48 protein-coding genes, 1 tRNA gene and 2 pseudogenes are annotated in these 54,031 nt (G+C 71.0%); 12 read left to right on the forward strand and 39 right to left on the reverse strand.

The features are described from left to right. Nucleotides 1–215: 215 nt before the first annotated feature. The 13 genes from nusB to ACFU97_RS36065 form a co-directional block, all read right to left on the reverse strand. Nucleotides 216–653 carry a transcription antitermination factor NusB gene (gene nusB, locus ACFU97_RS36005; RefSeq protein WP_384264948.1) on the reverse strand — a complete coding sequence of 146 codons (438 nt, stop codon included), beginning with the start codon at nt 651–653 and terminating at the stop codon, nt 216–218. A gap of 2 nt (nt 654–655) precedes the next feature. Then, nucleotides 656–1,222 carry an elongation factor P gene (gene efp, locus ACFU97_RS36010; RefSeq protein ID WP_033532566.1) on the reverse strand — a complete coding sequence of 189 codons (567 nt, stop codon included), beginning with the start codon at nt 1,220–1,222 and terminating at the stop codon, nt 656–658. Nucleotides 1,223–1,274: 52 nt separating this feature from the next. Continuing rightward, a complete protein-coding gene (locus ACFU97_RS36015) occupies nt 1,275–2,381 on the reverse strand; it encodes an aminopeptidase P family protein (protein ID WP_384264949.1) in 1,107 nt (368 codons plus the stop codon). 74 nt (nt 2,382–2,455) lie between these two features. Beyond that, nucleotides 2,456–3,313: a Pro-rich N-terminal domain-containing protein gene (locus tag ACFU97_RS36020; RefSeq protein ID WP_384264951.1), complete on the reverse strand. Its 858-nt coding sequence runs from the start codon at nt 3,311–3,313 to the stop codon at nt 2,456–2,458. 186 nt (nt 3,314–3,499) lie between these two features. Then, nucleotides 3,500–4,591 (reverse strand): 3-dehydroquinate synthase, encoded by a 1,092-nt coding sequence (gene aroB, locus ACFU97_RS36025; protein WP_384264952.1) that lies wholly within the window; start codon nt 4,589–4,591, stop codon nt 3,500–3,502. After that, entirely contained in the window at nt 4,588–5,106 is a 519-nt protein-coding gene (locus tag ACFU97_RS36030; protein ID WP_384264954.1) for a shikimate kinase, read from the reverse strand. The genes aroB and ACFU97_RS36030 overlap by 4 nt, the downstream gene beginning before the upstream one ends. Then, a complete protein-coding gene (gene aroC, locus ACFU97_RS36035; RefSeq protein WP_384264955.1) occupies nt 5,103–6,287 on the reverse strand; it encodes a chorismate synthase in 1,185 nt (394 codons plus the stop codon). Before aroC ends, ACFU97_RS36030 begins: the two co-directional genes overlap by 4 nt. 207 nt (nt 6,288–6,494) lie before the next feature. Continuing rightward, nucleotides 6,495–7,310 (reverse strand): shikimate dehydrogenase, encoded by an 816-nt coding sequence (locus ACFU97_RS36040; RefSeq protein ID WP_384264956.1) that lies wholly within the window; start codon nt 7,308–7,310, stop codon nt 6,495–6,497. After that, nucleotides 7,310–8,983, reverse strand: coding sequence for an endolytic transglycosylase MltG (gene mltG, locus ACFU97_RS36045; RefSeq protein ID WP_384264957.1), 1,674 nt, complete (start codon nt 8,981–8,983; stop codon nt 7,310–7,312). The genes ACFU97_RS36040 and mltG overlap by 1 nt, the downstream gene beginning before the upstream one ends. Before the next feature lie 122 nt (nt 8,984–9,105). Beyond that, a complete protein-coding gene (gene ruvX, locus ACFU97_RS36050) occupies nt 9,106–9,570 on the reverse strand; it encodes a Holliday junction resolvase RuvX (RefSeq protein ID WP_384265062.1) in 465 nt (154 codons plus the stop codon). A gap of 2 nt (nt 9,571–9,572) precedes the next feature. Next, complete coding sequence (gene alaS / locus ACFU97_RS36055; protein ID WP_384264958.1) at nt 9,573–12,245, reverse strand: alanine--tRNA ligase; 2,673 nt, start codon at nt 12,243–12,245, stop codon at nt 9,573–9,575. After that, the gene (locus ACFU97_RS36060; protein WP_384264959.1) at nt 12,245–12,598 is read right to left on the reverse strand and encodes a hypothetical protein; all 354 of its coding nucleotides are present in this window, start codon (nt 12,596–12,598) and stop codon (nt 12,245–12,247) included. The genes alaS and ACFU97_RS36060 overlap by 1 nt, the downstream gene beginning before the upstream one ends. A 7-nt stretch (nt 12,599–12,605) precedes the next feature. Further along, on the reverse strand, nt 12,606–13,058 hold the full coding sequence (locus ACFU97_RS36065; protein ID WP_384264960.1) for a DUF948 domain-containing protein: 453 nt from the start codon (nt 13,056–13,058) through the stop codon (nt 12,606–12,608). Nucleotides 13,059–13,209: 151 nt separating this feature from the next. On the opposite strand from ACFU97_RS36065, the gene ACFU97_RS36070 reads away from it, so the two are divergent. Beyond that, the gene (locus ACFU97_RS36070; protein WP_384264961.1) at nt 13,210–15,363 is read left to right on the forward strand and encodes an ATP-binding protein; all 2,154 of its coding nucleotides are present in this window, start codon (nt 13,210–13,212) and stop codon (nt 15,361–15,363) included. Between the two features lie 24 nt (nt 15,364–15,387). On the opposite strand, the gene rpsD is transcribed toward ACFU97_RS36070, so the two are convergent. The 3 genes from rpsD to ACFU97_RS36085 all read right to left on the reverse strand — a co-directional run bounded on the left by rpsD (nt 15,388) and on the right by ACFU97_RS36085 (nt 18,378). Next, nucleotides 15,388–16,002: a 30S ribosomal protein S4 gene (gene rpsD, locus ACFU97_RS36075; protein WP_015661793.1), complete on the reverse strand. Its 615-nt coding sequence runs from the start codon at nt 16,000–16,002 to the stop codon at nt 15,388–15,390. 301 nt (nt 16,003–16,303) lie between these two features. Next, complete coding sequence (locus ACFU97_RS36080; protein ID WP_384264963.1) at nt 16,304–17,659, reverse strand: replication-associated recombination protein A; 1,356 nt, start codon at nt 17,657–17,659, stop codon at nt 16,304–16,306. A 56-nt stretch (nt 17,660–17,715) separates the two neighbouring features. After that, on the reverse strand, nt 17,716–18,378 hold the full coding sequence (locus tag ACFU97_RS36085; protein WP_384264964.1) for a vitamin K epoxide reductase family protein: 663 nt from the start codon (nt 18,376–18,378) through the stop codon (nt 17,716–17,718). 146 nt (nt 18,379–18,524) lie between these two features. Between ACFU97_RS36085 and ACFU97_RS36090 the strand changes: the two genes are divergently transcribed. From ACFU97_RS36090 to ACFU97_RS36105, 4 genes are read left to right on the forward strand one after another with little or no spacing between them, the layout of a single operon-like run. Beyond that, a complete protein-coding gene (locus tag ACFU97_RS36090) occupies nt 18,525–19,391 on the forward strand; it encodes an ABC transporter ATP-binding protein (RefSeq protein WP_384264965.1) in 867 nt (288 codons plus the stop codon). Then, entirely contained in the window at nt 19,388–20,233 is an 846-nt protein-coding gene (locus tag ACFU97_RS36095) for an ABC transporter permease (RefSeq protein ID WP_384264967.1), read from the forward strand. Before ACFU97_RS36090 ends, ACFU97_RS36095 begins: the two co-directional genes overlap by 4 nt. Further along, nucleotides 20,230–21,429: a sensor histidine kinase gene (locus ACFU97_RS36100; protein ID WP_384265064.1), complete on the forward strand. Its 1,200-nt coding sequence runs from the start codon at nt 20,230–20,232 to the stop codon at nt 21,427–21,429. Before ACFU97_RS36095 ends, ACFU97_RS36100 begins: the two co-directional genes overlap by 4 nt. Beyond that, complete coding sequence (locus ACFU97_RS36105; RefSeq protein WP_384264968.1) at nt 21,426–22,049, forward strand: response regulator; 624 nt, start codon at nt 21,426–21,428, stop codon at nt 22,047–22,049. Before ACFU97_RS36100 ends, ACFU97_RS36105 begins: the two co-directional genes overlap by 4 nt. A 31-nt stretch (nt 22,050–22,080) precedes the next feature. Here the strand turns inward: ACFU97_RS36105 and hisS are convergent, their stop codons facing one another. Next, the gene (gene hisS, locus ACFU97_RS36110) at nt 22,081–23,343 is read right to left on the reverse strand and encodes a histidine--tRNA ligase (RefSeq protein ID WP_384264970.1); all 1,263 of its coding nucleotides are present in this window, start codon (nt 23,341–23,343) and stop codon (nt 22,081–22,083) included. An 11-nt stretch (nt 23,344–23,354) separates the two neighbouring features. Beyond that, entirely contained in the window at nt 23,355–24,068 is a 714-nt protein-coding gene (locus tag ACFU97_RS36115; protein ID WP_384264971.1) for an MBL fold metallo-hydrolase, read from the reverse strand. A 168-nt stretch (nt 24,069–24,236) separates the two neighbouring features. On the opposite strand from ACFU97_RS36115, the gene ACFU97_RS36120 reads away from it, so the two are divergent. Together ACFU97_RS36120 and ACFU97_RS36125 are read left to right on the forward strand one after the other, a co-directional pair. Next, nucleotides 24,237–25,091 carry a peptidylprolyl isomerase gene (locus ACFU97_RS36120; protein ID WP_384264972.1) on the forward strand — a complete coding sequence of 285 codons (855 nt, stop codon included), beginning with the start codon at nt 24,237–24,239 and terminating at the stop codon, nt 25,089–25,091. Nucleotides 25,092–25,226: 135 nt separating this feature from the next. Then, nucleotides 25,227–26,456, forward strand: a complete 1,230-nt coding sequence (locus ACFU97_RS36125) for a DUF349 domain-containing protein (RefSeq protein WP_384264974.1) — start codon at nt 25,227–25,229, stop codon at nt 26,454–26,456. A gap of 86 nt (nt 26,457–26,542) precedes the next feature. Here the strand turns inward: ACFU97_RS36125 and relA are convergent, their stop codons facing one another. The 15 genes and pseudogenes from relA to pgsA all read right to left on the reverse strand — a co-directional run bounded on the left by relA (nt 26,543) and on the right by pgsA (nt 41,862). Beyond that, on the reverse strand, nt 26,543–29,083 hold the full coding sequence (relA, locus tag ACFU97_RS36130) for a GTP pyrophosphokinase (RefSeq protein WP_384264975.1): 2,541 nt from the start codon (nt 29,081–29,083) through the stop codon (nt 26,543–26,545). 213 nt (nt 29,084–29,296) lie between these two features. Continuing rightward, on the reverse strand, nt 29,297–29,836 hold the full coding sequence (locus tag ACFU97_RS36135) for an adenine phosphoribosyltransferase (RefSeq protein WP_384264977.1): 540 nt from the start codon (nt 29,834–29,836) through the stop codon (nt 29,297–29,299). Beyond that, nucleotides 29,833–30,969: a protein translocase subunit SecF gene (gene secF, locus ACFU97_RS36140; RefSeq protein ID WP_384264979.1), complete on the reverse strand. Its 1,137-nt coding sequence runs from the start codon at nt 30,967–30,969 to the stop codon at nt 29,833–29,835. Before secF ends, ACFU97_RS36135 begins: the two co-directional genes overlap by 4 nt. A 1-nt stretch (nt 30,970) precedes the next feature. Continuing rightward, a complete protein-coding gene (secD, locus tag ACFU97_RS36145; RefSeq protein ID WP_384264980.1) occupies nt 30,971–32,740 on the reverse strand; it encodes a protein translocase subunit SecD in 1,770 nt (589 codons plus the stop codon). A 131-nt stretch (nt 32,741–32,871) separates the two neighbouring features. Continuing rightward, the gene (gene yajC / locus ACFU97_RS36150) at nt 32,872–33,381 is read right to left on the reverse strand and encodes a preprotein translocase subunit YajC (RefSeq protein ID WP_384265065.1); all 510 of its coding nucleotides are present in this window, start codon (nt 33,379–33,381) and stop codon (nt 32,872–32,874) included. A gap of 190 nt (nt 33,382–33,571) precedes the next feature. Next, nucleotides 33,572–34,642 (reverse strand): Holliday junction branch migration DNA helicase RuvB, encoded by a 1,071-nt coding sequence (ruvB, locus tag ACFU97_RS36155; RefSeq protein WP_384264982.1) that lies wholly within the window; start codon nt 34,640–34,642, stop codon nt 33,572–33,574. A 52-nt stretch (nt 34,643–34,694) separates the two neighbouring features. After that, entirely contained in the window at nt 34,695–35,300 is a 606-nt protein-coding gene (gene ruvA / locus ACFU97_RS36160; protein ID WP_384264984.1) for a Holliday junction branch migration protein RuvA, read from the reverse strand. Next, nucleotides 35,297–35,836, reverse strand: a complete 540-nt coding sequence (gene ruvC / locus ACFU97_RS36165; RefSeq protein ID WP_384264986.1) for a crossover junction endodeoxyribonuclease RuvC — start codon at nt 35,834–35,836, stop codon at nt 35,297–35,299. The genes ruvA and ruvC overlap by 4 nt, the downstream gene beginning before the upstream one ends. A gap of 123 nt (nt 35,837–35,959) precedes the next feature. Continuing rightward, nucleotides 35,960–36,712 (reverse strand): YebC/PmpR family DNA-binding transcriptional regulator, encoded by a 753-nt coding sequence (locus tag ACFU97_RS36170; RefSeq protein WP_384264987.1) that lies wholly within the window; start codon nt 36,710–36,712, stop codon nt 35,960–35,962. Nucleotides 36,713–36,761: 49 nt separating this feature from the next. Further along, complete coding sequence (pdxT, locus tag ACFU97_RS36175) at nt 36,762–37,367, reverse strand: pyridoxal 5'-phosphate synthase glutaminase subunit PdxT (RefSeq protein ID WP_384264989.1); 606 nt, start codon at nt 37,365–37,367, stop codon at nt 36,762–36,764. Between the two features lie 16 nt (nt 37,368–37,383). Next, nucleotides 37,384–38,295 (reverse strand): pyridoxal 5'-phosphate synthase lyase subunit PdxS, encoded by a 912-nt coding sequence (gene pdxS, locus ACFU97_RS36180; RefSeq protein WP_384264991.1) that lies wholly within the window; start codon nt 38,293–38,295, stop codon nt 37,384–37,386. A 117-nt stretch (nt 38,296–38,412) separates the two neighbouring features. Beyond that, a complete protein-coding gene (locus tag ACFU97_RS36185) occupies nt 38,413–38,964 on the reverse strand; it encodes a hypothetical protein (RefSeq protein ID WP_384264993.1) in 552 nt (183 codons plus the stop codon). Nucleotides 38,965–39,034: 70 nt separating this feature from the next. Further along, on the reverse strand, nt 39,035–40,204 hold the full coding sequence (locus ACFU97_RS36190; protein WP_384264995.1) for a glycosyltransferase family 4 protein: 1,170 nt from the start codon (nt 40,202–40,204) through the stop codon (nt 39,035–39,037). Then, a complete protein-coding gene (locus ACFU97_RS36195) occupies nt 40,201–41,127 on the reverse strand; it encodes a phosphatidylinositol mannoside acyltransferase (protein WP_384264997.1) in 927 nt (308 codons plus the stop codon). The genes ACFU97_RS36190 and ACFU97_RS36195 overlap by 4 nt, the downstream gene beginning before the upstream one ends. Beyond that, nucleotides 41,124–41,862 (reverse strand): annotated as a pseudogene (gene pgsA, locus ACFU97_RS36200) (phosphatidylinositol phosphate synthase). The gene ACFU97_RS36195 and the pseudogene pgsA overlap by 4 nt, the downstream one beginning before the upstream one ends. Before the next feature lie 217 nt (nt 41,863–42,079). Here pgsA and ACFU97_RS36205 point away from each other — a divergent pair. Next, nucleotides 42,080–44,278, forward strand: a complete 2,199-nt coding sequence (locus tag ACFU97_RS36205) for an elongation factor G-like protein EF-G2 (RefSeq protein ID WP_384264999.1) — start codon at nt 42,080–42,082, stop codon at nt 44,276–44,278. Nucleotides 44,279–44,496: 218 nt separating this feature from the next. Beyond that, nucleotides 44,497–46,158 (forward strand): hypothetical protein, encoded by a 1,662-nt coding sequence (locus ACFU97_RS36210; RefSeq protein WP_384265000.1) that lies wholly within the window; start codon nt 44,497–44,499, stop codon nt 46,156–46,158. Nucleotides 46,159–46,351: 193 nt separating this feature from the next. Here the strand turns inward: ACFU97_RS36210 and ACFU97_RS36215 are convergent, their stop codons facing one another. Next, the gene (locus tag ACFU97_RS36215) at nt 46,352–46,912 is read right to left on the reverse strand and encodes an HIT family protein (RefSeq protein WP_384265002.1); all 561 of its coding nucleotides are present in this window, start codon (nt 46,910–46,912) and stop codon (nt 46,352–46,354) included. A gap of 67 nt (nt 46,913–46,979) precedes the next feature. Between ACFU97_RS36215 and ACFU97_RS36220 the strand changes: the two genes are divergently transcribed. Next, complete coding sequence (locus ACFU97_RS36220; protein ID WP_384265004.1) at nt 46,980–47,636, forward strand: potassium channel family protein; 657 nt, start codon at nt 46,980–46,982, stop codon at nt 47,634–47,636. Nucleotides 47,637–47,708: 72 nt separating this feature from the next. Here ACFU97_RS36220 and thrS read toward each other — a convergent pair whose 3' ends face one another. From thrS to ACFU97_RS36235, 3 genes are all read right to left on the reverse strand, one after another. Beyond that, nucleotides 47,709–49,685 carry a threonine--tRNA ligase gene (gene thrS / locus ACFU97_RS36225; RefSeq protein WP_384265005.1) on the reverse strand — a complete coding sequence of 659 codons (1,977 nt, stop codon included), beginning with the start codon at nt 49,683–49,685 and terminating at the stop codon, nt 47,709–47,711. A 122-nt stretch (nt 49,686–49,807) separates the two neighbouring features. Beyond that, nucleotides 49,808–51,040, reverse strand: a complete 1,233-nt coding sequence (locus tag ACFU97_RS36230) for a hypothetical protein (RefSeq protein WP_384265007.1) — start codon at nt 51,038–51,040, stop codon at nt 49,808–49,810. Continuing rightward, nucleotides 51,037–51,603: a DUF4365 domain-containing protein gene (locus tag ACFU97_RS36235; RefSeq protein ID WP_384265008.1), complete on the reverse strand. Its 567-nt coding sequence runs from the start codon at nt 51,601–51,603 to the stop codon at nt 51,037–51,039. Before ACFU97_RS36235 ends, ACFU97_RS36230 begins: the two co-directional genes overlap by 4 nt. Nucleotides 51,604–51,772: 169 nt before the next feature. Here ACFU97_RS36235 and ACFU97_RS36240 point away from each other — a divergent pair, with 169 nt between their 5' ends. Beyond that, complete coding sequence (locus tag ACFU97_RS36240) at nt 51,773–52,498, forward strand: 3'-5' exonuclease (protein WP_384265010.1); 726 nt, start codon at nt 51,773–51,775, stop codon at nt 52,496–52,498. A 38-nt stretch (nt 52,499–52,536) separates the two neighbouring features. Here ACFU97_RS36240 and ACFU97_RS36245 read toward each other — a convergent pair. Next, a tRNA-Val gene (locus ACFU97_RS36245) sits at nt 52,537–52,608 on the reverse strand. Between the two features lie 39 nt (nt 52,609–52,647). Continuing rightward, nucleotides 52,648–53,094: an SRPBCC family protein gene (locus tag ACFU97_RS36250; RefSeq protein ID WP_384265012.1), complete on the reverse strand. Its 447-nt coding sequence runs from the start codon at nt 53,092–53,094 to the stop codon at nt 52,648–52,650. A 67-nt stretch (nt 53,095–53,161) separates the two neighbouring features. Between ACFU97_RS36250 and ACFU97_RS36255 the strand changes: the two are divergent. Then, a pseudogene (locus tag ACFU97_RS36255) lies at nt 53,162–54,031 on the forward strand (hypothetical protein); the annotation flags it as partial.

Below are 54,031 nucleotides of genomic sequence, written 5' to 3' on the forward strand. Positions count from 1 at the left end.
CCACACCATCGTGCCCCACCGGACAGCCCCCAACCCCCCCAAAGAAACACCTCTCCCTGGGGGGCACCCCACCCCTCCTTCCTCCCCCCCCCCCCGGCGGCTTTCTGCGGCCTTCGGAGGTGCCCGGGGCCCCCAGGCGCCTCAGGGCACGGCCCGACACGCCAGGGGGCCCGCAGCGCTCACGCCGCGGGCCCCCTGGCACATGCCTGCCTGTACTACGCCTCGTCCTCCCGGCGCAGCGAGGGCTTCAGCTCCTTGAGCCGGCCCAGCAGACCGTTGACGAACGCGGGCGACTCGTCCGTGGAGAACTCCTTCGCCAGCTGCACCATCTCGTCCAGCACGACGGCGTCCGGCGTCTCGTCGGCCCAGATCAGCTCGTAGGCACCGAGACGCAGCACGTTCCGGTCCACCACCGGCATGCGGTCGAGCGTCCAGCCCACCGAGTACTGGGCGAGCAGCTCGTCGATGCGCTTCGCGTGCTTCGCGTAGCCCTCCACGAGCTGCATCGTGTACTCGCTGACCGGAGGCTGCCGGGTGTCGTCCCGGGACAGCCGGATCCAGTCCGCGAGGACCGTCAGGACGTCGGCGCCGCGCTGGTCGCCCTCGAAGAGGATCTGGAAGGCGCGCTTGCGGGCCGTGTTGCGGGCAGCCACGGTTAGCTGTTCACCCGGCCGAGGTAGTCGCTCGTACGGGTGTCGACCTTGATCTTCTCGCCGGTGGTGATGAAGAGCGGGACCTGGATCTGGTGGCCGGTCTCCAGCGTGGCGGGCTTGGTGCCGCCGGTGGAGCGGTCGCCCTGGACGCCCGGCTCGGTCTCCTGGATGACGAGCTCGACGGCGGCCGGCAGCTCGACGAAGAGCACCTCGCCCTCGTGCTGCGCGACGGTGGCGGTGAAGCCCTCGATCAGGAAGTTGGCGGCGTCGCCGACGGCCTTGCGGTCGACCATCAGCTGGTCGTAGGTCTCCATGTCCATGAAGACGAAGTACTCGCCGTCCATGTACGAGAACTGCATGTCGCGCTTGTCGACAGTGGCCGTCTCGACCTTGACGCCGGCGTTGAACGTCTTGTCGACGACCTTGCCGGAGAGCACGTTCTTGAGCTTGGTGCGCACGAAGGCCGGGCCCTTGCCGGGCTTGACGTGCTGGAACTCGACGACGGACCAGAGCTGGCCGCCTTCGAGCTTGAGCACAAGGCCGTTCTTGAGGTCGTTCGTGGAAGCCACGGTTGCGGAATCTCCTGGACTGACGTGGACGACCCCGGCGCGCGCACCTTGCCTAGAGTGCGAGCAGCTCCTTGGTCGTGATGGTGAGTAGCTCGGGTCCGCCGTCCGCCTCGGGGCGGACGACGAGCGTGTCATCGATCCGGACGCCGCCCCGGCCCGGGAGGTGGACCCCCGGTTCGACGGTGACCGGCACGCAAGCGTCCAGTTTACCCATGGCCGCAGGGGCCAGCTGCGGGTCCTCGTCGATTTCGAGTCCCACGCCGTGCCCCGTCAGGGGCGGCAGCCCTTCGGCGTGCCCCGCGGAGCCCAGCACCTGGCGGGCGGCCCGGTCCACGTCACGGCAGGCCGCCCCGGGCACGAGCGCCTCCCGGCCGGCCCGCTGGGCGGCGAAGACGAGGTCGTAGAGCTCGATCTGCCAGTCCGCGGGAGACGTGCCGATGACGAAGGTGCGGCCGATCTCGCAGCGGTAGCCGCGGTAGTTGGCGCCCAGGCAGACCGAGAGGAAGTCGCCCTCCTCGACGCGGCGGTCGGTGGGCCGGTGGCCGCGGCGGCCGGAGTTCGGGCCGGTGGCCACGGAGGTCGGGAAGGCGGGACCGTCGGCGCCGTGGTCGACGAGGCGCCGCTCCAGTTCCAGCGCGAGATGCCGTTCGGTGCGGCCGACCAGGATGGACTCCAGGAGTTCGCCCAGGGCCTGGTCGGCGATCTCCGCGCCGATGCGCAGACAGGAGATCTCCTCCTCGTCCTTGACGATCCTGAGCTGCTCGACGGAGGCCGCGAGATCGGTGAGGCGCAGCCGCGGGACGACCGAGCGGATGGCGCGGTGCCGCGCCACGGTGAGGTGGTGCTCCTCCACGGCGAGGGTGTCGGCCCGCTGCGCCTCGGCGAGGTCGGCGGCGGCCACGGCGGGATCGCCGGCCGTGCCGGGCAGGGTCTGCGCGCGCAGGGCGTCGTCCGCCCGGCCGTCCGCGGGGCGGTCGTCCGGCGGGCCCGCGCAGAGCAGCACGTCCTCGGTCTTGCCCAGGAGCAGGACGGCGCCGCGCGGGGCCGTGCCCGCGAGGTAACGGACGTTGGCAGGGCGCGAGATCAGCGCGGCCGCGCTGCCGCTCGCCCGGCACTGCTCGCGGAGCCGCCTGCGGCGGCTCTCGTACACCTCTGACATGACTCGAGCGTAGGAGCGGTGGGTGATTTGTGCCGGTTGGGAGGTGCCTCTGGGGGACGGGGGCGCCGGATCGGCTACCAGGCGGGCGGACTCGCGATCGACCGGGCCAGGACGTCGTCGAGGACGCGGGCCGTCGCCGGGACGTCCAGCTGGGAGTTGTCGATGATCGGCAGGCCCGAGCCGTACCACCCCGCCATGCGGCCGTGGATGCGCGCGACCTCCTCGTCGGTGAGGCGGCGGTTGCCGGAACGTTCCGCGTTGCGCTCGAGCACGATCTCCAGGCCGGGCAGCAGCACGACCGGCAGCAGGCCGGGGCCCACATGGCGCTTCCAGCCGCCGAGGCCGACGACGGGGCGGTCGGGGAAGACCGCGTCGTCGAGGATGCAGGAGATGCCGTTGGCCAGGAAGTTGCGGGCCGCGAAGCCGCAGGTGCGGCGGGCGAGGCGGTACTGCGCCTCCGAGTGGTCGTTCCACCCCGACTGCGGGTCGGCGAAGCCCGAGCGGACCCATTCGCGCACGTCGTCGAGGCTGATGTGGGCGGTGGGGACGCGGCGGTGCTCCGCCCAGTACTTCGCGACGCTGGTCTTGCCGGCGCCCGCGGGGCCGATGAGCAGCACCGCGAGGGTCGTGCCCGCCAGGTCCGGCGCGCTCGGGGCCTGCGGCGCGCTGGGCATGGCGACCGGGCCACCGGGCGGCAGCGGGACATGGCCGGTGGTGTCCGGCGGCGGGGCGGGGACGTGCTGCGGCGGGGCCGGCGCCACGGGCGCCTGCGGATGGCCCGGGGCCGGAGGCGGCGGGGGCACTGGGGGCGGGCCCTGGTGCGGGTCCGCCTGATGCGGACCCGGGTGGTGCGCGGCCGGCGACCAGCCGGCGGCCGGTCCGTGCCCCGGCTGATGGGGCGGCGGCAGCGGAGAACCCACTGCGTGCTGCATCCGGTGCCACTCCGTCTCGTTCTCAATGGGCTCGGTGTCGCCGCGGGCGATCGGCGCCGGCAGCGAGGCCGAGTCCCGCTCGCTACCGAACGGTACCTTCCCCGGCCGCCGTTTGGTGAACGGCCGGGGAAGGCTCGAAGTGCCCAGTCACGCAAGGCAAATCGGACGGATGACGCTCGGGCGGACTTACTCCCCCACCTCGCCGTACGCGGCGAGCAGCACGGCGGGGTCGGGACCCTCCAGAACGGTCGGCTTGGCCAGGCCGTCCAGGACGATGAACCGCAGCAGGTCGCCGCGGGACTTCTTGTCGACCTTCATCGTCTCCAGCAGCTTGGGCCACTGGTCGTGGCGGTAGTGCAGCGGCAGTCCGACCGACTCCAGGACCGTGCGGTGCCGGTCGGCCGTGGCGTCGTCCAACCGGCCCGCCAGACGGCCGAGTTCGGCAGCGAAGTGCATGCCGACCGCGACCGCGGCGCCGTGCCGCCACTTGTAGCGCTCGTTCTTCTCGATCGCGTGGCCCAGCGTGTGGCCGTAGTTGAGGATCTCCCGCAGACCGGCCTCCTTCAGGTCGGAGGAGACGACCTCGGCCTTGACCCGGATCGAGCGCTCGATGAGCTCGGCGGTGTGCGGGCCGGCCGGTGTGCGCGCCGCCTGCGGGTCCGCCTCGATCAGCTCCAGGATCACCGGGTCGGCGATGAAGCCGGCCTTGATGATCTCGGCGAGCCCGGAGACGTAGTCGTTGACCGGGAGGGAGTCCAGCGCGGCCAGGTCGCACAGCACGCCGGCGGGCGGGTGGAAGGCGCCCACCAGGTTCTTGCCCTCGGCGGTGTTGATGCCGGTCTTGCCGCCGACCGCGGCGTCCACCATCGCGAGGACCGTGGTCGGGATGGCGATCCAGCGCACCCCGCGCAGCCAGGTCGCCGCGACGAACCCGGCGAGGTCGGTGGTGGCGCCGCCGCCCACGCCCACGATCACGTCGGAGCGGGTGAAGCCGGACTGGCCGAGCGCCTTCCAGCAGTAGGCGGCGACCTCGGCGGTCTTGGCCTCCTCCGCGTTGGGCACCTGGATGGCCACGGCCTCGAAGCCCTGCCCGGCGAGATCGGCGCGCAGGGCGTCGCCGGTCTCGGCCAGCGCCTCGGGGTGGATCACCGCGACGCGCTTGGCCCGCTCCCCCACCAACGTGGCCAGCTCGCCCAGGAGCTGACGGCCCACCAGGACCTCGTACGGGTCGCTGCCCGCGCTCCCGCCGACCTGGATCCGGGTGACTGCCTCGCTCATGCTTCCTTCAACTCCAGTGCGTCCAGGGCGACTTGGGCGACCTCTTCAGGGGTGCGGCCGTCGGTGGCCACGACCGCCGTGGCGACCTGCTCGTACAGCGAGCGCCGGGCCTCCATCAGCTCGCGCCACTGCTTGCGCGGGTTGACCGCGAGCAGCGGGCGGGCGGTGTTCAGGCCGGTGCGCTTGACCGCCTCCTCGACGTCCATCGAGAGGTAGACGACGCGCTGCCCGGCCAGCAGGGCCCGGGTGTCCGCGTCCAGGATCGCGCCGCCGCCGAGCGCCAGCACGCCGTCGTGCCCGGCCAGCGCCCGGTGCACCGCCTGCTTCTCGATCGCGCGGAAGGTCTCCTCGCCCTCGTCGACGAAGATCTCCGCGATCGAGCGGCCCTGCTCGGCCACGATGTCGTCGTCGGTGTCGCGGTAGCCGACCGAGAGCCGCCCGGCCAGCAGCTGCCCCACCGTCGACTTGCCCACGCCCATCGGGCCCACCAGCACCACCACCGGCGCCGCGCTCACCGGATGGCCAGGTTCTCGAGGTAGGAACGCACGTTGCGGCGGGTCTCGGTGACGTTGTCACCGCCGAACTTCTCCGCCACCGCGTCCGCCAGCACCAGCGCCACCATGGCCTCGGCGACGATGCCGGCGGCCGGCACCGCGGACACGTCCGAGCGCTGGTGGTGCGCCTGCGTCGCCTCGCCGGTGGCCACGTCCACCGTCTGCAGCGCCCGCGGCACGGTCGCGATCGGCTTCATCGCCGCCCGCACCCGCAACAGCTCACCCGTGCTCAGACCGCCCTCGGTACCCCCGGAGCGGCCCGACACCCGCCGGATGCCCTCCGGCGTGTTCACGATCTCGTCGTGCGCCTTCGAGCCCGGCACCCGCGCCAGCTCGAACCCGTCGCCGATCTCCACACCCTTGATCGCCTGGATGCCCATCAGCGCGCCCGCCAGCCGGGCGTCCAGCTTGCGGTCCCAGTGCACGTGCGAGCCCAGGCCCACCGGCACGTCGTAGGCGAGCACCTCGACCACACCGCCGAGGGTGTCGCCGTCCTTGTGGGCCTGGTCGACCTCCGCCACCATCGCCTTCGACGCGTCCGCGTCCAGGCAGCGCAGCGGATCCGCGTCCAGCCGCTCCACGTCCGCCGGCGTCGGGTACACGCCCTGCGGCGCCTTCACCGAGCACAGCTCCACGACATGGCTGACGATCTCGATGCCGGCCGTCTCCTTCAGGTACGACCGCGCCACCGCGCCCAGCGCGACCCGGGCCGCCGTCTCCCGCGCGGAGGCCCGCTCCAGGATCGGCCGCGCCTCGTCGAAGCCGTACTTCTGCATGCCCGCCAGGTCCGCGTGACCGGGACGCGGACGGGTCAGCGGCGCGTTGCGGGCCAGCCCGGCGAGGATCTCCGCGTCGACCGGGTCGGCCGCCATGACCTGTTCCCACTTCGGCCACTCGGTGTTGCCCACCATGATCGCCACCGGGGAACCCAGCGTCAGACCGTGCCGCACACCACCCAGGAAGGTGACCTCGTCCCGCTCGAACTTCATCCGCGCACCGCGTCCATAACCGAGCCGGCGCCGGGCCAGGTGGTCCGCCACCATCTCCGTCGTGATCGGCACGCCGGCCGGAAGGCCCTCCAGCGTCGCCACGAGTGCGGGACCGTGGGACTCCCCCGCGGTCAGCCAGCGCAACCTGCTCAACGGTGCTCCTCAGTGCTCGCGCCCCGGTACTGCCCTGCGTACGCGCTTCCTCGCGTACGGCGACGGCGTGACCAGGTGCGCGGCTCCGGCCCGCCACCTCCGATCCTCCCACGTCCGCGGGGCACGGTTGCCCGCGGTCCGGCAGACGGACAGGGGCGGCACGAGGGGGATCCGCGCCGGACGCCGGCGAGGGTGGGGGCGGACCGGTCAGCGGGACTGCGCGGCCTCGCGCATCGCGGCCAGCGGCGAGCGCGGATCGCCGGTGAACCGGCGGAACTGGAAGACGGCCTGGTGCACCAGCAGGTCGAGGCCGCTGAGCACCTGTCCGCCGCGCGCCTCCCAGGCCGCGGCGAGCGGCGTGGGCCACGGTTCGTAGAGGACGTCGAAGAGGGTGCCGACCTGTGCGGGCAGCCGCTCGGCCAGCGCGTCGGTGCCGCCGGCGGGCGTCGTGGAGATCACCAGGGGTGCCTCGAAGGCGTGTTCCGCGTCGGCCCAGTCGGCCGGGCGGACCTGGACGCCGAGCCGCTCGCCCCACTGCCGCATCTCGTCCGCGCGCCGCTCGCTGCGGACGTACACGGCGACCTCACCGGTGCAGATGCGGGCGAGCGCCGCGAGCGCGGAGGAGGCGGTGGCCCCGGCCCCGAGGATCGCCGCCGACTCGGTCTTCTCCACGCCGCGCTCGTGCAGCGCGGCCACCAGTCCGGGGATGTCGGTGTTGTCGCCGACCCGGCGCCCGTCGGGCCCGAACACCACGGTGTTGACGGCCTCGACCGACGCCGCCGTGTCGCTGATCTCGTCGAGCAGCGGTATCACGGCCCGCTTGAGCGGCATCGTCAGGGACAGCCCCGCCCACTCGGGACCGAGCGTCTCGAAGAACCCGGGCAGCGCCGCCTCGTCGATCTCGAACCTGTCGTACGACCAGCCCTCCAGGCCGAGCGCTCGGTATCCCGCGGTGTGCAGCCGCGGGGACAGGGAGTGGGCGATGGGCGAGCCGAGCACGGCCGCCCGCCGGGTCGTCGTCATCAGTTCTTGTTCCTCGACGCATTGAATTCGTCGACCAGCTTGTTGTGCTCCGCGAGCGTCTTGGTGAACTTGCTGGTCTTGCCGTCCAACGAGATGAAGTAGTACCAGCCGTCGTGCGTGGGGTCGAGCGAACCCTTGATCGCCTCGGCGCCGGGGTTGTCGATGGGGCCGGGCGGCAGGCCCTTGATGTAGTACGTGTTGTACGGGTTGTTGTACTTGCGCAGCTCGGCGATGCTCAGGTCGATCTTGCTCTGGTTCTTCACGTAGTTGTACGTGGAGTCGAACTCGAGCGAGCCGTAGGTCTCGGGGTTGCCGGGCTTGAGGCGGTTGTAGACGACCTCGGCCATCTTGCGGAAGTCGTCGTGGCTCGTGCCCTCGGCCTGCACCAGGCTGGCCACGGTGAGCAGCTGCCAGGGGCCGGAGAGTCCGAGGCTCTTCGCCTTCTTCTCCAGGCCGAGCTCCTCGTAGGTGTCGTTCGCCCGGGAGACCATGTCCTTCAGGACGGCCTCCGGCTTCTGCCCCTTGGAGACCGCGTAGCTGGAGGGGTAGAGGAATCCTTCCAGCGGGTCCTTGAGGTTCGGGTGGTTCAGCGCCCAGGCGGGCAGGCCGAGCTTCTTGTAGTCCTGTTTGGCGATCTTCGCCGTGGTGCCCTCGGTGACTCCGAGGCGCTTGTCGATCAGCGTGTAGACCGCGGTGTTGCGCATGCCCTCGGCGATGATCAGGTTGCTGCGGCTCTTCGGACTGAGCATCAGTTCGACCGCACTCGCGGCCGACATCTGCTTCTGCAGCGTGTAGACGCCGTCCTGGATCGTCTTGCCCTTGGGGTTCGACTGCTGCGCGGAGACGAAGGCGTCGACGGACTCGACGACGCCCGCCTCCTTGAGCTTCTGGCCGATCACATAGCCGCCGGCGCCCTTGGGGATGACGACGGTGACCTGCTGGCCGTTGCCCTCTCCCGCGTAGTCCGGGGACGGGCCGAAACGATCCTGGTAGAAGTGGTAGCCGAAGTAGCCGACGCCGGCGACGCCGCCCGCGAAGATCGCCACCAGGACGAGGCAGGCGCATCCGCTGCGGCGCTTCTTCGGTTTCCTGCCGCCGCGGCCCTTGCGGCCGCCCGGTGTGTCGTCGTCCTCGTCGTCATCGTCGCCGCCGGCGAAGAAGGCGTGTTCGCCCTGGTCGGGGCCGGGGTCCCAATCGGTCTGCGGCTGGGGCTCGGCCTGCCTGCGGGCCGGTGGCTCGGGCGGCGGATAGGCGTCGGGCGTGCCGTACTGGTCGGGCTGCTCGCCGCCGTAGGAGGCGGCCTGCGGGCCGTACGGGTCCGAGGGATCGGTGTACTGGACGTGCGTGCCGGTGCCCCAGCTGCCCTGGTCGTAGGTCTGCTGACCTTGGTACTGCTGCTGGCCCTGGTGGTACTGCTGCTGGCCGTGACCTGCGTAGTACTGCTGGTCGTAGCCCTGGTACTGCTGCTGGTCCTGGCCGTAGGCGGACTGGCCGCCCTGGCTCCAGTCGCCGTAGTGCTGCTGCTGCGGCTGCTCAGGGTAGTGCTGCGGCTGGCCGCCGTAGGAGGACTGCTCGCCCGTCTGGGCCTGCTGTCCTCCCCATCCGTCGTTCCCGTAGAGCGGGTCCTCCGGATTCCACGGTTCGGAGCCTTGGCCCCGGCCATACTCAGTCATCGATCCCCTAGAGCCGCGAGGCGGCGGTTACGCGGCTTTTGGCCGGGTATCCGTCCCGCCTCTTGCTGTGCACCCGCTGTTCGAACAGCGGCGCAATCGCGCGGAACGTTACCGTATCGCGATCAGATGACCACTTCGACGCCCTCGCCGGGTGCTTTACCTGACACCCGTTCGGATTCGAGCGCCTGCTGGAGGATGATCACAGCGGCTGCCTGGTCGATGACCGAGCGGCCCTTCCTGGATTTCACGCCCGAGGCCCGCAGCCCCTGGCTCGCCGTCACCGTCGTCATCCGCTCGTCGACGAGGCGCACCGGGATCGGGGCGATGCCCTTGGCGAGCTCCTGGGCGAAGCCGCGGACCTTCACCGCGGCCGGGCCCTCGCCCCCCTTGAGGGAGCGGGGCAGTCCGACGACGACCTCGATCGGCTCGTACTCCTCGACCAGCTGCCTCAGCCGCCGGTGGGCCGCGGGGATGTCCCGTCCGGGGACCGTCTCCACCGGGGTGGCGAGGATCCCGTCGGGGTCGCACGAGGCGACCCCGATCCTGGCGTCCCCGACGTCGACCGCGAGCCGGCGGCCTCTGCGCATCGTCACTTCGCGGTGTCCGCCACGAGACGCTCGACGGCGTCGACGGCCTCGCCGATCGCGGCCGGGTTCTGGCCGCCGCCCTGGGCGACGTCCGGCTTGCCGCCACCGCCGCCGCCGAGGGTCTTGGCCGCCGTACGGACCAGGTCGCCGGCCTTCAGGCCGCGCTCACGGGCGGCGTCGTTGGTGGCGATGACCGTCAGCGGCTTGCCGTTGTTGACCGTGAACAGGGCGACCACGGCGGCCCGTCCGCCCTGGATGCGGCCGCGCACGTCGAGGACCAGCTTGCGCAGGTCGTCGGGGGTGGTGCCGTCCGGGACCTGGCCGGTGACGACGGCGATGCCGCGGACGTCCTTGGCCGACTCGGCGAGACCGGCGGCGGCCTGCAGCACCTTCTCGGCGCGGAACTTCTCGATCTCCTTCTCGGCGTCCTTGAGCTTGGCGAGCATCGAGGCGACCTTCTCGGGCAGCTCCTCCGAGCGGCCCTTGAGCAGCTCGGTCAGCTGGTTGACGACCGTGTGCTCGCGGGCGAGGAAGTTGTAGGCGTCCACGCCGACGAGGGCCTCGATACGGCGGACACCCGAGCCGATGGAGGACTCGCCGAGCAGCTTGACCAGGCCGAGCTGGGAGGTGTTGTGCACGTGCGTGCCGCCGCACAGCTCCTTGGAGAAGTCGCCGATGGTCACGACGCGCACGCGCTCGCCGTACTTCTCGCCGAACTCGGCGATGGCGCCCTGCTTCTTCGCCTCGTCGATGCCCATGACGTCCGCGCGGACGTCGAGGTCGCGGGCGAGCACCTCGTTGATCTTCTGCTCGACGTCGCTCATCACGGCCGTGGGAACGGCGGACGGCGAGCCGAAGTCGAAGCGGAAACGGCCGGGCTGGTTCTCGGAACCGGCCTGGGCGGCCGTCGGGCCGAGGGCGTCGCGCAGCGCCTGGTGGGTGAGGTGCGTGGCCGAGTGCGCACGGGCGATGGCCGTACGGCGGCGGCCGTCGATGGAGGCGTGCACCTTGGCGCCGACGGTGATCTCGCCGACCTGGACGACGCCCTTGTGGACGTAGACGCCCGGGACCGGCTTCTGGCAGTCGCGGATCTCGATGACGGCACCGGAGTCGGCCTTGATCCGGCCGGTGTCGCCGATCTGGCCGCCGCCCTCGGCGTAGAAGGGGGTGCGGTCGAGGACGATCTCGACCTCGTCGCCCTCGGTGGCGGCCGGGGAGGAGGCGCCGTCGACCAGGATGCCGACGACGGTGGACTCGCCCTCGGTCTCGCTGTAGCCGATGAAGTCGGTCTCGCCGACCTTGTCGGCGATCTCCCGGTAGGCGCCGGCGCCGGCGTGGCCGGTCTTCTTGGCCTGGGCGTCGGCCTTGGCGCGCTCCCGCTGCTCCTTCATCAGGCGGCGGAAGCCGTCCTCGTCCACCGACAGGCCCTGCTCGGCGGCCATCTCGAGGGTGAGGTCGATCGGAAAGCCCCAGGTGTCGTGGAGCAGGAACGCCTTGTCGCCGGCCAGGACCGAGGAGCCCGCGGCCTTGGTCTCGGTGACGGCGGTGTCGAGGATGTTGGTGCCGGCCTTCAGCGTCTTGAGGAAGGCGTTCTCCTCGGCGACGGCGACCTTCTCGATGCGCTCGCGGTCGGTGACCAGCTCGGGGTACTGCTGGCCCATCATGCCGATCACGGTGTCGATGAGGTCCAGGACGACCGGGCCGGTGGCGCCGAGCAGGCGCATGTTGCGGATGGCGCGGCGCATGATGCGGCGCAGCACGTAGCCGCGGCCCTCGTTGCCGGGGGTGACGCCGTCACCGATGAGCATCACGGACGTGCGCATGTGGTCGGTGACCACGCGCAGGGAGACGTCCGAGGCGTGGGCGGCGCCGTAGTGGACGCCGGTCAGCTCGGTGGCCTTCTTGATGACGGCCATGGAGGTGTCGATCTCGTACATGTTCTGCACGCCCTGCAGAATCATGGCGAGGCGCTCCAGGCCGAGGCCCGTGTCGATGTTCTTGCTGGGCAGTTCGCCGAGGATCTCGAAGTTGTCCTTGCCGATGCCCTCGCCCCGCTCGTACTGCATGAAGACGAGGTTCCAGATCTCCACGTACCGCTCGTCGTTGACGGCGGGGCCGCCCTCGGCGCCGAACTCGGGGCCGCGGTCGTAGTTGATCTCGGAGCAGGGGCCGCAGGGGCCGGGCACGCCCATGGACCAGTAGTTGTCCTTCATGCCGAGGCGCTGGATGCGCTCCTTGGGCACACCGACGACCTCGTGCCAGATGCGCTCGGCCTCGTCGTCGTCCTTGTAGACGGTGATCCAGAGCTTCTCCGGCTCCAGGCCGTAACCACCCTTGTCCTGGGGGCTGGTGAGCAGCTCCCAGGCGTAGGTGATGGCACCTTCCTTGAAGTAGTCGCCGAAGGAGAAGTTGCCGCACATCTGGAAGAACGTGCCGTGGCGGGTGGTCTTGCCGACCTCTTCGATGTCCGGCGTGCGCACGCACTTCTGCACGCTGGTGGCGCGGTCGAAGGGCGGCTTGACCTCACCCAGGAAGTAGGGCTTGAAGGGCACCATGCCGGCCGGGACGAGGAGCAGAGTCGGGTCGTCCGCGATGAGCGACGCCGAAGGGACGACGGTGTGCCCGCGCTCCTCGAAGAAGCTCAGCCAGCGGCGGCGAATCTCGGCCGACTCCATCAGTGGTCCTCATTCCGGTTGTACGAGTACGTCTGGTACGTCGAACCCTCGACGTACTTCGGTGTGCTGCGGTTCTCGATGGCGGTGTACCGCCGGGGCGCGGGGAGTTCGGGGGCCGCGTTGATGCCGAGGGCCTCGCCCAGCTCCTCCTCGCGCTGCGCCATGTTGTCGCGCACGTCCAGCGCGAAGCCGACCGCCCGGTCCTTGATCCGGTGGCCGGCGTCGATCGCCTTGTTGGCGGCGGCCACGGCGAGGTTCTCGGGCGTCAGCTGCTTGAGCTTGCGGTTGACCTTGGTGGTGGCCCACACACCAGCGGCGACGCCGGTGCTGAACCAGAAGGTGCGGCGGAACATCGGTCGCTCAGTCCCTCTTTCCCCTGTTCCGCCTCTCCCGCCGTGCGGCCGGGACGGTGCGGCCAATGATCACGGTCTCCCTCGACGTCCGGGCGGGCGCGTCGTCCTTGCGGGCGCCGAGGGCGCGGCGGACGCCGTAGCCGAAGGCCGCGACCTTGACCAGCGGGCCGCCGAAGGTGGAGGCGACGGTGGTGGACAGCGCCGACGCGTTCGACGTGACCTCCTGGACGTCGGTGGCGATGGCGTCGACCCGGTCGATCTGGGTCTGCGCCGAGCGCACCGCCGCGGACGCGTCGGACAGCAGCGGCACGGCCTGGTCGGTCACCTCCGCCACCAGCTTGGTGGTCGCCCTGAGCGTCTGGGCCAGCCTCGCCAGCGCTACGGCGAGGAAGGAGACCAGGATCGCCCAGAAGACGGCCACCAGGATCCCGGCCACCTCTCCACCGGACACCTCTCGCACCCGCTCCCTGAAACGTGCCTGAACATCGAAAAGCAATGGACCGAGCCTATCGCGCCGGGCGCGGAGCTCCGCACCGGATTACCGTCGCGCGCTGCGGGGTTGCGCGAAGCGATTGTACGGAGTGAATACGGTTCAGTACGCTCCGTATTCCATGCGGGACCATCAACGGGGCGACGGACTCATGGACGGCAATGTACCGCTGGAGCTCAACGCGTTCGTCGGACGCTCGGCCGAACTCGCCGCACTGGCGCGGTCGCTCGGCTCCGCACGCCTGGTCACGGTGACCGGGGCGGGCGGTGTCGGCAAGTCACGGCTCGCGGCGCGGGTGGCCGCGCGATGCGCGCCCCGCGACGGCGTGTGGCGGGTGGAGCTGGCGCCGGTGCGCGACCCGGCGTTCGTCGACTACGCCCTGGTGGAGGCGCTGGGGCTGACGGACCACACCACCCGGCCGCCGCGCGAGACGCTGCTGGCGCACCTCGCCGAGCGTCAACTGCTGCTCGTTCTGGACGGTTTCGAGCATCTGGTCTCGGCCTGCGCCGAGCTGGTGGGCGAGTTGCTGCGCAAGGTGCGCGGGCTCAGGGTGCTCGCGGTGGGGCGCAGACCGCTGGCCGTGGCCGGTGAGCGGGTGTTCCCGCTGACACCGCTGGACGAGGACGAGGCGGTGGAGCTGCTGCTGAACCGCGCGGCGGAGCAGGGCTCCGCCGCGGCGGACGGCCCCGAACTCCGCGAGGTGTGCCGGCGCCTGGACGGGATCCCGCTCGCGGTGGAACTGGCCGCGGGACGGCTGCGGGCCCTCTCCCCCCGGCAGCTGCTGGACCGGCTGGACGACCGCTTCCGCCTGCTGACCTGCGGTGGGCGGGACGCGCTGCCCCGCCACCAGACGCTGCGCCTGGCCATCGGCTGGAGCCATGAACTGTGCGCGCCCCGCGAGCGGTTGCTGTGGTCGCGGCTGTCGGTGTTCGCCGGGCAGTTCGACCTGGAGGCCGTCGAGTACGTGTGCAGCGGGCAGGGCCTGAAGGCCGACGACGTCCTGGACGTGCTCACCGAACTGCTCGCGCAGTCGGTGGTCGCCCGCGAGGAGACGCCGGCGGGCACGCGCTACCGGATGCTGGACACGGTGCGCGCGTACGGCGCCGAGTGGCTGGAGGCGACGGGCGACGCGGCCCGGCTGCGGCGGCGGCACCGCGACTGGTACCTCGGGCTCGCGACCTGGTGCGAGCTGGACTGGTTCTCACCGCGCCAGACCGAGGTGGCCGCACGCGTGGAGGCGGAGCTGCCGAATCTGCGCAGCGCTCTGGAGCACTGCCTGGACGAGCCGGACGACGCGCATCTCGGGCAGTACCTGGCGGGCTCGCTGTGGTTCTACTGGGCGGGCTGCGGGCGTCTTTCGGAGGGCCGGCACTGGCTGGAGCAGGCGGTGCGGCTGGACACCGGGCACGAGCAGTCCCGGCTGAAGGCGCTGTGGGTGCTCGGCTACGTGGCGATCCTCCAGGGCGACACCGTGCCCGCGCTGGCCGCGCTGCAGGAGTGCCGCGAGGAGGCGGAGCGCGTCGACGACCGGACCGCGGCGGCGTACGCGGAGCACCGCGCCGGATGCCTGGCCCTGGTCAGCGACGACATGGAGCGCGCCGAGAGGCTGCTGCACTCGGCACTCGAGCGCTACCAGGAGATCGGCGAGCTCAACAGCAACGTGCTGATGGCCCAGGTCGAACTGGCGATGACACGCGCGTTCCAGGGCGACCTGCCGGACGCGGTGCGCCTGTGCGAGGACGTGCGGCGGGTCTGCGAGGACCACGGCGAGCGGTGGACCCGCGGCTATGCGCTGTACGTCCTGGCGTACGCGGCCTGGGCCGACGGCGACCTCCCTCGGGCGCGCGCCCTGCTGACCGAGTGCCTCACCGGCGCCCACGCCTTCCACGACCTGCTCGGCTCGGTGCTGGCGGTGGAGCTGCTGGCCCTGGTGACCGTGGCGCAGGGGGACGCGGCAGAGGCCGCGGTGCTGCAGGGAGCGGCGTCGCGGATGTGGCGGTCGGTGGGCCTGCCGCTGTTCGGCTCGGCCTACTACGACGCTCCGCACGAGCTGTGCGAGGCGACGGCCCGGGAGCGGCTGGGCGACGAGCGGTACACCGAGTGCGTGGCCGAGGGGGCGCGGCTGGTGCGGGAGGCGGCGGTGTCCCGGGCGCTGGAGCCGACGCTGGACGCCGTACCGTCGCCGCGCGGCCAGGTCCGGCATGCGACGGCGGGCCGCACCATGCACGAACCCGCCGCCTCCCGCGCCCGGAAGGGCGGGGAGACGGCGGGCTGAGGTGGTGCTACCGCCTGCCGGTGATCAGCGGGCGTAGTACTCGACGACGAGCTGCTCGTCGCAGATCACCGGGATCTCCTTGCGGTTCGGCTCGCGGTCCAGGCGGAACGCCAGGGCCTTGAGGTTCACCTGGAGGTAGCGCGGGGTCTCGCCCTCGGGGGCGAAGCCGCCCTCACGGGCGATGGAGAAGAGGGTCTTCTCACGGCTGCGCTCGCGGACCATCACGACGTCGTCGGGACGGACGCGGAAGGAGGGCTTGTCGACCTTCTGGCCGTTGACCTCGATGTGGCCGTGCACGACCATCTGACGGGCCTGGTAGATGGTGCGGGCGATGCCCGAACGCAGGACCAGGGCGTCGAGACGGCGCTCGAGCTCGATGATCAGGGCCTCACCGGTCTTGCCCTGGACCTTGGAGGCACGCTCGTAGGCGCGGACGAGCTGGCGCTCGGACACGTCGTACTGCGCGCGCAGACGCTGCTTCTCGAGCAGACGGACCTTGTAGTCCGAGTTCTGCTTGCGGCCGCGGCCGTGCTCACCCGGCGGGTAGGGACGGGCCTCGAAGTACTTGACGGCCTTCGGGGTCAGCGCGATGCCGAGGGCACGCGACTTCTTGACCTTGGGGCGGGACTGGTTCGCCACTGTCTTTAGTCTCTTCTCTCAGATTCTTCGGCTCGTCAGGGTTGAGGGAGGTCGCAATCCGCAGCCGGGGAATCCCGCCTCGCCCTGGTGGACGGGGTGGGCAGCCGCTCCCCTGGTCTGGGCACATACGTGCAGCACGCGAACGGCCCACCGGCCTCTCCCGTCGTGCGACGGGTGGTGGTGGGCTGCCCGCGACACCGTTCGACGGTGCGCGACGCTCCTGGAACCCGCTGGGGGTTCCGGCCGGATGTCCCGCTCTGACAGCGCGGGACTCGGCACTTCGGCGAAGTCTACAGGGTCCTCAGGACCGCCTGCGACCGAGGTGCTTCCTGGTCCACTCGACCGCGTCCGCGTACCGCGCCTCGGCGCCGTGCCGGGTCGGGGTGTAGTACTCGCGGTCCTTGATGGTGTCCGGGGCGTACTGCTGCTCGGCGATGCCCTCGGCCAGGTCGTGCGGGTACACGTACCCCTGCGCGTGACCGAGCTTGGCGGCGCCCTTGTAGTGGCCGTCGCGCAGATGCGGCGGCACGGCGCCGGCCAGTCCCTTGCGTACGTCGTCCAGGGCGGCGCCGATCGCCGTCGTCGCGGAGTTGGACTTGGGGGCCAGGGCGAGGGCGATGGTGGCGTGGCTGAGGGTGAGGGCCGCCTCGGGGAAGCCGATCATGGCGACGGCCTGGGCGGCGGCGACGGCGATCGGCAGGGCGTTCGGATCGGCGAGGCCGATGTCCTCGCTCGCCGAGATCATCAGGCGGCGGGCGATGAAGCGGGGGTCCTCGCCGGCCTCGATCATCCGGGCCAGGTAGTGCAGCGCGGCGTCGACGTCCGAGCCGCGGATGGACTTGATGAGGGCGCTGGCGACGTCGTAGTGCTGGTCGCCGTCACGGTCGTACTTCACCGCCGCCCGGTCGACCGTCTCCTCCAGCGTCGTCAGGGAGATCTCCGGCTCGCCCTTGTCGAGGGCGGCTCCGGCCGCGGCCTCCAGGGCGGTCAGCGCGCGGCGGGCGTCGCCGCCGGCGATGCGCAGGAGGTGGTCCTCCGTGTCGTCCGGGAGGGCGACCGCGTCCTTCAGGCCCCGCTCGTCGGCGAGTGCCCGCTTGAGCAGTCCGCGGACGTCGTCGTCCGTGAGGGGTTCGAGGGTGAGCAGCAGGGAGCGGGAGAGCAGCGGGGAGATCACCGAGAAGTACGGGTTCTCCGTCGTCGCCGCGATGAGCGTCACCCAGCGGTTCTCGACCGCGGGCAGCAGGGAGTCCTGCTGGGCCTTGCTGAAGCGGTGGATCTCGTCGAGGAAGAGGACGGTCTCCTGGCCGTACCCACCGGTGGCACGGCGGGCGCCGTCGATGACCGCGCGGACCTCCTTCACGCCCGCGGTGATCGCCGACAGCTCGACGAAGCGCTTGTTGGTGGCCTTCGAGACCACGTACGCCAGGGTCGTCTTGCCGGTGCCGGGCGGGCCCCAGAGGATCACCGAGGACGGTCCGGCGGGGCCGCCCGCGCCCTCGCCGACCAGTCGGCGCAGGGGCGAGCCGGGCTTCAGCAGGTGCTGCTGGCCCACCACCTCGTCGAGGGTGCGCGGGCGCATCCGCACGGCCAGGGGGCTCCCTGCCGGGTCCTTCTCCTGGCGTTCTTCTGCGGCTGCGGTGAACAGGTCGGGCTCCACGTCCCAAACCCTAAATCACCGCACCGACAATCCCTCCGGGCCCTGGGGACCGGACGTCAGCTGGTCCAGAAGTCCCACCAGCGGGTCAGCACCAGCATGCCGATGATGCCGATGTGCAGGACGGGCAGGACCCAGGTGAACTCGCCGAAGAAGCCCTTCAGCCAGCGCGGGGCGGGCAGGAAGTCGTTGCGGATGTTGAACGACGTCACGTACCAGAACATGATGATCGTCGCGACCCAGGCCAGCGAGCACCACAGGCACAGCGCGTTGATCCGGTACAGGGACTGGAACTGCAGCCAGCTGCAGAAGCCCACGCCGAAGAGCGTGCCGAAGTTGAAGGTCAGCCAGTACCAGCGCGGGAAGCGGGCGCGGGCCAGCAGGCTCATGCCGACGCAGATGACGATGCCGTAGGCGACGAGGCCGAGCATCGGGTTGGGGAAGCCGAAGGCCGCGGCCTGCTTGGACTCCATGACGCTGCCGCAGGAGACGACCGGGTTGAGGCTGCACCCGGGGGTGAAGGTCTTGCCCTCGACCTTGGCCTCGAGCAGCTTGAACTTGTCGATCGTGATGACCCACGCGGCGAGCAGACCGGCCGCGCCCGTGATCACCAGCAGCAGTGCGAAGGCACGGCTGCCGCCCACCGTCCGTGGCGCGGCGGAGCCGTTGCCGGAAGCGGGTTCGGGCTCGGTGGAGACGTCTTTGACTGTGGTCTTGCTCATCACGCCGATTCCGTCTGCTTGAGAGTTGGACCTTCTTCGGGCAGGGGCCATTGTGCCGCACTCGGCCCCGTGTCCACCGTTCGGTGGACATAAGGAAGTACGCACGGTCGTCCCTGAACGTTCGGTTCCGGCCGAGTCTTGGGGGCATGACAACACACGCGAACGAACTCGCGGTGGACGTACGGGGGCTGCGCAAGCAGTACGGGGACGTGACCGCGGTGGACGGCATCGATCTCGGGATCCGCCCGGGCGAGGTGTTCGGCCTGCTCGGACCCAACGGCGCGGGCAAATCGACGACCGTGGAGATCCTCCAGGGCAACCGCAGCCGGGACGCGGGCGAGGTGTCGGTGCTCGGCTCCGACCCGGCGGCCGGTACGCGCGCGTGGAGGTCCCGTGTGGGAATCGTCTGGCAGGACGAATCGGCGCCCGCCGAGTTGACGGTCCGCGAGACCGTACGGCATTTCGCGCGCTACTACCCGAGGCCGCGCGACCCGGAGGAGGTCATCGGCCTGGTGGGTCTCGAGGCCAAGGCGAACAGCCGCATCAAGGCGCTGTCGGGCGGTCAGCGCAGGCGTCTCGACGTGGCACTCGGTGTGATCGGCGGCCCCGACCTGCTGCTCCTGGACGAGCCGACGACAGGGTTCGACCCGGCGGCGCGGCGGCAGTTCTGGGACCTGATCCGGCTGCTCGCGGACGAGGGCACGACCATCCTGCTGACCACGCACTACCTGGAGGAGGCGGAGGCGCTCGCCGACCGGCTCGCGGTGGTGGCCAAGGGCAAGGTCGTCGCCATGGGCGAACCGGCCGACCTGCGCAAGCAGTTCGGCACCGGGGCCACCGTCGGATGGACCGAGGCCGACGGCGCCACCCGTACCGAGCGCACGGACACCCCGACCCGGACGGTCGCCGAGCTGATGCACCGCTTCGACGGCGAGATCCCGGACCTCAGGGTGAGCCGCCCCACGCTGGAGGACGTCTACCTCCGGCTCACCGGACAGGAGGACGCCCGATGACCACGACCGCCGCACCGACGAGGGCCGGGACGACGACCGGGCGGCTGCCGGGGGCCTGGGGACTGGGGCTGCAGCGGGGCGCCCTGGAGATCAAGCAGTTCTTCCGGCAGCGCGAGCAGGTGGTGTTCACGTTCGCGTTCCCGGTGGTGTTCCTGTTCCTGTTCGCGTCGATCTTCAGCGACGACGTGAAGGGCGCCGGGATCACCGCCTCGCAGCTGTACGTCCCGGCGATGATGGCCGCCGGCATCATGTCGACGAGCTTCCAGTCGCTCGGCATCTCGATCGCCATCGAGCGGGACGAGAAGGTGCTGCGCCGGCTGCGCGGGACGCCGATGCCGCCGGCCGCGTACTTCCTCGGCAAGATCTGGCTGGTTCTGTGCACCGGCGTGCTGGAGACGGCGATCCTGCTGCTCGTCGGCACCACCTTCTACGGTGTCGACCTGCCCTCGGACGCGGCCCGCTGGCTCGACCTCGCCTGGATCTTCGTCCTCGGCCTGACGGCGTGCGCGCTGCTCGGCATCGCGGTCAGCTCGGTGCCGAAGTCGGGCCGGAGCGCGACCTCCGTGGTCGTCCTGCCCTTCCTGGTGCTGCAGTTCATCTCGGGCGTCTACATCGCGATCGACACCATCCCCGACTGGATGCTGAACATCGGGGCGCTGTTCCCGCTGAAGTGGATGTGCCAGGGCCTGCGCGGGGTGTTCCTGCCGGACTCGGCACAGGTCCTGGAGCAGGCCGGCGCCTGGGAGTTCGGCAAGGTCGCCCTGGTGCTCGGGGCGTGGTGCGTCGGAGGATTGGTGCTGTGTCTGCTGACCTTCCGGTGGAAGAACCGGCGCGACGGATGACGGGTCCGGCGCAGGGCGTCGGCGCGTACACCTGGGACCGCTCCTTCCGGCTCTGGGACTCCTACTTCGCGCTGATCTGGCTGGCCACCCTGGCGTTCGTGCTCGGCGCGGACCGTCCGGGGTGGCCGGTCCGCCTCACCGCGGCGGCGCTGCTGGTGCCGCTGATCCCGCTGTTCGTGCGGATCGGGCGCCCCCTGCTGCGCGGCGATCCGCCGCCCGAGCGCCGGGCGCTGCTCTACCTCGTCGCGATGACGGCCCTGTTCCTGCCCTCGGCGATCCTGGTCGGCGAGACCCGGGTGATGACCTTCGCGCTGGTCCCCCAGTGCTTCATGACCCTGCGGATGCGGTGGGCGATCACGGTGGTGGCCGTGATCAACGTCGTGCCGGTGGTGGGCTGGGCGCTGCTGTGGTGGCCGAGCGACCAGGACGTCTTCTTCAACGGGCTGTTCGCGGGGGTCAGTCTGGTCTTCTCGGTGGCCGTCGGCACCTGGGTGATCCGGATCATCGAGCAGAGCCAGGAGCGGGCCGCGCTCATCGCCGAGCTGGACGCGAGCCGGCACGAGGTCTCGCGCCTGTCCGCCGCGCACGGGGCGCTGACCGAGCGCGAGCGCATGGCGCGCGAGATCCACGACACCCTCGCGCAGGGCTTCACGAGCCTGCTCATGCTGATCCAGGCGGTGGAGGCGGAGCTCGGCCACGACGTCCCGCAGGCCCGCCGCCATCTGGCCCTGATGGACGAGACGGCCCGGCAGAACCTCGCCGAGGCCCGTGCCCTGGTCGCCGGGGCGGCGCCCGCCGACCTGGACGGCGCCTCGCTGCCGGACGCGCTGCGCCGGCTCGCCGCCCGGCACGGGGCGACGCTGGACGTGACCGGCCCGGTGCGGCCGCTGCCGGCCGGACCGGAGGTGGTGGCCCTGCGCACCTGCCAGGAGGCACTCGCCAACGCCCGCAAGCACGCGGGGAGTTCGGCGGCCGTGGACATCGCGCTGGCGTACGCCGACGACACGCTCACGGTGTCGGTACGGGACGACGGACACGGCTTCGACCCGGGTGCGCCGTGCGAGGGCTACGGTCTCGCGGGGCTGCGCGCCCGGGCCACCGAGGTCGGCGGCACGGCGCGCATCCGCAGCGCACCGGGCGACGGCACGACGGTGACGGTCAGACTGCCGGTCTCGCTTCTGAGGAGCTCCTCGTGATCCGGATCATCCTCGCCGACGACCATCCCGTCGTACGGGAGGGCCTGCGGGCGATGCTCAGTGCCGAGCCGGACCTCGACGTCGTCGCCGACGCGGCGAGCGGGCCGCAGGCGGAGGCGCTGGCGGCTCAACTGCGGCCCGACATCGTGCTGATGGACCTGCGGATGCCGGGCGGCGGGGGCGTGGACTCGATCCTGCGGATGGGCGAGACCGGGCTGCCGTGCCGGGTGATCGTCCTGACGACGTACGAGACGGACCGGGACATCCTGCGGGCGGTGGAGGCCGGGGCGGCGGGCTATCTGCTCAAGGACATGCCGCGGGGCGAACTGGCGGAGGCGATCCGCTCGGCCGCACGCGGCGAGACGGTCCTCGCGCCCTCCGTGGCCGCCCGGCTGGTCGACCGGCTGCGTACGAAGCCGGAGCGGCCACGGCTCTCCGAGCGGGAGACGGCGGTGCTGCGGCTGGTGGCGGAGGGCTGCACCAACGCGGAGATCGGGCGCCGGCTGTTCATCGGGGAGTCGACCGTGAAGACCCATCTGCTGCGGGCCTTCGGCAAGTTGGGCGTCGACGACCGGACAGCGGCCGTCACGAGTGCGATGCGGTTCGGGCTGCTGGAGTGAGGGGACGCGCGGCCCCCTCACTCCACCGGGCTCAGCCCAGCCGCGACTCCAGCTCCGCCACGATCTCGTTCACGCCGACCGCCGTCTGCTCGCCGGAGTCCATGTCCTTGAGCTGGACGACGCCCTCGGCGAGGTCGCGTTCGCCCGCGACGACCGTGTAACGGGCGCCGCTGCGGTTGGCGTTCTTCATGGCGCCCTTGAGCCCCTTGGCACCGTAGGAGAAGTCGGCCGCGATGCCGAGCTTGCGCAGCTCGGTCACCTTGCCGAACAGCACGCGCCGCGCCTCCTCGCCGAGCGGCACCGCGAACACGCTGGTGGTGGAGGGGAGTTCGAGCTCGACGCCCTCCGCCTCCAGCGCCAGGACGGTACGGTCCACGCCGAGGGCCCAGCCGACGGACGGGAGCGCGGGGCCGCCGATCATCTCCGACAGGCCGTCGTAGCGCCCCCCGCCGCCCACCGCGGACTGCGAGCCCAGACCGTCGTGGACGAACTCGAAGGTCGTACGGGTGTAGTAGTCGAGGCCGCGCACCAGCTTCGGGTCGTCCTCGAAGGCCACGCCCGCCGCCGTGATCAGCTCGCGGACCTCCTCGTGGTACGCCTTGCACGCGTCGCAGAGGTAGTCGCGCAGCAGCGGGGCGCCGCCCAGCTGCTTCTGGACCGACTCCCGCTTGTCGTCCAGGACGCGCAGCGGGTTGATCTCCGCACGACGCAGCGTGTCCTCGTCCAGGTCCAGGCCGCGCAGGAAGTCCTGCAGCGCGGCCCGGTAGACGGGACGGCACTCCTTGTCGCCCAGACTGTTGAGCAGGATGCGGAAGTTGCTCAGCCCCAGCGAGCGGTACGCCTGGTCGGCCAGGATGATCAGCTCGGCGTCCAGCGCCGGGTCCTCGGCCCCGATCGCCTCGGCGCCGACCTGCGAGAAGTGCCTGTAGCGGCCCTTCTGCGGACGCTCGTAGCGGTAGTAGGAGCCCGAGTACCAGAGCTTGACCGGCAGGTTGCCCGCCTTGTGCAGGTTGGCCTCCAGCGCCGCGCGCAGCACGGACGCCGTGCCCTCGGGGCGCAGCGCGAGGCGGTCGCCGCCCTTGGTCTCGAAGGCGTACATCTCCTTGGTCACGATGTCGGTGGACTCACCGACACCGCGCGCGAACAGCTCGACGTTCTCGAAGCCGGGCGTCTCGATGTAGCCGTAGCCGGAGTTGCGCAGCGGTGCGGCGATCGCCTCGCGGACCGCCAGGTACTTGGCGCTGTCCGGCGGGATCAGGTCGTACGTGCCCTTGGGGGCCTTGAAGGTGCTCACGGAAGGTCTCGTCACATTCCTCGTCGGGGAGCGGCATCGGGGTGCGCTCCCGGGCCGGCGGCCACCTGCCGCAGATACGGGTTGGTGGCGCGCTCCTGGCCGATGGTCGTCTGGGGGCCGTGGCCGGACAGCACCACGGTCGAGTCCTCGAGGGGCAGGCACACGCGGGCCAGCGAGTCGAGCATCTCGGCCATGTCACCGCCGGGCAGGTCGGTGCGTCCGATGGAGCCGGCGAAGAGCAGATCCCCGGAGAAGAAGACCGACGGGATGTCGCTCGTCTCGGGCATCTGGAAGGTCACCGACCCCTTGGTATGGCCGGGCGCGTGCGCGACGGAGAACTCCAGGCCGGCGAGCGCGAGTCGCGCGCCGTCGGTGAGCTCCTTGACGTCGTCGGGCTCCCCCACGGTCAGCTCGCCCATCAGCGGCATGCCGATGGAGCGGCCGAGCGCCTTCTCGGGGTCCGCCATCATGTAGCGGTCCTCGGGGTGGATCCACGCCGGTACGTCGTGTGCGCCGCACACCGGGACGACCGAGGCCACATGATCGATGTGGCCGTGGGTGAGGACGACGGCGACGGGCTTGAGCCGATGCTTCTTCAGCGCTTCCTCGACGCCTTGGGTGGCCTGGTGGCCCGGGTCGATGATCACGCACTCCTCACCGGCGGCGGGGGCGACGAGATAACAGTTCGTCCCCCAGGCCCCGGCGGGGAACCCGGCAATGAGCACGATCGTCCTTCGTTGTGTCGATTACAGACGGCTACAGCTGCTGTCAGAGCCTACCGGCGCTGCCGAATCCTCAGCGAACCCATATACGGTACGGGGCACACGCAGGCGGTCGGCTCACAAGACGCACGCGTCCCAGTCGACGTACGAGACGCATGAGGAGAGAACCCGGTGGTCACCCAGGAACAGCGGAAGCGCCAGCTCGCCCGGGAGAAGTTCCTGCGCCAGCAGCAGCGGCGCACGGCCGCGCGGCGCAAGGCCAGGATGCGCAATTCGGTGATCGCGTCCGTGCTCGGCGTGATCGTGATCGGCAGCGTGGTCCTCTACACGACCGACGCCTTCAAGGACCACAAGAGCGACGACAAGGCCAACGCCAGCTCGCAGACGACCCCGAGCGCGGCCGCGACCAGCAAGGCTCCGGACCCGTGCGCCAAGCCGGCCAAGGGCTCCGTGAAGAAGCTCAGCTGGAAGAAGGAGCCGGCGCTCACCATCGACAAGTCGGCGAAGTACACCATGAACCTCGCCACGACCTGCGGTGACATAGGTGTCGCGCTGAAGGCGTCGGCGGCGCCGCACACCGTCAACTCCTTCAACTTCCTTGTGAGCAAGGGGTACTTGGACCACACCAAGTGCCACCGGCTGGTTCCCCAGGGCATCTACGTGCTGCAGTGCGGTGACCCGACGGCCACCGGCACGGGCGGACCGGGCTACACCATCCCGGACGAGAACCTGAAGGACAAGAGCCTCAAGGGCCAGGTGTACCCGGCCGGCACGGTCGCCATGGCCAACCAGTACAACCCGCAGACCAAGAAGGGCCGCAACACCGGCGGCAGCCAGTTCTTCCTCGTCTACCAGGACAGCCCGCTGCCGCCCGACTACACACCGTTCGGCACGATCTCCAAGGACGGCATGAAGGTCCTCAAGAAGATCGCCGCCGCCGGAGCCGCCGCGGCCGACCCCACGACCGGCAACACGGCGCCCAACGCGACCGTGGTGATCAACAAGGCGACGATCACCAAGTCCTGAGCGTCAAGTGCGAAATTTCGGTCGCGCGGGATGCGGACAGGTCACCCGCACGTCGCCTATGTTGGCCGTGACGAAACTGTGGACGATGCCCGGGGGTGCTGAGGCCCCCCGCAGGCATCATGTGGAGGAGGCGCTGTGAGCAGCGACCCGTGGGGACGCGTCGACGAGACGGGGACCGTGTACGTGCGTACGGCCGACGGCGAGCAGGTCGTCGGATCCTGGCAGGCCGGCTCCCCCGAGGAGGCGCTGGCCTACTTCGAGCGCAAGTACGAGGGCCTGGTTGTCGAGATCGGCCTCCTCGAGAAGCGAGTCAAGACCACCGACCTGTCCGCGAAGGACGCGCAGACCGCCATCGATCACATCCGTGAGCAGGTCGACGCCCACCACGCGGTCGGCGACCTGGACGCCCTGAAGATCCGCCTGGACAAGCTGGTCCAGAGCGTCGAGGCGCGCCGCGAGGAGCGCAAGCAGCAGCGCGCGAAGCAGTCCGACGAGGCGCGGCACGCCAAGGAGGACCTGGTCGTCGAGGCGGAGCAGCTGGCGCAGTCCGACCAGTGGCGGGCGGCCGGCGAGCGGCTGCGGGCGCTGGTGGACACCTGGAAGAGCCTGCCGCGCCTGGACCGCAAGTCGGACGACGAGCTGTGGCACCGCTTCTCGCACGCCCGCTCGGCGTTCTCCAAGCGGCGCAAGGCCCACTTCGCGGCGCTGGACGCGCAGCGCGAGGAGGCCCGCAAGATCAAGGAGCGGCTGGTCTCGGAGGCCGAGGCAATGTCCGGCTCCACGGAGTGGGGTCCGACCGCGGCGCGCTACCGCGAGCTGATGGCGGAGTGGAAGGCCGCGGGCCGCGCCCAGCGCGAGCACGAGGACGACCTGTGGAACCGCTTCCGCGGCGCCCAGGACATCTTCTTCGCCGCCCGCAGCTCGGTCTTCGCCGAGCGGGACGCCGAGCAGTCCGAGAACCTCAAGCTCAAGGAGGAGCTGGCCGAGGAGGCCGAGAAGATCCTCCCGGTGACGGACCTGAAGGCGGCCCGCGCCGCCTTCCGCTCGGTCAACGAGCGCTGGGAGGCCATCGGCCATGTGCCGCGGGACGCCCGCCCGAAGGTCGAGGGCCGGATGCACGCCGTGGAGCGGGCCATCCAGGAGGCCGAGGAGTCGGAGTGGCGCCGGACGAACCCGGAGGCACGCGCGCGTGCCGAGGGTCTGACCGGGCAGCTGCAGGCGGCCGTGGACAAGCTCAGGGGCCAGATCGAGCAGGCGCGCGCCCAGGGCAACAACGCCAGGGCCGACAAGCTCGAGCGGGAGCTGGAGGGCCGCCAGGCCCTGCTGGACCAGGCGCTGAAGGGCCTGCAGGAGTTCGGCGGCTGACCCACGCGCCGTCCGGGATCCGGACGTGACAGTACGAGAAGGGCCCGTACCTCGCGGTACGGGCCCTTCTCGTCGTACGGCTCCGGCTACGACCTGCTGCGCGCCGACGTCACGCGGTAGACGTCGTAGACGCCCTCCACGCCGCGGACCGCCTTCAGGACGTGTCCGAGGTGCTTCGGGTCGCCCATCTCGAAGGTGAAGCGGGAGGTGGCCACCCGGTCGCGGGAGGTCTGCACGGCCGCGGAGAGGATGTTGACGTGCTGGTCGGACAGGACGCGCGTGACGTCCGACAGCAGACGCGAGCGGTCCAGCGCCTCGACCTGGATGGCGACCAGGAAGACCGAGGACTGGGTGGGCGCCCACTCGACCTCGAGGATGCGCTCGGGCTCACGGGACAGCGAGTCCACGTTCACGCAGTCGCTGCGGTGCACCGAGACGCCGCTGCCGCGCGTGACGAACCCGATGATGGGGTCGCCCGGGACCGGCGTACAGCACCGGGCCAGCTTGACCCACACGTCCTCGACGCCCTTGACGATGACGCCCGGGTCGGCGCTGGAGCGGCGCTTGCGGCTGCGGCTGCGGGTCGGCGGGACCGACTCGTCGATCTCCTCGGTGGCCGCCTCCTCGCCGCCGAGCGCCTGGACCAGCTTCTGCACGATGTTCTGCGCGGAGACATGGCCCTCGCCGATCGCCGCGTACAGCGCCGAGATGTCGGCGTAGCGCATCTCGTGGGCGAGCGTGACGAGCGAGTCGCCGGTCAGGATGCGCTGGATCGGCAGGTTCTGCTTGCGCATGGCGCGGACGATGGCGTCCTTGCCCTGCTCGATCGCCTCGTCGCGGCGCTCCTTGGAGAACCAGGCCCGGATCTTGTTGCGGGCACGCGGTGACTTGACGAAGCCGAGCCAGTCCCGGGAGGGACCCGCGCCGGCCGCCTTGGAGGTGAAGACCTCGACCAGGTCGCCGTTGTCCAGGGTGGACTCCAGCGGTACGAGGCGGCCGTTGACCCGTGCTCCTATGGTCCGGTGGCCGACCTCGGTGTGGACCGCGTAGGCGAAGTCGACCGGGGTGGCCCCGGCCGGGAGCGCGATCACGTCGCCCTTGGGCGTGAAGACGAAGACCTCGTTGCGCGACAGGTCGAAGCGCAGGGACTCCAGGAACTCGCCCGGGTCCTCGGTCTCCTTCTGCCAGTCGAGCAGCTGGCGCAGCCACGCCATGTCGTTGAGGTGGTCGTCCTTGCCCTTGCCGGCCTTGGGCACGTCGGTACGCACCTTGGAGGCACCGGCGACGGCCTCCTGCTTGTACTTCCAGTGCGCGGCGATGCCGTACTCGGCGCGGCGGTGCATGTCGAAGGTGCGGATCTGCAGCTCGACGGGCTTGCCGTTGGGGCCGATGACCGTCGTGTGCAGCGACTGGTACATGTTGAACTTGGGCATCGCGATGTAGTCCTTGAACCGGCCGGGGACCGGGTTCCATCGCGCGTGCACCGTGCCGAGGGCGGCGTAGCAGTCGCGGACCGTGTCGACGAGGACGCGGATGCCCACCAGGTCGTAGATCTCCGCGAAGTCGCGGCCGCGGACGATCATCTTCTGGTAGACGCTGTAGTAGTGCTTCGGGCGGCCGGTGACGGTCGCCTTGATGCGGGCGGCGCGCAGGTCCTGCTGGACCTCGTCGGTCACTATGGCCAGGTACTCGTCACGCTTCGGTGCCCGCTCGGCCACCAGCCGGACGATCTCGTCGTACATCTTGGGGTAGAGGATCGCGAAGGCGAGGTCCTCCAGCTCCCACTTGATGGTGTTCATGCCCAGGCGGTGGGCGAGCGGCGCGTAGATCTCGAGGGTCTCGCGCGCCTTCTTCTCCTGCTTCTCGCGCTTGAGGTACCGCATGGTGCGCATGTTGTGCAGGCGGTCGGCGAGCTTGATGACCAGGACGCGCGGGTCCTTGGCCATGGCGACGACCATCTTGCGCACGGTCTCGGCCTGCGCGGCCTCGCCGAACTTGACCTTGTCCAGCTTGGTGACGCCGTCGACGAGCAGGGCGACCGCGTCGCCGAAGTCGCGGCGCAGCTGCTCCAGGCCGTACTCGGTGTCCTCGACGGTGTCGTGCAGCAGGCCCGCCATCAGCGTGGCCGGATCCATGCCCAGCTCGGCGAGGATGGTGGTGACGGCGAGCGGGTGCGTGATGTACGGGTCGCCGCTCTTGCGCTTCTGGCCGCGGTGCCAGCGCTCGGCGACCTGGTAGGCCTTCTCTATCTGCCGCAGCGTGGCCGTCTCGATCTTCGGGTCGTTGCTGCGCACTATCCGCAGCAGCGGCTCCAGCACCGGGTTGTACGGGTTGGAGCGCTGGACACCGAGACGGGCGAGGCGGGCGCGGACGCGGTTGGAGGAGCCCGAGCGGGCCGGCTGGCCGCTGTTCGGGCGGACCGCCGACTGCGCGGGCGTGGAGCCCTCGGGCGGAGCGGGCTTCGGGCGCGACTGCTCGGCCGACTTGTCGACGGGCGCGGACTGGGCATGCTCCACCGGCCCATCCGCGTCGTTCTTCGCGTGCGGCGTGCTCGGCGCGGGCTTGGCCGCGGCTGCCGAGGCTGACTCGGGCTTGGCGGCAGTCAGGTGCTGGGCCTCGTCTGGCAAGAGGACTCCTCGTGCGCGATCCGGGTCCCCCGGTCAGGTTCCGGAGACCCCATGGTAGCGATCCTGCGCCGCAGGATCGCCTTCAGGCCGATGTGAGGCCCGTCCACCCCTGAAACACGCGGGGCGCTCGGCGGCATTCCCGACGGGAACGGCCGCCCCGGACGGGCCGGGGCGGCCGTACTTTCGCTGCTCGGACGGTACGGGCCGGCGGGGTCAGACCACCAGCAGGGCGTCCAGCGGGGCCCCGCCGAGGGCCGGCTCCAGGCGGGCGCGGCCGCTGAGGAAGCCGAGCTCCATCAGGACCGCGAGGCCCGCGACCTCGGCACCCGCCCGGCGGATCAGCTGGATCGAGGCCTCGGCGGTGCCGCCGGTGGCGAGGACGTCGTCGACGATCAGGATGCGGTCGTCGGCGGACAGGTCCTCGGCGTGCACCTCGATCTCCGCCGTGCCGTACTCCAGCTCGTACGCCTGGCCCAGCGTCGCTCCGGGGAGCTTGCCCGCCTTGCGTACGGGGATGAAGCCGAGCCCGGCGCGGATCGCGACCGGGGCACCGAGGATGAAGCCCCGGGCCTCCAGGCCGACGACCTTGGTGGCGCCGGTGCGGTCGGCGATCTCGGCGAGCGCGTCGGTGAGCGCCGAGAACGCGGCCGGGTCCGCCAGGAGCGGGGTGATGTCCTTGAACATCACGCCCGGCTCCGGGTAGTCGGCCACATCGCGGATGCGGCTGAGCAGCAGCTCCTCGATGTCGGTCATCGGCGCTTCCCCGAGGGGCGGCCACGGCCGCGGTTGCGGTTCGAGGGCTGGTTGCGGCCTCCACCCTGGTTGCGCGGGCCGACGACCGCGGGAGCGGCGTCCTCGGGCTCGTCGTCGTCCGTCCCGTCGACGTACTCGGGCTCGACCGGCTCGCCCTGGGCCGCGGCCTGCGCCCGCTTGGCCAGGACGCGCTTCCTGAGCGCCTTCATCTGCGGCTCGCGCTCCTTGAGGTCGGCGACGAGCGGCGTGGCGATGAAGATCGAGGAGTACGCACCGGCCGCGAGGCCGACGAACAGCGACAGCGAGATGTCGTTGAGCATGCCGGCGCCGAGGAAGCCGCCGCCGATGAACAGCAGGCCCGCGACCGGCAGCAGCGCCACCACGGTGGTGTTGATGGACCGCATCAGGGTGCTGTTGATCGAGCGGTTGGCGACGTCGCTGTAGGTCCAGCGGGTCTGCTTGGTGATGTCCTTCGTCTGCTCCTTGAGGCTGTCGAAGACGACGACCGTGTCGTAGAGCGAGTAACCGAGGATCGTCAGCAGACCGATCACCGTGCCCGGCGTGACCTCGAAGCCGACGAGGGCGTAGATGCCGGTGGTGATGGTGATGTCGTGGATCAGGGCGACGAGCGCCGCGAGGGCCATCCGCCACTCGAAGGCGATCGCCAGGTAGATCACCACGAGGACCATGAAGATCGCCAGGCCCTCCCAGGCCTTGTTGGCGATCTGGTCACCCCAGCTGGGGCCGACCAGGTCCGCGTTGATGGTCTCCGAGTCGACCTTCAGGTCGGTGGCGAGCTTGTCCTTGATCGCGTCGGACTTGTCGGTGTCGATGCCGGCGATCTGGATGCGCAGGCTGCCGTCGCCGAGCTTCTGGACGACCGCGTCGTGGCCGGAGGCCTCCGTCGCGAACGACTCGGCCTGGGTGACCGAGACGGACATGTGCTTCGGCGTCGTGAAGACGGCGCCGCCCTGGAACTCGATGCCCATGTTCAGGCCGCGCACCGCCAGGCCCAGGATGGCCGTGATGGTGATCAGGATCGAGACGCCGTACCAGATCTTGCGCTTGCCGACGAAGTCGTAACCGACCTCGCCGCGGTGGAGTCGGGCGCCGAGGCTGCCGAGTTTCGACATCTCAGGCCTCCTTCGGGTCGACGGGGCCTGCGGCGGGACGGGACGGACGGCGCGTGCGGCGCAGCGGCGGTTTGGCGCCGAGTGCCTTCGGATCCAGGCCGGACCACTTGTGGCCGTTCGCGAAGAACTTGCGGCGGGCCAGCAGCGTCATCAGCGGCTTGGTGAACAGGAAGACGACGACCACGTCGAGCACGGTGGTCAGACCCAGGGTGAACGCGAAGCCCTGGACCTTGCCGACCGTGACGATGAACAGCACCGCCGCGGCGAGGAACGACACGAAGTCGGAGACCAGGATCGTGCGCCGGGCGCGCGGCCAGGCGCGCTCGACGGCGGGGCGCAGCGAGCGGCCCTCGCGGATCTCGTCCCGGATGCGTTCGAAGAACACGATGAACGAGTCCGCCGTGATACCGATCGCGACGATCGCACCGCAGACGGCCGGCAGGTTCAGCGCGAAGCCGATGGTCGGGCCGAGCAGCGACATGATCACGTAGGTGAGGATCGCGGAGACCAGCAGCGACGGGATCGCGATGACCGACAGGCCCTTGTAGAAGATCAGCAGGTAGATGACGACCAGGGCGAGGCCGATCGCGCCGGCGATCAGCCCGGCGTGCAGCTGCTCACCGCCGAGCGCGGCGGTCACGGTGGTGACGCTGTCCTCCTTGAAGGACAGCGGCAGGGCGCCGTACGACAGCATGTTGGCGAGGCTCTGCGCCTCCTCCTGGGTGAAGCTGCCGGAGATCTCCGCGTTGCCGCCGGTCAGCGCCTGACGCACGTACGGGTCGGAGACGACGTCGCCGTCGAGGACGATCGCGAACTGGTTCTGCGGGGACTGGTTCTGGGCCAGCTTGCCGGTGACGTCGGCGAACTTCTTGGCGCCCTTGGACGTGAAGTCCATGGTGACGGTCCAGCCGGCGGCGGTCTGCGTGTTGAAGACGGCCTGCGCCTTCTTGACGTCGGTGCCGTCGACCTGGGCGGGGCCGAGGATGTACTTCTGCCACTGCTTCTGCGAGTTCTGGCCGCAGGCGACGGTGGTGTCGGTGGGCTTGGCGCCCTTGCCGGCCGTGGCGCGGACCGACTTCTTGGTGCAGTCCAGTGCGGCGTACTGCGCCTCGAGCTTGCTGGTCGAGCTGGAGGCGCTGCTGCTCGCGGACGGCGAGGCGCTGGAGGAGGCCTTGGCGCTCGCGGAGGCGCTCGGCGTCGAGTCGGCCTTGAGGCCGTCGGTGACGGGGCGGCCCTGCGACGTGGCGGTGGCCGTCGGCGTCGCGGAGGAGGACGAGGTCGCCTTGTCCGTGGCCTTGCCGGTCGCCTTGTCCGAGGCGCTGGTGGAGGCGCTCGGCGACGGAGTGGCCGTCGCGGCGCCGCCGGAGACCTCGGTGGCGAGCACCGGGCGGAAGTACAGCTTGGCGGTGGTGCCCACCTGCTGCCGCGCTTCCTTGGAGTTCGTGCCCTTGGGGATGTTGACGATGATGTTCTTGTCGCCCTGGGTCTGAACCTCGGCCTCCGAGACACCAAGACCATTGACACGGCGGTTCATGATGTCGACCGCGGTGTTCATGTTGGTCTTGTTGATCGCGGACTCCTGGCCCGGCTCGGCGACCGCCCGGAGCGTGATGCTCGTGCCGCCGGCCAGGTCGATGCCGAGACGTGGAGTGCTGTGGCCGGAGGCGAACATTCCCCCGGTGAGCGCCACGATGGCGATCAGGATGAGGGCCAGCGGTCGCCACGGCTTGCTCTGGGCGCTCCCGCTCCGGCCCCTCTTAGGTGCTGCCACCTTCTCGTACTCCCTCTCGGGCCGCCCGGCGCCGGGTCAGGGGCGGGCGGCCATGACATGGTGTCGGGATCCGCTGCGAGCTGGACGTGTTCCGGGGCGCGCGGTGCTGGCCCGCGCGCCCTGGAGCACTCCTACTTCGCCTCGGAGTCGCCCTCGGTCTTCTTCGGCTCTGCGTCCGACTTGGCCTCGGCGGCCGACTTGGCCTCGGCGGCCGCGGTGTCGTCGGCCGGCTCCTCGGACGCGTCCTTCTTTCCGAGGTCGACGGACTTGTCGTCGGAGGCGGCGGCAGCTTCGTCGGCGGAGTCGTCGTGCTCGGTGAGGGAGGAGGCGTCGTCCGGGACCACGTCGGTGTCGGACTTCAGGTCGTGCTCGATGCCGTGCACGATGCGGTTGTACTCGTCGTCGGTCAGCACGGAACCGATGGCGTTCTTCGCGAAGAGGAGCTCGACGCCCGGGCCGGCGTCGAGGAGGACCGTGTCCTCGTTGACCTCCTTGACCGTCGCGTACATGCCCCCGATCGTGCGGACGCCGCTGCCGGGCTGCATCTCGTTGCGCATCTGTGCGGCCTGCGTCTGCTTGCGCTTGGCCGAGCGGGTCATGAGGAACATGGCCCCGATGAGCACGATGAAGGGGAGGAGCATGCCGATGTTATTCACGGGACGGATTTTCCTTCGCACGACCGCGATGGGGAGCGGCCTGATGGATGGGGGTATGTATACCGCCGACAACGGCGGCATCGGCGGAGTCTAAGCGAGTCCGCGCGCAGGGAACAACGTTCAGCATGGCACCTGGGTTCCTGGCCCGGCCAATGCCCGCGCCGTCACGATGCCATCACGTCCCGAACAGGTCCTGTTGTCCGTTTCCCGCAGTGGCCGAGCGGGGCGGGGTGAGCCCGAGGTGCGCCCAGGCCGCCGGAGTGGCGACCCGTCCGCGCGGGGTGCGGGCGAGCAGACCCTCCCGGACGAGGAACGGCTCGGCCACCTCCTCGACGGTCTCGCGCTCCTCCCCCACCGCGACCGCGAGCGTCGACAGGCCGACCGGTCCGCCCCCGAACAGCTTGAGCAGCGCCTCCAGGACGCCGCGGTCGAGGCGGTCGAGGCCGCGGGCGTCGACCTCGTACACCGCGAGGGCGGCCGCCGCGATGTCCCGCGTGATGATGCCGTCGGCCTTGACCTGGGCGTAGTCGCGCACCCGGCGCAGCAGGCGGTTGGCGATACGGGGCGTGCCGCGGGAGCGGCCGGCGATCTCCGCGGCGCCGTCGCCCTGGACCTCGACGTCGAGGAGGTTCGCGGAGCGGTGGATGACACGCTCCAGCTCGGCCGGCTCGTAGAACTCCATGTGGGCGGTGAAGCCGAAGCGGTCGCGCAGCGGGGGCGGCAGCAGGCCCGCGCGCGTGGTGGCGCCGACCAGCGTGAACGGGGGCAGCTCCAGCGGGATGGCGGTGGCGCCGGGCCCCTTGCCGACGATCACGTCGACCCGGAAGTCCTCCATCGCCATGTACAGCATCTCCTCGGCGGGCCGGGACATGCGGTGGATCTCGTCGAGGAAGAGGACCTCGCCCTCCTGCAGGGAGGAGAGGATCGCGGCCAGGTCGCCCGCGTGCTGGATGGCCGGGCCGCTGGTGATACGGATCGGGGCGCCCATCTCGGCCGCGATGATCATGGAGAGGGTGGTCTTGCCGAGGCCAGGGGCACCGGAGAGCAGCACATGGTCGGCGGTGGCGCCCCGCGCGCGTGCGGCGCGCAGGACGAGGTCGAGCTGCTCGCGGACCTTCTCCTGGCCGATGAACTCGCCCAGGTCCTTGGGGCGCAGGGCGGCCTCGACGGCCTGGTCCTCGTGGTCGGCGGACGCACCGACGAGCCGCTCGGGGGCGGGGGCGTCGGTCGGGTCGTCCCAGTTCACGGAGATCTCCTAGCTGGCGGGCGCGGTCGGGGCGGCCGGCGGGGCCGTCGTGTCAGCGGGCGCGGTTGAGGGTCTGCAGGGCCGCCTTGAGCAGCTGGCCGACCTGGGGCGTGCCCCCGGCGGCCTCGGCCTGCGGTGCCACGGCGGAGACGGCCTCGTCGGCCTCGCGGGTGGCGTATCCGAGGCCGATCAGCGCGGCGTGCAGCTGGTCGCGCCAGCCCTGGGTGACGGGTGCGCCGACCACGGGGGCGCCGATCGGCTCGCCCAGCCGGTCCTTCAGCTCCAGCAGCAGCTTCTGCGCGCCCTTCTTTCCGATGCCGGGGACGGCGGTGAGGGCCTTCTCGTCGCTCGTGGCGATGGCGCGGCGCAGGGCGTCGGGGCTGTGCACGGCCAGCATCGCCTGCGCGAGCCGGGGACCGACCCCGCTCGCCGTCTGCAGCAGCTCGAAGACCTGGCGCTCGTCGTCGTCCACGAAGCCGTAGAGGGTGAGCGAGTCCTCCCTGACGACGAGGGAGGTGGCGAGCTTGGCCGGCTGGCCGAGGCGGAGCGTGGAGAGCGTGTTCGGCGTGCACTGCAGGGCCATGCCGACCCCGCCCACCTCGATGACGGCGGCATCGGGGGCGAGCGCGGCGACCGTGCCGCTCACGAAGGCGATCATGCCGTACGGCCTTTCGTTGCGTTGGCGGCGTGCAGGGCGACGGCCTGCTGGAGCCGGTTCTGGGCGGGGGCGCGCCAGATGTGGCAGATGGCGAGCGCCAGCGCGTCGGCGGCGTCGGCGGGCTTCGGGGGTGCGTCGAGCCGGAGCAGGCGGGTGACCATGGCGCCGACCTGGGCCTTGTCCGCGCGGCCGCTGCCGGTGACCGCGGCCTTGACCTCGCTGGGGGTGTGCAGGGCGACGGGGAGGCCGCGGCGGGCGGCGCACAGCATGGCGACGGCGCTGGCCTGGGCCGTGCCCATCACCGTACGGACGTTGTGCTGGCTGAACACCCGCTCCACGGCGACGACTTCGGGCCGGTGCTCGTCCAGCCAGTGCTCGATGCCCTGCTCGATGGCGACCAGGCGCCGCCCCAACTCGGCGTCCACGGGCGTGCGTACGACCCCGACGTCCACCATGGTGAGCGGCCGGCCCGCGACCCCCTCGACGACGCCCACGCCGCACCGGGTCAGTCCGGGGTCCACTCCGAGTACCCGCACGCGCCCCTCCCCTCGGTGATCTTCGACTTCACGCCAGGCTATCCGCTGCCACCGACAACGGCGGCGGGCCGGTGGGACGTGTTGTCCCACCGGCCCGCCGAAACCGCTTCGTTCGCGGCAGCGTTACGCGTCGACCTTCTCCATGACCTCGTCGCTGACGTCGAAGTTGGCGAAGACGTTCTGCACGTCGTCGCTGTCCTCGAGCGCGTCGATCAGCTTGAAGATCTTCTTCGCGCCCTCCTCGTCCAGCTCGACCTGCATGGTCGGGACGAAGTTGGCCTCGGCGGAGTCGTAGTCGATCCCGGCGTCCTGGAGGGCGGTGCGGACGGCGACCAGGTCGGTGGCCTCGCTCAGCACCTCGAAGGACTCGCCGAGGTCGTTGACCTCCTCGGCGCCGGCGTCCAGGACGGCACCGAGGACGTCGTCCTCGGAGAGCTCACCCTTGGGGACGATGACGACGCCCTTGCGGTTGAAGAGGTACGACACCGAGCCCGGGTCGGCCATGTTGCCGCCGTTGCGGGTCATGGCGACGCGGACGTCGGAGGCGGCGCGGTTGCGGTTGTCGGTGAGGCACTCGATGAGCACCGCGACGCCGTTCGGCCCGTAGCCCTCGTACATGATCGTCTCGTAGTCGGCGCCACCGGCCTCGAGACCACCGCCGCGCTTGATCGCGGAGTCGATGTTCTTGTTCGGGACCGACTGCTTCTTCGCCTTCTGGACGGCGTCGTAGAGGGTCGGATTGCCCTCGAGGTCCACGCCGCCCATCCGCGCCGCGACCTCGATGTTCTTGATCAGCTTCGCGAAGAGCTTGCCGCGCTTGGCGTCGATCACGGCCTTCTTGTGCTTCGTCGTGGCCCATTTAGAGTGGCCGGACATCTGCCTGTCTCCTTCGCGTAACCCATCTCTGCAACGAACTCCAGAGATCCTACAAGGACTCCGGTGTCCGGGAGGCGCGCACCATGTCGACGAAGAGCGAGTGCACGCGGTGGTCGCCGGTCAGTTCCGGGTGGAACGACGTGGCGAGCGCGTTGCCCTGGCGGACCGCCACGATGTGGCCGGCGTGCTCCGCGAGCACCTCGGCCTCGGCGCCCACGGACTCCACCCAGGGGGCGCGGATGAAGACGCCCTCTACAGGATCGCCCTCGACGCCCCGGACGTCGACCGCCGCTTCGAAGGACTCGTTCTGCCGGCCGAAGGCGTTGCGGCGGACGATCATGTCGATGCCGCCGATCGTCTCCTGGCCCGAGCGCGGGTCGAGGATCTTGTCGGCGAGCATGATCATGCCCGCGCAGGTGCCGTAGACCGGCATGCCCGCGCGCACACGCGCGCGCAGCGGCTCCATCACGCCGAACAGGACGGCCAGCTTCGAGATGGTGGTGGACTCGCCGCCGGGGATGACCAGGCCGTCCACCTCGGCGAGTTCCTCGGGGCGCCGCACCGGCCTGGCCACGGCGTCGGCCGTGGCCAGTGCGGTGAGGTGCTCCCGTACGTCGCCCTGCAGGGCCAGGACGCCAATGACAGGAGTGTTCATGGGGTAGCTGTGGTCCTTACCAGCCGCGGTTGGCGTAGCGCTCGGCCTCGGGGAGGGTGTCGCAGTTGATGCCGACCATGGCCTCGCCCAGGTTGCGGGACGCGTCCGCGATGATCTTGGGGTCGTCGTAGAAGGTGGTCGCCTTCACGATGGCGGCGGCGCGCTTGGCCGGGTCGCCGGACTTGAAGATGCCGGAGCCGACGAAGACGCCCTCGGCGCCGAGCTGGCGCATGAGCGCGGCGTCGGCGGGGGTGGCCACACCACCGGCGGAGAACAGCACCACCGGGAGCTTGCCGAGCTCGGCGACCTCCTTGACCAGCTCGAAGGGGGCGCGCAGCTCCTTGGCGGCGGCGTAGATCTCGTTGTTGTCGCAGCCGCGCAGCTTGGCGATCTCGCCCTTGATCTGGCGCAGGTGGCGGACGGCCTCGACGACGTTGCCGGTGCCGGCCTCGCCCTTGGAGCGGATCATGGCCGCGCCCTCGGCGATCCGGCGCAGGGCCTCGCCCAGGTTGGTGGCACCGCAGACGAAGGGGGTGGTGAAGGCCCACTTGTCGGAGTGGTTGACCTCGTCGGCCGGGGTGAGGACCTCGGACTCGTCGATGTAGTCGACGCCGAGGGACTGCAGCACCTGGGCCTCGACGAAGTGGCCGATGCGGGACTTGGCCATGACCGGGATCGAGACGGCCCCGATGATGCCCTCGATCATGTCCGGGTCGGACATGCGGGCCACGCCGCCGTCCTTGCGGATGTCCGCCGGGACCCGCTCGAGCGCCATGACGGCGACGGCGCCCGCGTCCTCGGCGATCTTCGCCTGCTCCGGCGTGACGACGTCCATGATCACGCCACCCTTGAGCTGCTCGGCCATGCCGCGCTTCACGCGCGCGGTGCCGGTCTCGGGGGCCTGGTTTTCGGAGAGCGTGCTGGACACGGATGACCTCACTGAAGTGAAAGAGGGTTTCTGCAAGCTCCGAGGAAACGCGATTGGGCCAGTCCACAGCAAGGGCCAATGGGAAGCCGGTGGATCCTTTTGCCGGCCGTCGCGGCCCTACGACTGCTGGGGCGCGCGGTCGGCCAGGGCCGTCGGCGGCTCGTCGTCCATCTCGAAGGCCATCGGGAAGGGGGCGTGGCCGGCCAGCCGGAACCAGCGGACCTTGCGGTGCTCGCGCAGCCGGCGGGCCGCGCCGACGGCGTCGTTGTGGAAGCGGCGGGCCATCGGGACGCGGCGCACTGCCTCGGTCAGCTCGCGTGCGGCCGCGTCGCCGCCGGGTGCCTCACGGACCGCCTCCACCTGCTGCGCCTCCGCGAACACGGCGCGCAGGGCCTGGCTGAGCTCGCTCTCAGCGACCTCCCGCTGCTCCTCCTCGGCCTGCCTCGCGGCGTGCGCGGCCTCGTACAGGACGATCGAGGCGGCCGGGTCCAGGACGCCGGAGGTGGCCAGTTCCTGGGCCACGGAGGCCCTGCGCAGCAGCTGCGCGTCGAGGGCGGCGCGGGCGGCGTCGATCCTGGCGTGCAGCCGGTCGAGCCGGCCCGCCGTCCAGCTCAGGTACAGGCCGACGGCGACGAGGACGACGAGGATCCAGATGAGGGTGACGGTCACGGGGGCACACGTTACCCGGGCGTTCACGGGCGGTTGCCGTCAGCGGCGGCACCCCCCGCGCGGGCACCGGTCAGTCGCGCGCCAGCCCGAACCGCGCCCGCAGACCCGGCCCCCGCTCGTCGTCGGCGGCCGCGACCGCCGCCGCGCCCGCCGTCACCGTCTCGTACACGGAGAGGATGTCGGCCCCGACCGTCGACCAGTCGAAGCGGCGTACGTGCTCGCTCCCCCGCGCCCGCAGCTCGGCCCTGCGCGCGGGGTCGCCGAGCAGCCGCACCGCCGCCCGGGCCAGCGCGTCGGGGTCCTCGTTGGCGAACAGCTCGCCGGCCGCTCCCTGGTCCAGCACCTGCGCGAAGGCGTCCAGGTCCGAGGCGAGCACCGGCGCGCCCGCCGACATCGCCTCGACCAGGATGATCCCGAAGCTCTCGCCGCCGGTGTTGGGGGCGACGTACAGATCGACGCTGCGCAGGAAACCGGCCTTCTCCTCGTCGCTGACCATGCCCAGGAACTCCACGCGCGGGCGCAGTTCGGCGGGCAGCGACTCGACCGCCTCCTTCTCGTCACCGCGGCCCGCGACGAGCAGCCGGGCCTTCGGACGCTCGGCGAGGATCTTCGGCAGGGCCCTCATCAGGACGGGCAGGCCCTTGCGGGGCTCGTCGATGCGGCCGATGAAACCGATGGTCTCGCCCTGCCACTCGGGGTTGGGCTTGGCCCGCGCGAAGAAGTCGACATCGACGCCGTTCGGGATGACGACGGCGTCGCCGCCCAGGTGCTCCACCAGCGTGCGGCGCGCGTACTCGCTCACGGCGATCCGGGCGCTGATCTTCTCCAGGGCCGCCTGCAGGATCGCGTACGCGGCGATCATCGCACGGGAGCGGGGGTTGGAGGTGTGGAAGGTGGCGACGATCGGGCCCTGCGCGGCCCAGCAGGTCAGCAGGCCCAGGGACGGCGAGGTCGGCTCGTGGATGTGGATCACGTCGAACCGGCCGTCGTGCAGCCAGCGGCGCACCCGCGCCGCCGACAGGAAGCCGAAGTTCAGCCGCGCCACCGAGCCGTTGTACGGCACCGGGACCGCGCGGCCGGCGGAGACGACGTACGGCGGCAGCGGGGTGTCGTCGTCGGCGGGGGCCAGCACGGAGACCTCGTGGCCCAGCCCGATGAAGTACTGCGCGAGGTCGCGGATGTGGAACTGGACGCCGCCGGGCACGTCCCACGAGTACGGGCAGACGATGCCGATCTTCACGGCCGCTCCCCGGCCGCACCGTCAGCCGGGCGGGGCTGAAGGTCCTTGAGCCACAAGCGCTGGAGCATGTGCCAGTCCTCCGGATGGTCCGCGATCCCCGTGGCGAAGGCATCGGCCAGCGCCTGTGTCATGACAGACGTCTTTTCGGGCCGGTCACCTGTCTCGGGCACCTCGATCGGAGGATGCACCCGCCCCCGCATGACCGGCGAGTCGTCGTACCAGAGTGTCACCGGCAGGAGCAGCGCGCCCGTCTGCTGGGCGAGCAGGGCGGGTCCGGCGGGCATGCGGGTGGCCTCGCCGAAGAACCGGACCTCGACGCCCGAGGTCGACAGGTCGCGCTCGGCGACCAGGCAGACCAGGCCGCCGTCGCGCAGCCGCCGGGCCAGCGTGCCGAAGGCGCTGCCGCCGCTGTGCGGCAGGACCTCCATGCCCAGGCCCTCGCGGTAGGCGACGAAGCGGTCGTAGAGGGTCTCGGGCTTGAGGCGCTCGGCGACCGTGGTGAACGGCGTCTCGAGCTCGGTGGTGACCCAGGCGCCGGCGAGGTCCCAGTTGGCCATGTGCGGCAGCGCCAGGATGACGCCCCGGTCGGAGGCGATCCCGTCGGTCAGGTAGTGCACGTCCTTGGGGTCGAAGCCGCCCTTTATGCGCTCGGCGCTCCACGCCGGGAGGCGGAATGACTCCATCCAGTAGCGCAGGTACGACCGCATGCCCGCGCGCGAGAGCTCGGCGAGGCGCTCGGGGCTCGCGCCGGGCACCACGCGCGCGTAGTTGCTCTCCAGGCGCTGCACGCCCTTGCCGCGCCGCTTCCAGGCGAGGTCGGCGATGCTGCGGCCGAGGCGTACCGCGACCGGCTCGGGGAGGTTCTTGACGGTGCTCCAGCCGAGGCCGTAGAGCCCGTCCGTCAACCGGTCCCGGGCGCTCACTTGGCCGCCTCGCTCCCGTGCGAGGCGTTCTCCGGCGTGCCCGCCTCGGCCTCGGCCTCGGCCGACTCCCGGCGGACGGTGACGACCCGCTGGATCAGCGTGACCAGGCTGCCCACGGCGACGATCCACAGCGCGACGGGCAGCAGGTACTGGATGCCCGGCACCCCGAAGTTGTGCATCCCGGCGAGGCCGGCCGCCACCAGCGAGATGACCAGGCGCTCGGCGCGCTCGACGAGGCCGTTGACCGCCACCGGCAGCCCGATCGACTCGCCCTTGGCCTTGGTGTACGACACCACCTGGCCGCTGGCCAGGCAGAAGATGGAGACCGCGCACAGCACGTTGTCGTCGCCGCTGCCCGCGTACCAGAGGGCGAAGCCGCCGAAGATCGCCCCGTCGGCGACCCGGTCCAGGGTCGAGTCGAGGAAGGCGCCCCACCGGCTGGAGCGGCCCAGCTGGCGGGCCATGTTGCCGTCGACGAGGTCGGAGAAGACGAAGAGCGTGATCACGATCGTGCCCCAGAAGAACTCGCCCCTGGGGAAGAAGACCAGCGCGCCGGCCATCACGCCGGCCGTTCCGATGAGCGTCACCGTGTCGGGACTGACCCCCCGGCGGATCAGAAACGCGGCGAACGGCGTGAGGACACGCGTGAAGAATGCACGCGCGTACTTGTTCAGCATGGCCTTCCCGACGGTCGGTGTGGCCGGCTCGGCCCCTGCTGGCCACCGGCTGGCCCATCGTAGCCACGCGCGCGCGTGTGCGACGGTCGGGCACCCGCACGCCGCCGTCACGGCCTGAAGGCAGACGGGTAACGGCGCGATCGCGTCGTTCGTATGGACGCACCGTGACGGGAGTGGAAAGCTCGAAGGACCGCGGGCGTCGTCGGAGCCGCCACCGCACGCGGCCCGGCATGCCCGCGCCCACAGAGACCTCACCGTGCACGGGAGGCAAGGCCATGGGCGACAAGGCAAGCACACATCCCGGAGCCGCCGGCAGGGCTACAGCGGCCGACCACCCCGCGTCCGTACGGAATGTGGTGCTGGTCGGCCACTCCGGATCGGGCAAGACGACACTGGTGGAAGCTCTCGCGCTCACCGCGGGAGCAGTGAACCGGGCAGGCCGCGTGGAGGACGGCGGCACCGTCTCGGACTACGACGAGATCGAGCACCGGCAGAATCGTTCGGTACAGCTCTCCCTGGTGCCCGTCGAATGGGACGGCATCAAGATCAATGTCCTCGACACCCCCGGATACGCCGACTTCGTCGGAGAACTGAGGGCCGGTCTGCGAGCGGCGGACGCGGCCCTTTTCGTCGTCTCGGCCTCGGACGGCGTGGACGGCTCGACGCGCATGGTGTGGGAGGAGTGCGCGGCCGTCGGCATGCCGCGGGCGATCGTGATCACGCATCTGGAGTCCGCCCGCGCGGACTTCGAGGAGATGACGCGGATCTGCGCCGAGGCCTTCGGCGGGGACGACCCCGACGCCGTGCTGCCGCTGTACCTGCCGCTGCACGGTCCGCAGGGACCCGACGGGCACGCGCCCGTGACGGGCCTGGTGGGGCTGCTGTCGCAGAAGCTGTTCGACTACTCCTCCGGCGAGCGCAAGGAGTCCGAGCCCGGCGAGGACCAGCTGCCCGGGATCGACGAGGCCCGCAACCGGCTGATCGAGGGGATCATCTCGGAGAGCGAGGACGAGACCCTCATGGACCGCTATCTGGGCGGCGAGCAGATCGACTTCAAGACGCTCGTCGAGGACCTGGAGCGGGCCGTCGCGCGCGGGGTCTTCTTTCCCGTCCTGGCCGCCGCCCCCGCGGCCGAGGGCGCCCGGCAGGGCATCGGCACGGTCGAACTGCTGGAGCTGGTCACGGGCGGCTTCCCGACGCCGTTCGAGCACCCCACGCCGGGTGTCACCACCATCGACGGCAAGACCCGCGAGATCAAGGCGTGCGACACCGAGGGACCGCTGGTCGCCGAGGTCGTGAAGACGTCCTCCGACCCCTATGTCGGCCGCGTCTCCCTGGTCCGGGTCTTCTCCGGCACCCTGCGCCCCGACGAGACGGTGCACGTCTCCGGGCACGGCCTGTCCGACCGCGGGCACGAGGACCACGACGTCGACGAGCGCGTCGGTGCGCTGTCCACGCCCTTCGGCAAGACCCAGCGGCCGGTGACGCACGCCATCGCGGGCGACCTGGTGTGCGTGGCCAAGCTCGGCCGCGCGGAGACCGGCGACACCCTCTCGGCCAAGGACGATCCGCTGCTCATGGAGCCGTGGGAGATGCCCGACCCGCTGCTGCCGCTCGCCATCCAGGCGCACAGCAAGGCGGACGAGGACAAGCTCTCCCAGGGCCTGTCCCGGCTGGTCGCCGAGGACCCGACGATGCGGCTCGAACAGAACCAGGACACCCACCAGGTGGTGCTGTGGTGCCTGGGCGAGGCGCACGCGGACGTCGCGCTGGAGCGGCTGCGCAGCCGCTACGGCGTCCAGGTCGACGTCGTACCGCACATGGTCTCCCTGCGGGAGACGTTCGCGGGCAAATCGGCGGGGCGCGGACGCCATGTGAAGCAGTCCGGCGGGCACGGGCAGTACGCGATCTGCGAGATCGAGGTGGAGCCGCTGCCCGGCGGCTCGGGCATCGAGTTCGTGGACAAGGTCGTCGGCGGCGCGGTGCCGCGGCAGTTCATCCCCTCGGTCGAGAAGGGCGTGCGCGCCCAGGCGGCCAAGGGGGTCGCGGCCGGGCATCCTCTCATCGACGTCCGCGTGACGCTCCTCGACGGCAAGGCGCACTCCGTGGACTCCTCGGACGCCGCCTTCCAGACGGCCGGTGCGCTCGCACTGCGCGAGGCCGCGTCCGACGCCAAGATCCATCTGCTGGAACCGGTGGCGGAGGTCTCGGTCCTGGTCGGCGACGACTACGTGGGCGCCGTGATGAGCGACCTGTCGGGGCGGCGCGGCCGGGTGCTGGGCACCGAGCAGACCACCGGCAACCGCACACTGATCCGCGCCGAGGTGCCCGAGATCGAGATCGGGCGGTACGCCGTGGACCTGCGCTCCCTCTCGCACGGCACCGCGCGCTTCAACCGCTCCTACGCGCGGCACGAGCCGATGCCCCCGCAGATCGCAGAAAGGATTCGTGAAGAGGCGCGCGCCGCCTCGTAGTTGGCGCCGGGCGCGTCCGGGTCGCTCGTACGGACCGCTCCCCTCCCTGCCGGCGGACGGCTTCGGCCGTCCGCCGACGGATGTCGGTGCCTGCCGATACGCTGATGACGTGATCAAGTCGGCGCGGAATCGGCGCACCGGCCTGATCAACAGGTGTGCGGAGCAAGGAAGTCGGGAAGAGCCGCAGAGGCGAGGTCGAGCGGCGATCGGGGGCGGGCATGACCGTTGAGAGCGGCTACGGGGACATCTTCGGGCCCCAGGTGCCGCGCACGGGCGACGAGGGCCAGACCGCGACGTACGCGCTGGCCTCGGCGACCTACCGGGACAACCCGGTCGCGGACATCAAGAAGGCCGACAACGAGTGGCACCAGACGACCCTCAAGCCGGGCCGCAGCTGGACCACCCTGTTCCGGCCCAACCTGGGCGAGGCCTACTCGCGGGCCGTGGTCGACCGCATGGTGGGCCCCGGCCGCAAGCCGCTCATCCAGTCCTTCGGGGCCGAGCCGCAGGTCGTCGTCGAGCACGCCCTCGCGGCGAACAACATCCGCAAGGACCGGGACAACAGGCTTGCCATCGTCATGGTGCTGTGCGGCCTGTTGTTCCTGCCGGGGCTGCTCGTCTGGCTGATGATCTTCACGATCCGCCAGACCGTGGCCAAGCGCGACGACAAGCGGGCCGGCGCCCTGGCGACGACCCTGCTGGTGGCGGTGGGCGCGCTGGCCGTGATCTTCCTGATCCGGATGCCCTTCGAGGGCTTCTGGGCCTGGTATGCGCGCGCCTGCGTGATCATGCCGGTCATCGGCTGGTTCTGGGCCAAGCAGATATGCGAGCGCACCGCGAAGGACCTGCGCGGCCGCTGGGACAGCCTGCTCGCCGGCAGCAGCGTCGGCGCCAAGGTGCCGGAGGCCGTGCCGACCGGCCCCGGCGAGACGAAGGCGGACGCGCTGCGCCAGTCCCTCGCCAAGCTCGCCGCCGAGCAGCAGTCCAACTCCGTCTTCTACGCCGGGCCCAAGGGCATCCTCGGCATGGGCACCCGCTGGGGCAGCTGGCAGCTGGCGGAGGACCTGGTGCCGGCCGACCCGACCCGGGAGATCCACCCGTTCCGCAGCTGGGACGTCATCCGCGCGATCCAGGACCAGTTGAGCATGCTGGAGCGCAACACCCTGAACACCGGCGGCTTCCCCAAGCCCTCCATACGCCACTGGATCGTCACGCCGATCGGCGAGGGCGCGAAGGCGGTGTCCCGTCCCGAGGGCACCGACGTGGAGGCGTACCAGGTCAGGACCCACGCGATACAGGACATCTGCAACAAGCAGCAGTTCGGCGCGGGTGACCGGCACTACCTGGGCGTCCAATGGACGCTGTGGGACGGGCAGTTGATCATCACCATGATGATCACGGTGACCGTGCTGCACGAGACGCTGCGCATCGAGGTCACCGGCCATGCGCTGGGCCCCGTGAACTCACTGTTCACCAGCAAGCCCGAGGCACCCTCCAAGCAGGTCCAGAAGTCCTTCAAGCCGTGGGAGACCCGGACGGTCACCCTGCCGCTGGTCGACACCGACGAGGTGGTGCGGCTGTCCGTCCGCGCCCCGATCTCCTGGTACCCGCCCCTGCTGAACTGGCTCGGCGGCACGATCGTCCTGCCGGAGCCCTTCGGGATGCGGCACGCGTGGGCAGACCAGCCGTGGCGGCACCGCTTCATGGCGGACGACGCCCTGCGGGCGGCCACCCCGGTGCTGCGCGTGGTGCACGCGGCGGCGATCCGGGTGCTGAACGAGAACGGCGTGAACACGGAGAAGTTCGGCACGCGCTCGGCGTTCCTGTCGACGGCTGTTCAGGATGTGACGCCGAAGAAGGCGGACGTCTACGACGCGTAGGCCGCCGGCGGTTCGGCGGGTGTGTCGGTGCGGGTACGGGTACGCGTGCGGGCGTGGACCTGGGGGCTGCGCCCCCAGACCCCCTGCCGGCCTTCGGCCTTGTCCTCAAGCGCCGGACCGGCTGGGTGGTACGCCGGACGGGCTGGGTGATGCGGCGGACCGGCGGGTGACGCGGAGGGTAAGCCGGTGTCCGTCACGCCGTCGGCCAGGACTCCGCCAGCATTTTCCTCGTGTCCGCCAGCAGCTGCGGCAGCACCCGTGTGTGGCCGACGACCGGCATGAAGTTCGTGTCGCCGCCCCAGCGCGGGACGATGTGCTGGTGGAGGTGGGCGGCGATGCCCGCGCCCGCGACGGTGCCCTGGTTCATGCCGATGTTGAAGCCGTGCGCCCCGGAGGCGGTGCGCAGCGCCGTCATCGCCTGCTTGGTCAGCGCGGCGAGCTCGGCGGTCTCGGGGTCCGTCAGGTCCGTGTAGTCGGCGACGTGACGGTAGGGCACGACCATGAGGTGGCCGCCGTTGTACGGGTAGAGGTTGAGCACGGCGTAGACCTGCTCGCCGCGCCGGACGATGAGCCCGTCCTCGTCGGACTTGGCCGGGATGGAGCAGAAGGGACAGCCGTCCTCGGCACCCGGGCCGGTCGGCTTGTTCTCGCCCTGGATGTAGGCCATCCGGTGGGGCGTCCACAGACGCTGGAAGGCGTCCTGCGTCCCCACTCCCCACTGCTGCTCCGGCTCACTCGTCATGAAGTGCAGCATATGGCGTCGCCCGTTCGCGGCGTGTCGGCGGGGTTACGGGAAAAGCCCGCCGGGCCAAGCTGGGCTCGTGGACGATGACACTCGCAGAGCCTCCTGGGAGCAGCGCACCGAGCTTCCGCTCGCCGTCGCGTCGCTGGCCTTCCTCGCCTCGTACGCGGTCCGCGTTCTGGCGCCCGGTCTGACGGACCCCGTGCAGGACCTCGCCCTCGCGGTGCTGCTGGCCTCGTGGGCGTCGTTCCTCATCAACTACGCGGTGCTCTGGCGCCTGAGCGGGCAAGGGCTGAGCTATGTGCGGAAGCATCCGCTGGACGCGGCGGTGGTGATCCTGCCGCTGCTGCGCCCCCTTCGGGTCGTGAAGGTCTACGAAGCCGTGCAGCGGCGGCACGGCAAACCGCGGCTGCCCCTGCACGCGCGCGTGATCGCGTACTCGGGGCTCGCGACGGTGCTCCTCGGCTTCGCCGGTGCCCTCGCCGTCTACCAGCAGGAGCGCGGAGCTCCGGGCGCCTCGATGAAGAACTTCGGGGACGCCGTCTGGTGGGCCTGCGCGACCCTCACGACCGTCGGTTACGGCGACGTCGTCCCGGTGACCCCGCTGGGGCGGCTCATCGCGGTCGGCATGATGGCCATCGGCCTGGCGCTGCTCGGCGCGGTGACCGGCACCTTCGCCTCCTGGCTGCTGCAGGTGTTCTCCCGGGAGGACGACGAGAGGCCCCCGGGAAGCTGACCTCCCGAGGGCCTCCGTACGACTGCTCCGTACGGCGTCCTGCCTACGACGCGCTCCGTACGGGGCGCAGGATCAGACCTGCGTCCGCTCCTCCACGACCTTCACGATCTTGGCGATGGCGTCGTCGACCGGGATGCCGTTCTCCTGCGAGCCGTCGCGGTAGCGGAAGGAGACCGAGCCGTTCGACATGTCCTCGTCGCCCGCGATGACCATGAAGGGCACCTTCTGCTTCTGGGCGTTGCGGATCTTCTTCTGCATGCGGTCCGAGGAGGAGTCCACCTCGATCCGCAGGCCCTTCTTCTTGGCCTCGGCGGCGAACTTCTCCAGGTACTCGACGTGCGCGTCGCCGATCGGGATACCGACCGCCTGGACCGGGGCCAGCCACGCCGGGAAGGCGCCCGCGTAGTGCTCCAGCAGGACGGCGAAGAACCGCTCGATGGAGCCGAAGAGCGCACGGTGGATCATGACCGGGCGCTGCTTGGTGCCGTCCGCGGAGGTGTACTCCAGGTCGAAGCGCTCCGGCAGGTTGAAGTCGAGCTGGATCGTCGACATCTGCCAGGTCCGGCCGATGGCGTCCTTGGTCTGGACGGAGATCTTCGGGCCGTAGAAGGCGGCGCCGCCCGGGTCGGGGACCAGCGGCAGGCCCTGCTTCTCGGCGACCTGGCGCAGCGTCTCGGTCGCCTCCTCCCAGACCTCGTCGGAGCCGACGAACTTCTCCGGGTCCTTGGTGGACAGCTCCAGGTAGAAGTCGGTCAGGCCGTAGTCACGCAGCAGGCCGAGGACGAAGGTGAGCGTCTTGTCGAGCTCGTCCGCCATCTGCTCACGGGTGCAGTAGATGTGCGCGTCGTCCTGGGTGAAGCCGCGGGCCCGGGTCAGGCCGTGCACGACGCCCGACTTCTCGTAGCGGTACACGGTCCCGAACTCGAAGAGGCGCAGCGGCAGTTCGCGGTAGGAGCGGCCGCGGGCGTCGAAGATCAGGTTGTGCATCGGGCAGTTCATGGGCTTGAGGTAGTAGTCCACGCCCTCGTCGAGCTGCATGGGCGGGTACATGCCGTCGGCGTACCAGTCCAGGTGCCCGGACGTCTCGAAGAGCTTCCCCTTCGTCGCGTGCGGGGTGTAGACGAACTCGTAGCCCTCCTCCTCGTGCCGGCGGCGCGAGTAGTCCTCCATGACCCGGCGGATGATGCCGCCCTTGGGGTGGAAGACGGCGAGGCCGGAGCCGATCTGCTCCGGGATGGAGAACAGGTCGAGCTCGCTGCCGAGCTTGCGGTGGTCGCGCTTCTCGGCCTCGGCGAGGAAGTCGAGGTGCGCCTTCAGCTCGTCCTTGGTCGGCCAGGCGGTGCCGTAGATGCGCTGGAGCATCGGGTTCTTCTCGCTGCCGCGCCAGTAGGCGGCCGCGTTGCGCATCAGCTTGAACGCCGGGATGTACCGGGTGGTCGGCAGGTGGGGACCGCGGCAGAGGTCCTTCCAGCACAGCTCGCCGGTCTTGGCGTCCAGGTTGTCGTAGATCGTCAGCTCGCCCGCGCCGACCTCGACGTCCGCGCCGTCGTCGTGCGAGGCGGAGCCCTTGAGGCCGATCAGCTCCAGCTTGTACGGCTCGTCGGCGAGCTCTGCGCGGGCCTCCTCGTCGGTGACCACGCGGCGGGAGAAGCGCTGGCCGCGCTTCTGGATCTCCTGCATCTTCTTCTCGATGGCCTTGAGGTCATCGGGGTGGAAGGGCTTCTCGACGTCGAAGTCGTAGTAGAAGCCGTCCTTGACCGGCGGGCCGATGCCCAGCTTGGCCTCGGGGAACAGCTCCTGCACGGCCTGTGCCATGACGTGCGCGGTGGAGTGGCGCAGGATGGCCAGACCGTCCTCGGAGGAGATCTCGACCGGCTCCACGACCTCGCCCTCGGCCGGCGCGTACGCCAGGTCCTTGAGCTCGCCGCCCACGCGCGCGGCGACGATCGAGCGCTCGCCGGCGAAGAGCTCGGCGGCCGTAGTGCCCGTCGTCACCACGCGCTCTTCCCGCTCGGAATCGCGTTGGATGATCACACGGACGTCTGACACCGGTCTCTCCTGACTGAAGGTGGAGTGCGGCGCCATACCAGGAGCGCGCGCAATAGGGGATCGTACCGACCCCGACCCTCCGACCGCGAAACGGTTGCCTTTCGGAAAAGATCAGTCCGGATTCAGTCGCAGTCCTCGCCGCTGCACGCCTCCTCGAAGAAGTCGAGATTCTCCTGCAGCGACTTCAGCAGCCGGTCCCGCTCCGCCTCCTCCACCTGCACCGGTACGACGCCGGTGGCGCCGGTCAGCCGGCGGAAGCCGCCCCGGGACTCCAGCCGCCCGTGCAACCGCACCGGCAGCCCCACGAGATGGGCGTGCCCGGCGATGCGGTAGTCCTCCTCGTCGAGGGTGATCCGGACGTGCGGGACCTCGGCCCCCGCGATCACCCGCAGCCGCACGCTGCCCTCGCCGCGCGGTCCCGGCCTGCGCATCCGCACCACGGTGCCGGTGATCCGGACGGGCACGGACGGCTCCTCGCGCAGATAGCGGGCGCCGGCCTCGCGCAGCACGGGCAGGTCGCCCGGCGAGAACTCCACGGGCTCGACGCCCGCCACGCAGTCCTCGGGCACCCCGGCCGCGGGCGCCCACTCGACCCCGATCCTGGCGCCCTCGGTGCCGCTGACCAGGGCGATCAGCGCCTCGGTCAGCTCCCGGCTCACGCCCGCCTCGACGGCGCCGTCGAAGGCGTCCATGCCGCCGGTCGCGCGCTGGTAGTCGACGGCCTCGCGGGCGGCGTACAGCGCCTGGTGCAGCCGTACGGCCAGGGGCCGTCCCGTGCCCACGGGCACGAACGCGGTGAGACGGCCGTCGCCGGCGGCTGGCCCCACCAGGACGCTCTCCAGCAGGGCGGCGGCGGAGCGCCGGTGCCGGGCGCCGTAGTAGCCCGCACGCGCGCGCGTGGCGAGCGCGGCGGCGAGCAGCATCTGGCGTGCGGCGGTGCGCAGTTGCTCCTCCACGCTCCAGGGCGCGGAGTCGGCGGGGCCGGACGGCGCGTCCCGCCACCAGCGGATCTCGTCGCTCGGCACGGCGAGGGAGACGAGCACCTCGCGGGCGGACGGTGTACCGCTGCGGCTCAGTGCGAGCAGCGCCTCGCCGAGCAGGTCGTCGCTGTCGGGGAAGGCGCGGCTCTCCGGCACGAGCAGGCTGGTGCCGCCGCCGGGGCCGGGCGGGGTCCAGCGGCCGTAGCGTCCGGGGGCGCCGCCGCGGCGCTGCCAGCCGTGCCGCTGCAGCAGGGCGCCGAGCACGGCGGGGTCGACCTGGCCGGGCTCGGGCGGCCGGTGCCAGGCGGCGCCGGCGATGTCGTCGGGGTGCGACCTCACGGGCCGGAGCGGCTCCTCCAGGGGGCGGTGCGTCATGGTCTGCCTCCCGTCCCGACCCGCGTCATGATCTCGCACAGCGCACGGTCGTCGAAGATGCGCGCGGTCGGTATCCGCACGGTGGTCCGGGTCCGGCCGGTGATCGGGTGCCCGGCGAGGTTGACCCAGTAGCAGCAGTGCCTGAGGTCCAGCCGGTCGTGGCTCGCCCTGAGCCAGTCGTCCTGGGCGCGCGGGACGAGCATCACCACCAGGATCTTGTGCACCGACACGGGTGTGCGGGCGAGTTTGCGCAGATGGTCGTTGTCGAGCGTGAAGGAGAAGAAGCGGCCCGGCGGGTTCGGTGGCACCTGGTACGTGCACTTGAGCTGCACCTTGATGGTGACCTCGTCGTCGACGGTGTGTCCGGGCGAGCCGTGACTGACGTGCCAGTCGATACCGTTGTCCGGGAACGGCTGCGACAGCGAGCAGCCGGCCGCCGCGGCGACCGCGTGCAGATAGCCCACCTGCAGTGTCTCCATGCACGCGGTGGTGGCGAGTGTGCCGCGAAGGGGGCCCGTGCGTTCGGGCAGCAGCCCGCCCCGCTCGGGCTGCGCTATCGCCATGACCAAACAGCCTTCCAAGCCAAGTGTTTCCCCGCTGCGGGCCGCTGAACTGCAAAGACCCGCACTCCTGTTGTGTCCTTCCGGCGTACGTCGCAAACAGCCCGGGTATCACCAAACGGGCAGAAGACGGGACGTCAGCTGCCGTGGGTGAACGAGGAGTTGTGCGGACATGACGTGCTGGTACGAGGGGCCTCTGGCCGCCTTCGACACGGAGACCACGGGCGTCGACGTCGAGACCGACCGGATCGTGTCGGCCGCCGTCGTCGTCCAGGACGCCCCGGGGTCCCGGCCCCGGGTGACGCGATGGCTGGTCAACCCGGGTGTGCCGGTGCCGGAGGCGGCGACGGCGGTGCACGGGCTGACGGACGAGCACCTGGCGCGCAACGGCCGCTGGCCGGCGCCGGTGATGTACGAGATAGCGGAGGAGCTGGCCGAGCAGGCTGCGATGGCCCGCCCGCTGGTCGTGATGAACGCGCCCTTCGATCTCACGCTGCTGGACCGCGAGTTGCGCCGACATCGCGCCTCGTCACTGGACCGCTGGTTCGAGGCGTCGGCGCTGCGGGTCCTCGACCCGCGGGTCCTCGACAAGCACCTCGACCGCTACCGCAAGGGCCGCCGCACCCTGACCGACCTGTGCGCGCACTACGGCGTGGACCTGGAGGGCGCGCACGACGCGGCCGCGGACGCCCTGGCCGCCCTGGACGTCGTACGGGCGCTGGGGCGCAGGTTCACCGCGCGCCTGGAACGCCTCTCCCCCGCCGAATTGCACACGCTGCAGACGACGTGGCACGCGGCCCAGGCACGCGGTCTCCAGGCGTGGTTCGCGAGGAGCGGCACGGACGAGATCGTCCACACGGAGTGGCCGCTGCGGCCGGACCTGCCCGCGGCGGCATGACAAAGGCCGGTCCGCTGCTGCGGACCGGCCTTTCCCGGTGGGCGATACTGGGTTCGAACCAGTGACCTCTTCGGTGTGAACGAAGCGCTCTCCCACTGAGCTAATCGCCCGGGAACGGACTGAACAATACAGGTCCGGGCGGGCTCGCATCAAACCGCTTCCAGGTGGGCGGCCAGACCCCGCCGTCCGGCCCGCATCATCAGCCCGTGGTTGGCGCGGAAGAGCGGCCGTCCCGGGACGGCGAACCTCCTGAGCAGCGGCTTGTGCACGTCGACGGCCTGCTCGTAACGGGCCAGGGTGCCGGCGTCGGCCGCGGTGACCGTCCAGCGTGCCCAGCCCTCGACGTCGCCGGTCATGGCGATCTCCAGGACGCCGGCGTGGGGGTCGCGGCGCGTCTCGCGGGCGGTGAAGCGCAGGTCGTAGGGGAGGAGGGAGCGGATCCGGATGATGCCGGTGGTGTCGTCGAGGCGGGTCACCTCGCGTACCTGGGGCCACCAGCGGGGGTACTCCTCGGCCTGCTCCAGCGCCTCGTAGACGGTGGCGGGCGCGACGGGCAGCGACCAGAGACTGCGGAAGCGGTAGTGCGTCCAGTCCATGCGAGGAGTGTGCCCGTACGCAGGGCGTTCCGCCGGGGATCTGAGTACGTTCTGAGTACGGGGACTCATGTCGTGTGACGTGACGCGGACCACACTCACTGCCATGACGCATGTTCCGCCCCCGGCCGAGGAGTTGCGGTTCCTCGACGCCGAGCTGCGGCAACTGGACGCCCGCCGGGCCCAGTTGCTGCACCGCCGCGCCTGGCTGGTCGCCGCGCTCCAGGCCGCCCCGGCCGCCCCCGCCGCCCCAGCCGTCCCCGCGAGCCCGGCACGGCAGGCCCCCCTCGGCCCGCCCCGCCCGGAGGCCACGGCATCCGGCGTGCAGAACCTCCTCCTGGTGCTCGGCGGCACTCTGCTCACCCTCGCGGCGATGGTGTTCACGCTGGTCAGCTGGGGGCACATGGGGATCGCGGGGCGGGCGCTGGTGCTCGGCGCGGTGACGGCGGCCGCGCTCGCGGCGCCGCTGCCGCTGCTCGGGCGCGGGCTGCGCTCGACCGCCGAGTCGCTGGCCGGCCTGGCGCTGGCGCTGACGGTGCTGGACGCGTACGCGGTGCGGCACATCGCCTTCACCGGCGTGGACACCGCGGCGTACACGGCGATCGCCTCGGCGCTGCTGGCCGCGCTGTGGACGGCGTACGGCCTGCTCCCGCACCTGTCCGGGCTGCGTCTGCCGCTTCCGGCAGCGCTGGCCGCGGCCCAACTCCCGCTGCTGTGCTGGGCGATCTCGGTCTCGGCGGGTGCCTTCACGATCACGGCCGCGCTGTTGCTGACGGCCGGGTTCGACACCGTTGTGGCGCTCCGAGCGACCGCCCGGTCCGTACGCGTCCTCGCCGTCGTCGGCGCGTACGGCATGGGCGCCTGGGGCGTACTGGCGGCCGGCTGGCTCTCCTGGGGAGCAGCCGGCCCGGATCCCGCCGCCCCTGAGGCGGAGTTCCCC

This window comes from Streptomyces sp. NPDC057616 (assembly GCF_042800575.1).
Classification (GTDB): domain Bacteria; phylum Actinomycetota; class Actinomycetes; order Streptomycetales; family Streptomycetaceae; genus Streptomyces.

Excerpts from the sequence above, each read along its gene's own strand:
- ACFU97_RS36015 (WP_384264949.1), bottom strand. The coding sequence starts at position 2,381 with ATGTCAGAGGTGTACGAGAGCCGCCGCAGGCGGCTCCGCGAGCAGTGC.
- ACFU97_RS36020 (WP_384264951.1), bottom strand. The coding sequence starts at position 3,313 with ATGCAGCACGCAGTGGGTTCTCCGCTGCCGCCGCCCCATCAGCCGGGG.
- aroB (WP_384264952.1), bottom strand. The coding sequence starts at position 4,591 with ATGAGCGAGGCAGTCACCCGGATCCAGGTCGGCGGGAGCGCGGGCAGC.
- ACFU97_RS36040 (WP_384264956.1), bottom strand. The coding sequence starts at position 7,310 with ATGACGACGACCCGGCGGGCGGCCGTGCTCGGCTCGCCCATCGCCCAC.
- mltG (WP_384264957.1), bottom strand. The coding sequence starts at position 8,983 with ATGACTGAGTATGGCCGGGGCCAAGGCTCCGAACCGTGGAATCCGGAG.
- ruvX (WP_384265062.1), bottom strand. The coding sequence starts at position 9,570 with ATGCGCAGAGGCCGCCGGCTCGCGGTCGACGTCGGGGACGCCAGGATC.
- alaS (WP_384264958.1), bottom strand. The coding sequence starts at position 12,245 with ATGGAGTCGGCCGAGATTCGCCGCCGCTGGCTGAGCTTCTTCGAGGAG.
- ACFU97_RS36060 (WP_384264959.1), bottom strand. The coding sequence starts at position 12,598 with ATGTTCCGCCGCACCTTCTGGTTCAGCACCGGCGTCGCCGCTGGTGTG.
- ACFU97_RS36070 (WP_384264961.1), top strand. The coding sequence starts at position 13,210 with ATGCGGGACCATCAACGGGGCGACGGACTCATGGACGGCAATGTACCG.
- ACFU97_RS36085 (WP_384264964.1), bottom strand. The coding sequence starts at position 18,378 with ATGAGCAAGACCACAGTCAAAGACGTCTCCACCGAGCCCGAACCCGCT.
- ACFU97_RS36090 (WP_384264965.1), top strand. The coding sequence starts at position 18,525 with ATGACAACACACGCGAACGAACTCGCGGTGGACGTACGGGGGCTGCGC.
- ACFU97_RS36095 (WP_384264967.1), top strand. The coding sequence starts at position 19,388 with ATGACCACGACCGCCGCACCGACGAGGGCCGGGACGACGACCGGGCGG.
- ACFU97_RS36100 (WP_384265064.1), top strand. The coding sequence starts at position 20,230 with ATGACGGGTCCGGCGCAGGGCGTCGGCGCGTACACCTGGGACCGCTCC.
- ACFU97_RS36135 (WP_384264977.1), bottom strand. The coding sequence starts at position 29,836 with ATGACCGACATCGAGGAGCTGCTGCTCAGCCGCATCCGCGATGTGGCC.
- secF (WP_384264979.1), bottom strand. The coding sequence starts at position 30,969 with ATGTCGAAACTCGGCAGCCTCGGCGCCCGACTCCACCGCGGCGAGGTC.
- yajC (WP_384265065.1), bottom strand. The coding sequence starts at position 33,381 with ATGCTCCTCCCCTTCATCGTGCTCATCGGGGCCATGTTCCTCATGACC.
- ruvA (WP_384264984.1), bottom strand. The coding sequence starts at position 35,300 with ATGATCGCCTTCGTGAGCGGCACGGTCGCCGCGCTCGCCCCCGATGCC.
- ACFU97_RS36170 (WP_384264987.1), bottom strand. The coding sequence starts at position 36,712 with ATGTCCGGCCACTCTAAATGGGCCACGACGAAGCACAAGAAGGCCGTG.
- pdxT (WP_384264989.1), bottom strand. The coding sequence starts at position 37,367 with ATGAACACTCCTGTCATTGGCGTCCTGGCCCTGCAGGGCGACGTACGG.
- ACFU97_RS36205 (WP_384264999.1), top strand. The coding sequence starts at position 42,080 with ATGGGCGACAAGGCAAGCACACATCCCGGAGCCGCCGGCAGGGCTACA.
- ACFU97_RS36210 (WP_384265000.1), top strand. The coding sequence starts at position 44,497 with ATGACCGTTGAGAGCGGCTACGGGGACATCTTCGGGCCCCAGGTGCCG.
- ACFU97_RS36215 (WP_384265002.1), bottom strand. The coding sequence starts at position 46,912 with ATGCTGCACTTCATGACGAGTGAGCCGGAGCAGCAGTGGGGAGTGGGG.
- ACFU97_RS36230 (WP_384265007.1), bottom strand. The coding sequence starts at position 51,040 with ATGACGCACCGCCCCCTGGAGGAGCCGCTCCGGCCCGTGAGGTCGCAC.
- ACFU97_RS36235 (WP_384265008.1), bottom strand. The coding sequence starts at position 51,603 with ATGGCGATAGCGCAGCCCGAGCGGGGCGGGCTGCTGCCCGAACGCACG.
- ACFU97_RS36240 (WP_384265010.1), top strand. The coding sequence starts at position 51,773 with ATGACGTGCTGGTACGAGGGGCCTCTGGCCGCCTTCGACACGGAGACC.
- ACFU97_RS36250 (WP_384265012.1), bottom strand. The coding sequence starts at position 53,094 with ATGGACTGGACGCACTACCGCTTCCGCAGTCTCTGGTCGCTGCCCGTC.